The organism is Streptomyces sp. NPDC052016, from assembly GCF_044548445.1.
Classification (GTDB): domain Bacteria; phylum Actinomycetota; class Actinomycetes; order Streptomycetales; family Streptomycetaceae; genus Streptomyces.
The window spans coordinates 56,359-113,909 of sequence record NZ_JBIUBX010000028.1 but is presented as its reverse complement, the minus strand read 5'-3'; the positions used below and the strand labels follow the sequence as shown (position 1 = coordinate 113,909).

The following is a 57,551-nucleotide window of genomic DNA, read 5'->3' as shown; positions in this document are numbered from 1 at the left end:
ACGCCGCGGGAGCGCCTGATCCGTCGTAGAACTCGGACCGGTGTCGTCGCCGGTCTGGTCCTTGCCCTCAATGTCACCCTGCTGCCCGGCGCGATGGCCTTCGGGCCCAGCGACCCCCGTACGGCGGTCGAGCTCGCCGACCTGCAGGAGACGGACGCCGTCCCGGTCGACGCCGAGAAGACCGACAAGCTCGAAGAGCTCGCGGGCGAGGCCTCGACCGAGCCGGAGAAGGCCTACACGCCGGCGGCCGTCGCCGAGGTGCCCGGGGTCACCGGCACCAAGGCCGTCGACAACCTCACCGCGGGCGCCACGACCGAGGTCGCCGCGTCGGCCGACGGCACCCTGAGCATCGGCGTCGGCGCGCCGGACGGGGCGACGCCCGAGCAGGTCGACGCCCTCGAGGGCCAGTGGTCGATCGCCGCGTCCCCCGAGGACGAGGCCGTCGCCAACGGCGCGCAGGGCCTCATGCTCGCCGTCGACGCGCCGGACACCGCCACCGGTGACGCGGTCGTCTCCATCGACGCCACCAAGCTCGCCGAGACCTACAGCGCCCAGTGGCTGGACCGGCTCTCCTTCACCCTGATGCCGTCCTGCTACGCCACCACCCCCGAGGTGGAGGAGTGCTCCACGGGCATCCCGGTGACCACCGACGTCGAGCGCACCGGTGACACCGTCACCGTGCCGCTGGACGCCGGCGACTCCTCGGGCTCCGAGGCGGACCCCGGTGAGGACACCGCGACCGACGAGGTCACGGAGTCCACGGACGCCACCGCGCAGGTCCCGGAGACCCTGGTCAACGTCACCCTGGACACCGCCGCCCTCCAGGCGGTCTCCGCCACCGCGTCCACCGCGACCGCGAACACCGCCGCGAGCACCGGGAACGACTCCACGGTGAGCTCCGCGGTCTGGCGCGACGGCCGGGCCGCCGACGCCGTGCAGCAGATCGCCGACGCCTCCGGCGGCGGCCTCCTCGTCGGCAGCTCCTACGGCGCCGGCGCGGGCGGCGACTTCGGCGCCAGCCCGATCGTCTCGGCGGGTTCCTGGACGGCCGGCGGCTCCTCCGGCGCCTTCACGTACTCGTACACGATGGCCGGGCCCCAGGTCCCCTCGGGCCCGACGCCCAACGTCACCCTCAGCTACAGCTCGCAGACCTCCGACGGCCGTACGTCCTCCACCAACAACCAGGTCTCCTGGGTGGGCGAGGGCTGGGACTACAACCCCGGCTCCATCACCCGCACCTTCGTGGGCTGCGCGGCCGACACGGCCGACGCCAACAACAAGGGCCACTTCACCGGCGACCAGTGCTGGGGCTCGTCCAACGCGGTCCTCTCCCTCAACGGGACCACCACCGAGCTGGTGCGCGACGACACCACCAAGGAATGGAAGGGCGCCCGCGGCGAAAACATGCGGGTCGAGCTGCTGACCGAGGCCGACTACAAGAGCGTCGTCGGCAGCGACGTCACCCACAGCTCCAACAACGGTGACAACAACGGCGAGTTCTGGCGCGTCACCACCGACGACGGCACCCAGTACTACTTCGGCCTCAACCGGCTGCCCGGCTGGTCGTCCGGCAAGGACGAGACCAACTCGGTGCTGAACGTGCCGGTCGCCGGCAACCACGACAGCGACCCCTGCTACCAGCCCAAGTTCGCGGACTCCTTCTGCAACCAGGGCTGGCGCTTCCAGCTCGACTACGTGGTCGACACCACCGGCAACGCGATGACGCTGTGGTGGGAGAAGGAGAAGAACGCCTACGCCCGGAACATGAAGGAGGCCAGCGCGGTCTCCTACGACCGGGGCGGCTACCTCACCCACATCGACTACGGGCAGCGGGAAGGCACCCTCTTCTCCGAAGAGCCCCTCGGCCGGATGAAGTTCAACGCCAAGGAGCGCTGCTTCGACGACCCGGCCCTCAACGTCGCGTGCACCAACGCCAACTTCGACTCCAAGCAGTCCGACCGCACCCGCCCCTGGTTCGACACCCCCGCCGACCTCGCCTGCGTCAGCGGCAAGAAGTGCACCACCTACGGCCCGACCTTCTGGTCGCGCAAGCGCCTGGCCTCGGTCGACGCCTGCACCCAGCGCGAGCAGGGCGTGCGGCTGACCGAGTACTCCTCCGACGCCGACGGCAACGAGACGGGCCAGCGCAACGCCTGCGGCGTGGACGGCGACTCGGCCACCACGACGCTGCTGTCGAAGGTGGACTCCTGGACGCTCAAGCAGTCCTTCCCCTGGAACCTGACGGGCGAGTACACCGCCCTGTGGCTGGAGTCCATCACCCGCACCGGCTACGCGGTGGACGGCTCCACCGACCGCCTCAACCCGATCTCCTTCGGCCACAACGAGACGGCGCTGCCGAACCGCGTCAAGACCAGCGCCTCCGACACCAGCCCGCTGTTCGCCCGGCTGCGCATCCAGGACGTCGTCTCCGAGTACGGCGGCCGCACGCACGTCGACTACAAGGCCCCCGAGGGCAAGTGCCTCACCGGCGCCGAGCGCCCGGCCATCGACAAGAACCACTCCCTCTGCTACCCGGCGTACTGGCACGCCGACGGTGAGCTGGAGGACAAGCGCATCTCCTGGTTCCACAAGTACGTCGTCGCGAAGATCACCGAGTTCCCGCGTCTCGCCGACGCCCAGGACATCGTGACGACGTACGAGTACTCCACCGACAGCGACGCCGTCGACGGCGCGCTGTGGGCGAAGAGCCAGTCGGAGTTCTCCCGCCCGAAGAAGCGCACATGGGACGACTTCCGCGGCTTCCCGACCGTCACCACGACCACCGGCAGCACCGACGCCGTCGACGGCAGCACGGCCTCCAAGTCGGTCACCCGCTACTTCCGCGGCATGAGCGACGACGTCCTCGCCGACGACACCCCGGGCACGGCGTCCGACGACGTCAAGCGCTCCGTCACGATGACCGACATCACGGGAGCGACGCTCAAGGCCGACCTGAAGGCCTACGCCGGCATGGTCGCCGAGTCGCTGACCTACCCCGACGCGAGCGCCGACACGGCCACCGGCTGGATATCCCGCACGATCAACATCCCGGACACGCCGGTCCGTCTGGCCACCCGCAACCGGACCGACGGCCCGGACGTCGTCTCCGAGCGCGTCACGCTCGGCAAGACCTCGACCATCACCAAGGCCTCCGGCAAGGGCGCGGACGGCGCGACCCTGCGCACGGTCACCACGGAGACCGACTACGACGCCACGTACGGTCTGCCGACCGTGGTCCGCGAGTACGGCGACGTGGCCGCCACCGGCGACGAGTCGTGCACCGCGACCTCGTACGTGCACAACACATCGGGTACGAACCACCTCATCGGCCTGGTCGCCCGGACCGTCACCACCACCGGCACCAGCGCCTGCTCCGCCGACCTCTCCAGCTCGACGGGCTCGACCCTGGTCAGCGCCTCGCGCATGTACTACGACGGCGCCACCTCGCACACCGCCACGCCCACCAAGGGCCTGGTGACCAGGACGGAGGCGCCGACCGGCGCCGGCACGGGCTGGGAGACGACCAACCCCGAGTCGCGCACCGAGTACGACGACACCGGCCGCGTCGTCAAGGTCACGGACCCGACGGGCGTGACCAACCTGACCAAGTACACGCCAAGCAGTGGCCAGGTCTACCGGATCGACACGGTCACCGGCAGCAAGGTCGTCGACGGTGTGGAGACCGGCTTCACCGAGATCACCACCCTCGAGCCCGGCCGCGGCACCACCATCAAGGCGACCGACGCCAACAACCGCGTCACCACGTACGACTACGACCCGCTCGGCCGCGCCGTCGCCGCCTGGGACGCGACCCAGACGGCCACGGACGACCCGACCGTCAAGTACACCTACAACACGGACCCGCAGAAGCCGGTGTCCGTGGTCACGGAGTCGCTGTCGGAGAACCCGAGCACCGCCGCCGGCGACGGCGTGTACGACAGCTCCACCACGATCTACGACGGCCTGGGCCGCGAGCGGCAGAGCCAGACCCCGGCGGTCGGCGGCGGACGCCTGATCACCGACACCCTGCACAACGCCGCCGGTCAGGTGCGCTACACCCGCAACGCCTACTACATGGAGGGCGACCCGGGCACCGACCTGGTCGTCCCCGCCTCCGAGTCGCTCGTCCCCAACGCCACCTCGTACACGTACGACGGCCTGGGCCGGGTGCTCACGGTGACGCCGGTGCACAGCTCCTTCGCGCAGACCGGTGAGACGTACTACAAGAGCGACGGCTCGGTGGCGCACGTCAGCACCGACCGCCGCACCCGCTACGAGTACGCCCTCGACTACACCGTCATCCGCCAGCCGAAGGGCACGCCCGCCTCCCGGGTGTGGACGGACGCGCTGGGCCGCACGGTCCGCCAGGACACCTTCAGCGACACCTCGCTGACCGAGGCCGGTGCGATCAGCACGACCTACGCGTACGACCTCCGCGGCGACATGGTGACCAGCACCGACGACGTCGGCCACACCCGCACGTGGAAGTACGACGCGCTGGGCCGGGTCACCGACACCACCGACCCGGACACGGGCGCCACGCACACCGACTACGACGCGTTCGGCCGCGTGTCCAAGGCCACCGACGCCCGCGGCCAGACCGTCTCGTACACCTACGAGCGCCTGAACCGCGTCGAGCAGGTCAAGGTCACCCCGAAGGGCTCGACCACGGCCACCCTCGCCCAGTCGTACGTCTACGACGGTGCGACCGGCGGCAAGGGCCAGCTCGCCTCAGCGACCCGCTACACCGACGGCAAGGCGTACACCACCTCCATCGCCGGCTACACGGCCGACTACCAGCCCACGGCGATGACCACGGCCCTGCCGCCCGGCTCCACCGCGGGCCTCACCGCCGACGGCTTCGCCACCCAGTACACCTACACGTACGACTACAACGACGACGGCCAGCTGGAGAAGTACACGACGCCGGCGGCCGGCGGCCTCAGCGCCGAGGCCGTGGTCACCCGGTACAACCAGGCCGGCCTGCCGACCTCGGTCTCCGGCCAGGACTGGTACACCTCCGAGGTCGCCTACTCGCCCTACGGCCAGGTGCTCCGCTCCACCGTCGGCGAGCAGGGCCACCGCCTGTGGCAGGAGAACACCTTCAACGAGTCGACCGGTGAGCTCCTCACCAGCAGGCTCGTCCGGGAGGACGCGACCGACAAGACGCTCGTCCCCGACAACTATGTGAGCACCCGCGCCTACGCGTACGACCCGTCGGGCAACGTCCTGTCCGTCAAGGACAAGACGGGCTCGGCGACCGACCAGCAGTGCTTCAAGTACGACGTGCTGGGCCAGCTGAAGGAGGCCTGGACGACGCCGGGCGGCGGCGCCTGCGTCGCCACGGGCAAGACCACCGCCGAGCCGGTCTACTCCGACGGCAAGGTCAACGTCTCCTCCAACAACTCCGGTTACTGGCAGTCGTACGACTACGACGTCCTCGGCAACCGGGTCAAGAAGACGGCGCACAAGGCCGACCCGACCTTCACGTCCGGCGTGCGCGACACCAAGGGCGACGTCGTCACCGACTACGCCTACGGCACCAGCGACACGGCGAAGAACGACCAGCCGCACACGCTGACCTCGTACACGACGACGTCGACGACGGCGGCGGGCGCGACGGTCACGACGCGATCGACGCAGACCTACGACGCCGCGGGCGAGCTGGAGAACCGCTCCACCGGCGGTGACACGGCCCAGACCCTGACCTGGACCTGGGACGGCAAGGTCGAATCCGTCACCGGCTTCGGCGCGGACGGTTCCGGGGCCTGGGTCGGCGCGAACGAACTGTGCATCGACCTGAGCAGCTCGAACACGACCCCGGGCACCGCCCTGCAGGTCTGGGCGTGCAACGGCAGCAAGGCGCAGAACCTCAGCATCCAGGGCACCGACGCCGACAACAACGGCACGGTCGACACCGCGGGCGTCGGACAGTTCAAGGTGGCGGGCCGCTGCGCCGAGCCCACCAGCACCGCCGCCGGCTCGGCCGTCCTCATCCAGACCTGCAACACCGCTTCGGACACGCAGACCTGGAAGACGCTGCCCACCGGCCAGATCCAGCACGTCAAGTCCACCCTGTGCCTGTCGGTGCCCACCGCCACGGTCAGCACCGACCTGACCCTCGCGGCCTGCAACTCGACCGTCGCCACCCAGCTGTGGAAGCCCTCCGCGAAGACGACGTACGTCTACGACGCCATGGGCAACCGCCTGCTGGAGCGCACGGCCAACGGCGCGGTGCTGAACCTGCCCGACACCAAGGTCTCGATGAGCCTCACGGGCAAGGTCCGCTACGCGGAGCGCAGCTACGCGGGCATCGGCGGACCGGCGGTCACCCGCTACCGCGAGCTGAGCTCGACCGGAACGAACGAGCAGGTGTTCGCCCAGGCGACCGACCTCAACGGCACCCCGGTGGCGGAGGTCCGTCTGGAAGGCGGCATGGCCGTCCGGGTGGCGAAGAAGGACCCCTGGGGCGAGGACCGCGCCACGAACCTGGGCCCGCGCTCGCACACCGGCTTCCACACGGGTGACGACGACGCCGAGACGGGTCTGACCCACCTGGGCGCCCGCGAGTACGACCCGGGTACGGGCCGCTTCATCTCGGCGGACCCGGTCCTCGACCAGAGCGACCCTCTGCAGGCGAACGGCTACTCGTACGCCAACAACAACCCCGTGACGCACGCGGACCCGAGTGGTCTGACGTCCTCGGCATCCAGCTTCGACGCCTCGATCGCCGCGCTGGACAAGAAGATCGCCGAGTACCAGAAGACCCTGAACCGCTCCATCGGCGACGTGATCCTCGCGACCGGCTGGGCCGTGTTCAAGGAGTTCATCGGCTGGAACGACGTCGTCGGCTGCTTCTCCCAGGGCGACCTGTGGGCCTGCGGCAGCCTCCTGATGGACGCCATCCCGTGGACCGCCGTCTTCTCCAAGGGCAAGAAGATGTGGGGCGCCTTCAAGGCGACCCTGGGCGCGGTGAAGGCGTTCCGCGCGGCGAAGAAGGCCGCCGAGATCGGTATCAAGGCCGCGAAGGCGGCCAAGGCGGCGCTGATCAAGGCCAAGAAGGCCGCGGAGGCGGCTGCCGCCGAGGCCAAACGCAAGGCACGCGCGGCGGCCAAGGCAGCGGCCGAGGCAGCCAAGAAGAAGGCCCACACCGGCTCCAAGGGCGCCAGAGGCAACCCGGTCCAGGTCAAGGCCCAGACCCAGGCCCAGTCCAAGGGCACGAAGGGCGGCGGCAAGGCCGAGAACAAGTCCGGCGGCTCGCGGAACGGGTCCGGTAAGGAGGACTCGGGCGGAGACGGTGGGTCCGGCGGTGATGCGGGTGGAGAAGGAGCCACCTGTAACAGCTTCACGCCGGAAACCAAGGTCCTGATGGCCGACGGCACCGCCAAGCAGATCAAGGACGTCAAGGCCGGTGACAAGGTCCTGGCGACCGACCCGGAGACGGGCGAGACCGCGGCGGAGACGGTCACTGCCGAGATTCTGGGCAAGGGCGTCAAGCATCTGGTCAAGGTCACCATCGACACCGACGGCAAGAAGGGCTCGAAGACCGCCGAGGTCACTGCGACGGACAAGCACCCCTTCTGGGTCCCGGAACTCGGCGACTGGATCGACGCAACCGACCTCAAGTCGGGCGAATGGCTGCGCACCAGCGCCGGCACGCTCGTGCAGATCACGGCGGTCAAGCGTTGGACGGCGCCGGATGCGACGGTGCACAACCTCACCGTCAGCATGCTGCACACGTACTACGTGCTGGCGGGGGCCACTCCGGTCCTGGTACACAACGTCAACAGCTGTCAGGTTGATTACGGATCGACAGATCTGAGCATGATGGCAATTGACGCCCGAAAGGCGAATGGCTGGACGAGAAGTGCGCGCAATGTCTCCGTCTGGGAATACAAGGACGGCAACGGAGATTTGCAGACGGTCGTGACAAGAAGTGGGCCGAAGCATGCCGAGAGGAAGGCCTGGGATCAGCTTCAGGCGCTGGGTGTGGATGCTGGCTCCGTCACGCGCGTGTACACAGAGCTTGAGCCCTGCACCTACGGATACTGCACTGTCTTCTTGAATCAGTTCACGAACGCCTCGGTGACGCACAGCTTTGAATATGGCGCCACCTCTGCGTCGCGACGATCAGGAATCAATGCGCTCAAACGGGGGTTGACAAAAATCAGGAGAGGGGTCTTCGACTGACTCCGCATCCTTCCTGAGTGAGGGGAAGCCGGACCGACGAGGTGAAAACGCCACCTCGCTGGTCCGGCTTCACTGGCGTTTGGCGGCCTGGATGATAGAGTCCGCGCTATGGGTCAAGGTAATCTTGCAACGGTCGGCGACGTCGTCAGGGCTGTTGACGCCAGCCGTATTCGTGACATCTCCGATGCACTTATGGCGGTCCTGAAAGATTCCGCGCTTCCTAGTGCCGTTGAGGGGATGTTCTATACAGATCCGTCCGTCATGCTTGCTCCGGTCGAGGTGCATGGGCTGACGCACCTCACGCTGGGTGCAAATGAGGAGGATATTGCTGGGCGATACCTCCTCTCGGAGGCGGGAGAGGTGTTTATCCAGGGGCCGGAGGGGGATGAGCTGCGCTTTGTGAACGCAAGGCTGGATCACTTCTTCGCGTTCATGAGTGCATGGAACGGATTCGTGTCGAATCCCGCCCCGGTCGATTCTTCAGGTGATGTGGACGAAGATGCCGTTATTGAGGAGGGGATGCGCTTGAAGGAATCCCTGGAGAGGGTGGATGGAGCGGCATTCTCCGACGAGGAGACGTGGTGGTCGAACGTCTTCGACGAAGTTGAGTTGGGCGTGTTGGGGCCGCTCTGATGGTGGGTTCCCTGGGCATGCCTGTCTGCATGTTGCTCGCGTTGCAGCAGAGGTCAGACTGCTTCGCAGGGGGTGGGCGTGGTCACGGCTTCCGTGCGTATGCCTGCGAGGAGGTGGGCGACGGTCGCCGGCGTGGTCGTGAGGACCGTGGCCGGGGTGTCGCTCTCGCGGAGGTGGAGGGTCGTGGGGGTGGCGGCGAGTTCGAGGCAGTTGGAGCCGTCACCTCCACCGGAGAAGGATGACTTCTGCCAGCTGTCGGGACGGGACATGGCGCGCCTCACAGTTCCTTTGCGAGTCGGTGGATGAAGTCACGCGAACGCTCAGGTTCGAGTGACACGGCCTCGATCTTACGGAAGAGCGTTCGAAAGGCTCCCAGTTGGGATGCGGAATCGACGAACGCTGTCCCGTTGGCCCCCGCGTCACGTACGACCGTGTCCAACTTGGGCACCGCACCACCCGCATACATCATCGTGGCCCATGCTCCACCGAAGCCGTCCAGGTCGAAGGGGATGACCCGTACGGTGAGGTGGTCTGCCGCGGAGAGTTCCATGGCACGGGTGAGCTGAGCGCGCATGGCGGCTCGGTCCCCGACTCTGATGCGCAGCGCGGCCTCATGGATCACAGCTTCGTAGGGGATGGGCGTCGGCCCCTCGATGACCTCCCTTCGCTTCACACGGTGCTGTACTCGCAACTCGATCTCCGAGCGCGGCAGCTCAGGAACTCGGTACGAGAAGACACCGCGGGCGTAGTCCTCCGTCTGAAGAAGGCCTGGGATGTTCAGGAACTCCACGTCCAGCCGGTAGGTCGCATGATGCTCCAGCTCGGCGATGTCCAGGAACGGAGTGGGCAGCTTGCCCCGGTACTCCTCCCACCAGCCCCGAGTGCGGTCGGTCGCCATTACGGTCAGCGCCTCGATCAACTCCTCGTCCTCGCAGGAGTAATGGGCGGCGAGGCTGCGTAGACGCTCCTCGCTCACCCCGGCGGTTCCGGCTTCCATCTGGCTCATCTGCGCCGAGTCGGATCCGATCAAGGCGGCTGCTTCACGCGCCTTCAGACCGGCAGCCTCGCGAAGTTTTCGCAGTTCAGCACCCAAACGTTCCTGGCGTGCCGTGGGCTGCCGCCTGCGTGGCATCGCTGCCTCCTCGTCGCCAACTGCGCTGCACAAGTGACCCTTTCGAGGGGCAGATTACGGCAACGGCTTGCGGCGTCCCAAATTTTACTCGTACCGTCGGTGGCGCAACGCTCACTCTGCGGAAGCGCACCACCCCGTCCAGCCACGACGGCTGCGGCACTGCCACCGCGCCCTCAATCACCCACACCGAACGGAGTTCCGTCATGTCCGAGCCCTGGGAGTACTCCCTCTACATCCCTACCGACCCCAGAGCCGTCACCGTCTCCCGCCGCACCCTCCGCCTGATCCTCACCCTCCACGGCCTGGCCCACCTCGCCGACACCGCAGAGCTGCTGGCCTCGGAGCTGGTCTCCAACGCCGTACTGCACACCAAGGGCCCCGCCTGCCTCCGCGTCTGCCACCGGGACGGCGTCCTGCAGATCGGCGCCTGGGATGCCGACCCCGAACCGCCCGAACCGCCGGGCAAGTTCGAGGAGCTGGCCGACGCCGAGAGCGGGCGCGGCTTCGCCCTCGTGCGTGCCTGCGCCGACGTGTGGGGCTGGCATCCGCTGTCCCGCCTTGGGCGCCGCGGCAAGCTGGTGTGGTGCGAACTCCCGGCGGCGTAGCTCATTGTTGACGTCGGACAGAAAGGGGAGCCGATGGTCGGCTCGTCGCACGAGGCGCTGCACCGAGGTCCGGCAGATGTGGAGGGACATGACGTCGCCGCCGATGCCCAAGAAGACCGGCGGGTTCCCTGGCGGCTGCCCGAGTACATCTGGCAGGACTGGATGCGCCAGATGTGGCTCGAACGGGCGGAAAAGGCCTTCAGGGAGGGCTACGAGGAAAGCTTCCGTGCGCGTCTGGAGCAGTCGGTGATTCTCCGGCTCTTCTTCTGGCGGAGGATCGAGGTGCCCGCTTCAGTCTTCAAGAAGGTGCGGGAAACCGAAGACCTGGCGCAGCTCCGGCTCTGGCGTGAACGCGCCTACCACGTCACAGACCCGGAACACCTCTTCCAGCCCTGAGGACCTCGGGGTGCTCGGCCCCTCAGCCCAGCACCCGCACCGGCGCCCCCGCCAGATACGCCCGGATCCCCTCTACCGCCTGCCCGTAGTACCGCTCGTAGTTCGCGCGCGACACGTACCCCAGGTGTGGAGTCGCCAGCAGTCGTGGAGCCGTTCGCATCGGATGGTCGGCCGGCAGCGGCTCCACGTCGAAGACGTCGACCCCCGCCCCCGCGATCCGACTCTCCCGCAGCGCCGCCAGCAGCGCGTCCTGGTCGACGATCGCCGCCCGCGAGGTGTTGATCAGGTACGCCGTCGGTTTGAGGAGAGCCAGCTCAGCCGGCCCGATCAGGCCTCGCGTCCGCTCGCTCAGCGCGAGGTGGACGGAGACGAAGTCGCTCACGGAGAGCAGTTCCTCCTTGGAGGAGGCGCGCCGCGCGCCGACCTCCGCCGCCCGCTCCTCCGTGAGGTTCTGGCTCCACGCGCTCACCTCCATGCCGAAGGCGAGCCCCACCCGGGCGACCCGGCTGCCGATCTTCCCCAGGCCCAGCAACCCGAGCCGCCGGCCGTGCAGGTCGGCGCCCACCGTCGACTGCCACGGCCCGCCCTCCCGCAGCGCGGTGTTCTCCTCGACCAGCCCACGCGCGAGGCCCAGCAACAGTGCCCACGTCAGCTCCACCGGCGGGGTCGACGAGCTCTCCGTTCCGCACACGGTCACGCCGTTCGCCTTCGCCGCCGGGTAGTCGATCACCGAGTTGCGCATGCCGGAGGCGATCAGCAGGCGCAGCCGGGGCAGCCGGTCCAGCACGGTGGCCGGGAAGGGGACACGCTCGCGCAGGGTCACGACACAGTCGAAGCCGGCCAGAGCGGGGACGAGTTCGTCCTCACTCCCGAAGTGCTCGGTGAAGGAGACGACCTCCAGCTCCTCGCCCGGCACCGACCATTCGGCGACCGTCGTCGCGACGTCCTGGTAGTCGTCGAGTACGGCACAGCGGAAGGGCATGGCGGGTCCTCCGGGCGCGCGGATGCGGGCGGGCGTCTCATCTGATCATCTCCGGTTGGCCTTCGTCGGCGAAACCGCCGCAAACTCGGCGCGAAGTGAAGCAGTGCCCAGGCAACCTCCCCATCTGAGGCAACATCTAGGTGAACGACGGGCCCCACGGGAACGGGCCGTGGCCGCCGTCGCGGGCCGGACGGAGTGAGGGACGTGGTGGAGCCGAGGATCGCCGTTGCCGTGGTGACGATGGGCAACCGGCCTGCCGAGGTCGACGCCCTGCTGGAGTCGGTGGCCAAGCAGGACGTCGCGCCCGCCCGCATCGTGATCGTCGGCAACGGCTGCCGGCTGCCCGAGTTCGCCCGCCGGCTGTCGCTGCCCGGCGAGGTCACCGTCATCGAGACGGACAAGAACCTCGGCTGCCCCGGCGGCCGCAACGTCGGTCTCGCCCGTCTGCGCGAGTTCGGCGACATCGACGTCGTGGTCGAACTGGACGACGACGGGCTGCTCGTCGACCCGGACGTCCTGCGCCGCGTACGCGATCTGTACGCCGCCGACCCGCGCCTCGGCATCGTCGGCTTCCGCATCGCCGACGAGAACGGCGAGACCCAGCGCCGCCACGTGCCGCGCGTCGGCGCCTCCGACCCGATGCAGGGCGGCTACGTCACCGGCTTCCTGGGCGGCGGCCACGCCCTGCGCATGGAGATGCTCGCGGAGACCGGCGACTGGCCCGCCGAGTTCTTCTTCGCGCACGAGGAGACCGACCTGGCCTGGCGTGCCACGGACGCCGGCTGGAAGATCCTCTACGCGCCCGAGCTGCTGCTCCAGCACCCCAAGACCTCGCCCGCGCGGCACGCCATCTACTACCGCGTCACCGCCCGCAACCGGGTCTGGCTGGTCCGGCGCAACCTGCCGCTGCCGCTCATCCCGGTGCACCTGGGGGTGTGGATCCTCGTCACGCTGCTGCGCACGCGCTCGCTCGGCGGCCTGAAGGCCTGGTTCGGCGGGTTCGCGGAGGGGGTGCGCAAGCCGGCCGGCCCCCGGCGGCCCATGCGCTGGCGCACGGTGTGGCGGCTGACCCGGCTGGGAAGGCCCCCGATCATCTGAGCCGGGGGTGTGGACGCGGGCGCGAGCCCCGGCCGTTCACCTCCGCCGACCGGGACCCACACGCGCCCCGGACCCGACCGCGGCGGCGACACTCCCCCGAGCAACGCGTTGACGCGCGCGCCGTCGGGCCAGATCCGATGATGTGATCACATCAGGCCACGCCAACAAATCGCTAACATATGGCCAATGGTTCTCCGCGTCACCGCCGGTCGCCTGGCCTGAAGTCGCCCGGCGAACGCGGGAAGACACGGGCGCGCGGAAGGGCGAAGGTCGGCGTGATGCGGCGGTACGAGCTGCGTTTCGGACTGCTCGGCCCGCCGGTCCTGTACGTCCCCGCGGCCGACCCCGGTGCCGTGACGGGGGCCGAGACCGTGACGGGGGCCGGGGCCGGCACGGACGGAGTGTCCGGCGCCGAGCGCCCGTACCGGACCATCCGCAGCCCGAAGGTGCGCGCCCTCCTGGCCGCGCTGCTGCTCGACGCCGGCCGGGTCGTCCCGGTCGAGTCGCTCAAGGAAGCGCTGTGGGGCGGCGCACCCCCGGCCTCCGCACACGCCTCGCTGCACAATCACGTCACCCGCCTGCGCCGGATGCTCGACGATCCGCGACGGCTCAGGGCGGTGCCCCCCGGCTACCGACTTCGGGTCGAGCACGGCGAACTCGACGTCCACGTCTTCGAACGCCGTCTGGCCGCGGCCCGCGGCGCGCACGCCGCCCGCAACTGGGAACGCCTCCTGCGCGAGTGCGCGGCCGCCCTCGCCCTGTGGCGGGGCGCACCGCTCGGCGACCTCCCCGCCGAACTGGGCGGATACGCCTTCACCCAGCGCCTGACGGAGTCGCGCCTGCTCCTGTGGGAGTGGCGCTACGACGCCGAACTGGCCGTGGGCGGCGGGCGGCTGGACCGTCTCGTCCCGGAGCTCGCGGCCCTGGCCGCCGAACACCCGCTGCGCGAGGCGTACCACCGTCAGCTCATGCTCGCCCTGCACCGCACCGGCCGCCCGGCCGAGGCCCTCGCCGTCCACCGCGACCTGCGGGCCCGCCTCGTCGAGGAGCTGGGCATCGAACCGGGGCCGGGTGTGCGCGAGGCGCACGTGGAGGTGCTGCGGGGGCCGACGACGGAGGAGGGCGCCGGCGGCGGCGCGACGGAGCCCGGCGCGAACGGGCAGAGCGCCGATGCCACGGAGACCGCCTCCCCTGCTGACAGCGGCGACGCCATGGAGATCACCGGCACCGCGGACACCAAATACACCGCGGACACCCACACCAGCGACACCGGCCCCGCCTCGGCCGGCGCCCCACCCGCGACCGCGTCCCGTCCTGCCCAACTGCCACCGCCACCGGCCCACTTCACCGGCCGCGACGACGTCCACCACCGCCTGCACGGCGCCCTCGCCGCCGATCCGCCGAACGGTCTCCTCGCCGTCATCAGCGGTATGGCCGGCGTCGGTAAGAGCGCCCTCGCCCTGCAGGTGGCCCATGGGTTGAAGGAACGTTTCCCTGACGGTCAGCTCTACCTCAACCTGCACGGGGCCACGCCCGGCATGACCCCTCTCACCGCCGGTCAGGCCCTCACCGCCCTCCTGCGCGACCTCGGCACCGACCCCCGGCGCATCCCCGAACACCCGGACGCCGCGGCCGCGTTGCTGCGCACCCTGCTGGCGCCGACCCGCACGCTCCTGGTGCTGGACGACGCCGCGCACGCCGCCCAGGTACGCCCGCTGCTGCCGGCCGGGCCGGGCTGCGCGGTGATCGTCACCAGCCGTTCCCCGCTCACCGCCCTCGACGGCGCCCACCGCTTCCCGCTCGCCCCGCTCTCCGGCGAGGACAGTGCGGCCCTGCTGCGCGCGGTGTCCGGACGGGACGGCCTCGGCCCCCGCCACCCCCTCGTCCACCTCACCGGTCGCCTCCCGCTCGCCCTGCGCGTCGTCGCCGCCCGGCTCGCCGCGCGCCACGCCCTCACCCCGGACGTCCTCGCGCACCAACTGGCCGCCACACGCGGCAGGTTGCACCACCTGGAGTACGACGACCTGAGCGTCCGCCGCTCGCTCGCCGTCGCCCATGACGCGCTCGCCGCCTCCGACCGCGAGGCCGACCGCGACGCCGCCCTCGCCCTGCGTCGCATCGGCGCCCTCGACCTGCCCGTGTACGGTGCGCCGCTGCTCGCCCGACTCACCGGCACCGGCGAACGGCGCACCGAGGCGGCCCTCGACCGCCTCGTCGACGTGGCCCTCCTGGAGGAGACGGCGTACGGCCGCTACACCCCGCACGACCTCGTACGGGACTTCGCCCGCGAACTCGCTGCGGCCGACCGTGCCGACCACGCGACCACGACCGCGCTGTGCTGGTACGCCGCCGTCGCCGAACGCGCCCTCACCGCGATCGTCGAACCGGGCCTCGACCAGGACGACCGCCGTGCCCCGACCGCCGCGCAACCGCCGGACCACGCGGCTCGGGTGACGGAGCTGCCGCCGTTCGCCGGCCCCGAGGAGGCGTTCGCCTGGGGCGACACCGAGCTGGAGAACATCGTCGCGTTGGTGGAGAGCGTCACCGGCAGCGCCGGGAGCGCCACGGGAAGCGCCGGGACCGGCACCCGAAGCGCCGAGAGCGCCCTCGGGAACGTCGACAGCATTGCCGGCGGTGTCGGGACCGGCACGGGCGACGGCGAAACGGGCACGGGCGACGGCGAGCCCGTCACCGGAATGGGAGGGGCGGCCACCGGAAGGGGCGACGCGGCCACCGGAAGGGGCGACGCGGCCGCCGGAAGCGTCGAAAGGACCACCAGGGAGGGGGAGAGGGCCACCGGAGACGACGAGAACGACCCCATCCTCTCCACCTTTCTCCGCCTCCTCTTCCCCTACCTCCAGCGCAGTGGCCGCGTCGCCGAGATGGAGGTGCTCGGGCGCACCGCCCTGCGGGTGGCGCGGCGGCTCGGGGACGAGGCGGCCGAGGCCTACGCGCTGGGCGACCTCGCGGGTCTGCACTTCCTGACCGGCCGCCAGAAGGACGCCCTCGCCCTCAACGACCGTGCGCTGACGATCTGGCGGCGGCTCGACCGGCTCTCCTGGATCCGGCGCTGCCTGAACAACCGTGGCCTGCTGCTGGAGGGCCTCGGCCGGTACGAGGAGTCGGAACAGGCGCTGCGGCAGAGCCTGGAGTACTCCCGCCAGCTCGACGACCCGCACGGCGAGGCCGTGACCCACAGCCACCTCGGCAACCTGTACGAACACACCGACCCGCGTGCCGCCATCGATCAGCACCGGCGCTCGCTCGCCATCGGGGAGGAGATCGGCGCCGTCCTCGTCCAGCACTCGGCGCACTGCAACATCGGTTACGCCCACCTCGCCCTGGGCGAACCGGCCGCCGCCCTGCCGCACTTCCAGAAGAGCCTGCGCATCCTCGGCGGCCACGGCGACTGGCACGGCGAGTCCCAGACCCGGCTCGGCCTGGTCCGCGCCCTGCGCTTGCTGGGGCATACGGAGGAGGCGGTGCGGGAGTGCGCCGAGCTGCTGTGCGGCGCCGACGCCCGCGCCGACACCTACACGGGCGGACTGGCCCGGCACCAGTACGGGCTGCTGCTGCGTGAGCGGGGGAGCCCGCGGCGGGCGCGGGAGGAGTGGCGGCGGGCACTGGACGCTCTGGACGGGACGGACGAGAAGGCGGTGGTCCGCGAGCTCGGGGAGCTGCTCACCGAGCACGAGCCCTGCGGTGGGTGATCACTTGGCGTCGGCATAGCACTCCACCACGGCCGTCGTGAACGGGAACCGCACCGGCGTCTCGCCGAACGTCAGCCGCCCGGCCAGTTCCGCCGCCTCCCGGATCGCGGCGACGACCGCCTCCGCCTCCTCCTCGGGACAGTGGACGATCACCTCGTCGTGCTGGAAGAAGACCAGTTCGGCCGCCATGTCCGCGCAGGTGCGGCGCAGCGCGGCGAGCAGCAGCAGCGCCCAGTCGGCGGCGCTGCCCTGGACGACGAAGTTGCGGGCGAAGCGGCCGCGGGCGCGGGCGTCGGAGGAGGCGTAGCCGGGCGCCCACGACCGGCCCTCACCCTCGTCGTCCCCGGAGGGGCCGGAAGAGCCGAGGGCGAGGGGAGAGCCGGAAGGGCCAGAGGGTCCGGACGGGATTCCCGCCTCCTCCGTCGCGTCGTCCGTCGCCCCGGCCGCGGGCGGGCAGGTCCGCCCCAGCCAGGTCCGCACGAGCCGCCCCTCCTCGCCGGCCCGCGCCGCGTCGTCGACGTAGGCCACCGCGCGCGGGAAGCGGCGGCGCAGGGCAGCGAGGTTCTTCAGGCCGTCGCCGGAGGTCTGGCCGTAGACCGCGCCGAGCACGGCCAGCTTGGCCTGGGCGCGGTCGCCGGAGAAGGCGCGGTCGGAGACGGACTGGTAGAGGTCGGCCTCGCGGCCCGCCACCTCCATCAGCCCGGGATCGCGGGAGATCGCCGCGAGCACCCGCGGCTCCATCTGGTCGGCGTCGGCGACGACGAGCCGCCAGCCGGGGTCGGCCACCACGGCCCGCCGGATCACCTTGGGGATCTGCAGGGCGCCTCCGCCGTTGGTCACCCAGCGCCCGGTGACCGTCCCGCCCGCGAGGAACTCGGGCCGGAAGCGGCCCTCGCGGACCCAGTCCTGGAGCCAGGACCAGCCGTGCGCGACCCAGATGCGGTACAGCTTCTTGTACTCGACCAGCGGCTTCACGGCCGGATGGTCGATCGACTCGATCTCCCAGCGGCGTGTGGACTTGATCCTGATCCCGGCCTGCGCGAACGCCTTGATCACGTCGGCGGGCAGGTCCGGCCTGACCCGGCGCCCGAAGGCGGCCGACACCTCGTCCGCGAGCTCGGCCAGCCGCCGGGGCTCGCCACCGCCGGCGTACCGCTCGCCGAGCAGGTCGTGGAGGACCGAGCGGTGGACGTCGGCGCTCCACGGCAGCCCGGCCCGGTTCATCTCGGCGGCCACCAGCATGCCCGCCGACTCGGCCGCCGTCAGCAGCCGCATCCGGTCCGGGTGCTCCGCCCGCTCGTGGCGCCGCTGCTGTTCGGCGTACACGGAGACGAGGTCGGCGAGCGGCAGCCCGGTGTCCTCCGGCTCGAACAGCGAGGACTGCGCGCCGGGCGCGGCGGAGCGCTGCGGCGGGTCCGGCGGCACCGGGCCGCCGCGCAGCCGGGCCAGGGCGGCGGCGGCCGAACGAGGTTCGCCGTACCGCCCCTCGTGGCCGAGGAGAAGGGTTTCGGCGTCCTCGACGTCGTAGCACCGCTCGACTCGCACCCCCGCGGCGAGCAGACGCGGATACACCTCGGCCGTCGAACGCCACACCCAGCGCGCGACACCGGGCCGTCCGCGCACCGCCGCCACCAGATCCGGCTCCCGCAGGACCGGCCCCGCGGGCAGCCCGCCGGAACCGAGGGCGACGAGCTCCGCGCCACCGCCCTCGGCCGGAGTGAGCGCCCACCGGTCGGCCATGCTGCGAGTGTGGCAGGAGGGTCTGACAACGGCCCGTCCGACGGACGCCCCTCGGTGGCGCACCCCTCGGTGGCGCGCCCCTCGGTGGCGCACCCCTCGGTGGCGCACCCTCTCGGCGGCGAAGCGCCCCGGCCCACCGGCTCCTCCCGCCGCCCCGGCCTGCTGGGGCAGGCCGCCGCCCCGGCTCTCCGACGCGGCCCTCCGTCCCGGCTCTGCGGGCAGCGGTCCTGCGGCTCGGCTGTCCGGTGCGCCGGTCCCCGACAGCGGGCGGCTGCCGGTGCGGGACGAGGCGACGGACGTGCTGCGCACCGGGCAGCCCCTTAGCCGACGAGACGCCCCCCGGTGGCGCGCCCCTCGGCGGCTCAGCGCGCCGGCCCACCCTCCGGTTCCTCGCGCCGTCCCGGCCCGCCGGTTGAGCCCGACCGCCCCCGCTCTCTTGCCCAGGTCTCCGGGCAGCTCTGTGGCTCGGCCGGCCGGGCAGCCCCGCCCTGGCGCCCGTCCCAGCGCCCGTCCCAGCGCCCGGCTCAGCCCGCCCGGCTCAGCCGCCCGGCTCAGCCCGCCTGCTCCTCCCCCTGCTGCTCGCGTGCCTTCAGCACCTGGGCCAGCGCCTTCTCGACGTACCGTTCGACCTCGGCCTTCTCGACACCGAGGTCGCTCAGAACGCCCCGGCCGTGCTCGAACTCCAGGAGGGCCAGGAGGATGTGCTCGGTGCCGATGTAGTTGTGGCCGAGGCGCAGGGCCTCGCGGAAGGTGAGCTCCAGGACCTTCTTGGCGTCCGAGCCGTACGGGATGAGCTCGGGCACCTCGTCGGCGGCGGGCGGCAGGGTGGCCGTCGCCGCCTCGCGCACCGCGTCCGCGGAGAGGCCCTGCTCGGCGAGGGCCTTCGCCGCGAGGCCCTCCGGCTCGGCGAGCAGACCGAGGACCAGGTGGACGGGCAGCCCCTCGGGGGTGCGGGCGGTCTTCGCCTCGTTGTGGGCGGCCATGACGACGTTCCGCGCGCGCGGGGTGTACCGGCTGAAGCCCTGGCTCGGGTCGAGGTCGACGGACTCCTTCGGCACGAACCTCTTCTGCGCGGCCTGCCGGGTCACGCCCATGCTCCTGCCGATGTCCGTCCAGGAGGCGCCCGAGCGCCGGGCCTGGTCGACGAAGTGGCCGATCAGGTGGTCTGCCACGTCCCCGAGGTGCTCGGCCGCGATGACCGCGTCCTCGAGCTGGTCGAGGGGCTCGGGATGGACCTTCTTGATGGCGTCGATGAGGTCGTCCAGACGGATGGATGCCGTGGGTTCCTGTCCTGAGGTCATGTGTCAACCATAGGTTGACAGCCAAGGAGCGTCAACCGAAAGTTGACACTTCCGCCCGGTCGTCCCGTCCCAGTGGGGGACGCCGACCTCACCGACCTGAGCGGAAACGACGCCACGCGCGCGTGTCACCATCACTGGATGAGCAGCAGTACGTCTCCCACCGTCGACCGCGCCTTCCGGGCCGCCCTCTACGAGACCGGTGACACCGCCCTCGACACGGGCGCGTCCCTCCTCGCCGCCGACCCCTCGGCGGACGCCGAGCTCGAACGCCGGGGTGAGGAGTTCGTGGCGGTGGCCTGGCGGCGCGGCTGGCAGCCCGCGGACGTCGTACGGCTCGTGCGGCGCGACCTGGACGAGGCGCACGTACGGCTGCTCGCGTCCCTCATCCGAGCCCACGCGCGGCAGGATCGCCCGCGCGGCCGGCGCTGGGCGGCCCAGATGGAGGAGCTCACGGCGGAGGCCCCGCCCCGTACCGACCGCTTCTCGCACGCCACCACGGTCCTGGAGCTCTACCGCCTGCTCCTCCGCCTGCCCGCCCTCGACCCCCTCCAGGAGCCCCCGCGGGGGCGGCAGCCCCACTCCGACTCCCGCACGCTCACCCGCATCCGCGCGCTGCTCGCCAAGGCGGAGGCGACGGGGTACCCGGAGGAGGCGGAGGCGCTCACCGCGAAGGCGCAGGAGCTGATGGCCCGGCACAGTGTCGACGAGGCCCTGCTCGACGCCCGCGCCCCCGCCCCGGACGCCCCCGGCGCCTGCCGCATCGGCGTCGAGCCGCCGTACGAGCAGGCCAAGGCGGTGCTGCTGGACGCGGTCGCCGACGCCAACCACTGCCGGGCGGTGTGGAACGAGCCGTTCTGCTTCTCCACGGTGGTCGGCTTCGAGGCCGACCTGGAGGCCGTCGAGCTCCTCTACACCTCACTCCTCGTGCAGGCCCAGACCGCCATGACCAGGGCGGAGGCAGCCCAACGAGCCGCAGGCCGCAAGCGGACAAAGAGCTTCCGCCAGTCCTTCCTCGCGGCCTACGCCCACCGCATCGGCACCCGCCTGACCACCGCCGCCGAAACCCAGCGCACCGACGACCTGCTCCCGGTCCTCGCCACCCGCGACCTGGCGGTCACGGCCGCGACGGACCGCATGTTCCCGCAGACCGTCACCACCCGCCTGCGCGGCATCACCGACGAGGCGGGCTGGACCGAGGGCGCGGAAGCGGCGAACCGGGCCCGCGTGAACTCCCGCCCCCGCTTGCCCTGACACAACCCGCGCCCCCCGAGGGCTCGGCTCGTCGGAGCGCGCGGACGGTCCGACGGGACGGTCCGACGGGACGGGCGCGGGCTGGCGAGGCGTGGGCCACCGGCCCCCGCGGTCAGTCCCCCGCCTGCTGGAAGGCGCTCACGGACGCGTCCGGGGTCTTCTCGTCCTTCAGGGCCACGTCCCCGTACGACCACGGGAAGCTCTGGTCGGCCGAGCCTCCCGGCAGCCCGTACTTCACCGTCTTCACGGCGAGGCTCTGCGAACCGCCCTCCTCGGCGCGGACGTAGGTGATCGTGAAGGAGGCGGTGGCCTGCTCCGCGAGGGGCAGCTGCTGGGCCTCGGCGGCCTCGTCCTGGGAGACGGCCGTGGTCGTGCCGTCGGCCTCGAGTTCGACCTTGGGGAAGCCCTCCAGAGTGCACTGGGCGCCGTTGTTCGTGACGGTGACGGAGACGTTGCCGGTGTCCCCGGCGGCGGGGGCAGCGTTGACCGGGCCGACCTCCATGCTCAGGTCGGCGGCGGCGCAGGCGGGACCGGAGACGGCCTTGCTCTCCTCGCCGCCGGAGGAACTGTCGTCCCCGCCACCGCAGGCGGTGAGGAGGCAGGCGGCGGCGAGGGCGGTGACGGTGATCGGAACGGCGCGCATGTGTGGGTCCCTTGGATGACGTGACGGTGCTGGGAGGATCATCACGCACGATCGCCCGGAACCGCTGCGCGCCCCCACCTTCCCGCGTCGGCGACGACTCCGGCTCGTGGCATCCGCACGTCACGACGCCACACATCAGGCGTCACCACGTCCCGGCGCCCCTCACCTGACGCGTGACCGTGAGTCGTAACGCGTGATGCGTGACGTAGCGACCCTTGGCGTGGCGAACCGTGACGCGTGACGTAAGGACCCGTGACGTGGGGACCTGTGACGTCGTTCCGCCTGGCGTTGTCGCTTCGTGACGCGTGGCCGCGTCACGCGTCGCGCATCACGCCGTCGCGCCTCACGACGTCCGCCGGCTACGACCCCAGGCCCGCAGTCGGCAGCCCCGACGGCCACTGCCCGCTCTCCGCCTTGGTGTAGGTCTCCTTGCCGGCGCCGCCTTCCCAGGTGACCTGCAGGGTGTTCGCGTCGACGGAGTCGACCATGCCGGTCGTGCGGTCCTTGTTCCCCGTCGTGCAGTCGAGGCGGATCATCCGCATGTCCGCCTCCTCCCCGGCGGTCCCGCTGCACACCGTCCCACCGGTGGCGAAGAGGGCGGCCTGCGCACCGGTGATGATGAGGGCGACGGCCTTGCCGTCCGTGGTGGCGAGCCAGCTCCCCTCCAACTCGCCGGAGGCGGATGCGGAAGCCGCGGGCGAGCCGCCGGTGGCGCCCCCGGTGCCCGCGCTCGACGTCGCACTCGGCGTGGCCGGCGCGCCGTCGTCCGAGCCGCCGTCGTCGCTGCACGCGGTCAGCGCGAGCGCGCCCGCCAGCGCCGCGGCGACGGCGGCGGCGACCCGCACCGGCCGGCGGGACGCCCCGCGCGCGGGACGCGACAGAGGCGACGGGCGCGAGGCGGGCGAGGGGCGCGAGAAGTTCGCCGTGGTCACTGCTAGCTCCCAAGCGGTAGCCGGACGGCCCGGTCGGCCGGAAGGACCGCAGCAAGCTACAGTCCGCCCCGCCCCGACGACCAGCCCCGCAACGCCGCCCGGCGAAGAACCCCACGCCCCCTACCAGGCCCGTTCCGCCCCTCGACGGGACGCCGCCCGCGCCCTCACCAGGACCCCTTGCGCACCCCCGGCAGATACCCCGCGTGCGCCTGCTCCCGCAGGCTCACCCGCGACAGCCCGAACGCCCGGAGGTAGCCCCGCGGCCGCCCGTCCACCTGGTCCCGGTTGCGCACGCGTGTGGCGCTGGCGTCCCGTGGCTGCCTGCGCAGCTCCTGCTGTGCCGCCAGCCGCTCGGCCTCCGGAGTCGACGGCCGCCGGATGATCTCCTTCAGCTCGGCCCGCCGCTCGGCGTACCGCGCCACGACCTCCTGCCGCTTCCCGTTCTTCGCGATCTTGCTCTTCTTCGCCATCGGCCTTCTCCCCTTCAACCCTTCACTCGGCTCGGACCCTCAGTCCGCTCGGCCCCTCAGCCCGCTCGGACGTTCACCGCGCGGACTCCAGCCCCCGCGGACTCCACCCGGGCCGCGCGGACTCCACCCCGCGCGGACATCACCCCACGCGGACTCCGCCCCGCTCAGACCTTCACTCCGCGCGCGCGGATCCGGGCCACGGCCGCCTCGACGCCGATGGTGTCGACCGTCTTGATCCCCTTCGCGCTCAGCCGAAGCCGCACGTACCGGCCCTCGCTGGGCAGCCAGTACCGCTTGGACTGGATGTTCGGGTCGAAGCGGCGCGAGGTGCGCCGGTGGGAGTGGGAGATGCGGTTGCCGAAACCGGGCTGGGCGCCGGTCAGCATGCAGTGTGCGGACACGGGTGACGTACCTCTCCTCGGGCGTTGCTGCTAATGGAATTCATTTTCAGTAAGATAGCAGCATGGCTCGCAACGAACTGCGCCCGGTCATCAAGCTCCGCTCCACGGCGGGAACCGGCTACACGTACGTCACCCGCAAGAACCGCCGGAACGACCCGGACCGTATGACCCTGCGCAAGTACGACCCCGTCGTCGGCCGTCACGTCGACTTCCGAGAGGAGCGCTGACCCACCGCCATGCGCAAGGGAATCCACCCCGCCTACGGTCCCGTCGTCTTCCGGGACCGCGCCGCCGGTTACGCCTTCCTCACCCGCTCGACCCTGTCCGCCACGACGAGCGGGAAGACGATCGAGTGGGAGGACGGCAACACCTACCCGGTCGTGGACGTCGAGATCTCGAACGTCAGCCACCCCTTCTACACCGGTACCGCCCGCGTCATGGACACGGCCGGCCGCGTGGAGCGCTTCGAGCGCCGGTACGGAAAGCAGGGCAGGGCGTGAGCCTGTCGGTGGTGATCGTCGGCGGGCTGCACACCGAGGCCCGCCGGGCGACCGTCGCGCGCCTGCTCGCCGACGTGCCCGGCAGTGTCGTCCTCCACCACGACCTCGCGACGGCCACGGCGGGCACGGTCGTGCGTACGGTCCGGGACGCCACCGGTGTCCTCTCGGCCGGCGAGGCGCCCCTGGTCAACGACTGCGCCTGCTGCGCCCTGCGCGAGGACCTCGTGCCCGAGCTGCGCCGCCTCGCCGACGACGGCACCACCCGGCTCGCGGTCGTCGAGCTGTGGGACTCCGTCGAACCCAAGGCCATGGCCGAGGTGGTCGCCGGCGGCGGCCTCACCGTCACCGGCGTGATCACCGCCGTCGACCCGGCGCTCCTCCTGCCGTATCTCGCCAACGGCGACGACCTCGCGGAAGCCGGTCTCGCCGCGGCCGCCACCGATCAGCGGACCATCGCCGACACCTTCGCCCGCCAGCTGGAGTACGCCCCGGTCCTGGCCGTCGTCGACTCCCCGGAGGCGGACGAGGAAGACCACGAGCTGCTGGCCCAGCTCCATCCGACGGCCCGCCGGATCCCCGTCCCGGGCGGCCACCCGGCGGATCCGGCGGGCGGGACGGCGCCGGCCCCCGGCGCCCCCTCCCCGCTGACCACGGCCGCCCTCGCCGGATTCGACGTGGAGGCGGCCGCCGCCGCCCAGCACCCGGCCTGCGCGCTGCTGCCCGCCGAGGCCGACGCGCACGGCGTCTCCACGCTCGTCTGGCACCGCCGCCGCCCCTTCCACCCGGAGCGGCTGTACGCGGCCCTGGAGGACCTGACCTGCGCCGCCGCCCGCAGCCGGGGCAGGTTCTGGCTCGCCGACAAGCCCGACGTGCTGCTCCACTGGGACGCGGCCGGCGGGGCGCTGTGCGTGGAGTCGGCCGGGCCGTGGCTGGCCTCCCTCCCCGACGCGGCATGGGACATGGTCCCGCCCGTGCGCCGCGCCGCCGCCGCGCTGGACTGGCATCCCGAGCACGGCGACCGCTGCCAGCACCTGGTCTTCACATCCCCCGGCCTCGACCGGGACGGCCTCGAACGGCTGCTGGAGTCCTGCCTGCTCACCGACGCGGAGTACGCCGCCGGGCGCGACGCCTGGAGGCGACTGCCGCCCGCCTTCGACACCCTCCTGGAGATCTGACCCCATGCCGCGCACGATCGACCGCAAGCCCGCCAAGAACCGGCCCAACCCGCTGGACCAGGCCGGGATCACCTACATCGACTACAAGGACACCGACCTGCTGCGGAAGTTCGTCTCCGACCGGGGCAAGATCCGCAGCCGCCGGGTCACCCGGGTCTCGGCCCGGCAGCAGCGCCGGCTGGCCCGCGCGATCAAGAACGCCCGAGAGATGGCGCTCCTGCCGTACGGCAGCCGCTGACGCCGACGGCATGGGCGCGGATCGGCCACGTCCGTACGGACGTGGCCGCCGATGTCGTACACGCTGCCCATCGATCGCATGAGCGAAATTACGCCGGCTGTCTGCTGTGGCCGACCGGTCGCCGCAGGCGCGTCTCAGTCCGCTGCCGGTGCCCTGCCAGGGCACGGAGCCGAGTCTCCTCTCGCCCCCGTGGACGGTCCCACCGTCGTCCACGGGGGCGACGGCTTGTCACGGCCCGTCCGGCACGACGGCGGTCCCGGCCTGTTCGCGCGGGACGCGGGGGCGGGCGCGGAGGGTATACGGCTCCGAGTCGGAGGCCCGTCCCCGGTTGCCCGTGCCCGGTCGGCCGTACCGAGCGGACGGCGGGCGTCCGCCCAGGCGGGCCCGGTTCCGCTTCTTCCCCGAGCGCTCACGCGGTGTCGCCCCGCCGAACCGTGTTCGCGATGACGGAACACGAACGCCCCCCGGTGCGTCTCTCCCTGTGCACGAGTGGTTCGATCCGGACTACCTCGCGCGGCCGCCGGTACCACAGGCCACCCACGGGCACCGGTTGTCGCCGCGCCGCGGGCTGCGGGGCTCACTCGCGAGGGGCTCGGACGGCCGAACGGTTCGGTAAAGCGGACGTCAAAGCTGTAACCGCACAAGGACCCTGCGTGCACGTGCATTTGCTCCTGCATCTGCATGTGAACAGGGTTATGATCCGGAACAGTTGACCACGGCACCAATGGCCACACGAGCCAGTGCATCAGCAGGGAGCGACCTGTGGACCACGACGTTGACGGGGGGCACGACGTGTACAACGGCATGGCGGCCACACAGTTGTCCGGGGTTGCCTGGCAGAAGAGCCGGCACAGCAACTCACAGGGTTCCTGCGTCGAGTTCGCGCGGCTCCCCGGCGGGGACGTCGCCGTGCGCAACTCGCGCTTCCCGGACGGTCCCGCGCTCGTCTACACGCGGGCCGAGATCGAGGCCATGCTGCTGGGCATCAAGGACGGCGAGTTCGACCACCTGATCGCGAGCTGACGCCCGCCGGCCCCGTCGCGCGGCGCCTCGGGAGATATCCGGCGAAAGCGTGAGAGAACGGTCGCAACGCGCGTAGAACCGCGGCACCACAAGGTGCCGCGGTACGTCATTCCGCGGCCGTGCGCAGCCGGAACAGCGCCCAGACGACCTTGCCGCCCAGGCCGCCGGCGAGCGGGTGCCAGCCCCAGCCGTCGGCGAAGGAGTCGACCAGGAACAGGCCGCGTCCGGACTCCGCGGCGAAGTCGTCCGCCTCGCGCGGCAGCGGGCTGTCGTGGCTGGGGTCGCGCACCGCGCACACCAGCCGCTCGGTCCACCGCATCAGGTGCAGCCGCACCGGTGGGTGCTGCTCGCCCGCGGCGCACGGGGTCGCGTCGGGCGAGAGTCCGTGCCGCAGCGCGTTGGTCACCAGTTCGGAGACGACCAGACAGATGTCGTCGAAGCGGTCGCCCACGTCCCACTGTCCGAGCGTTCTGCGGGCGAACTGCCGTGCCTCGCGCACCGCTTCGAAGCGGGCGGGCAGAGCGCAGGAGGCCGCGTTCGAGACGGCCGCGGGATCAAGCGGCGGAAGGCCCTGCCGTAACGGCTCGAGCATGGTCGATCCATTCGTCCCCATGCGAGGCACTCCCGGGATTCGCGGTCGTTGCGATGCAGCGGTGGCGCGGGACCATGGTTTCCGATGCGCAGAGCAGATGCAAGGGCAGATGCACGTGCACGTGACCGAAATGGACCCGCCCGTACCGCTTCTTGGCCATTTTTTCCGCCATCTTCTCGCCGTTCCAGGGCGCTTCTCTTGCTTTCTCCTCACTCTTCCCTCGCAGCCCTCTGCGCGTATCCTTTGGCTTCTTTCCGTCTGTGTAATCGGACGAGTACTGCTCGGAGTGTTTTAGTGGCAGACTGCGGGCCCTGAGGACGGTTGGGGAGGCTGGCGAACGTGAGCGCGGGAGAGCCCGGATCGGTGGTGCGGCGGATGCTGCTCGGTTCGCAACTACGGCGACTGCGTGAGGCCCGCGGCATCACGCGCGAGGCGGCGGGCTACTCGATCCGCGCCTCGGAGTCGAAGATCAGCCGTATGGAGCTGGGCCGGGTGAGCTTCAAGACGCGTGACGTGGAAGACCTGTTGACGCTGTACGGCATCACGGACGACACCGAGCGCCAGTCGCTCGTCTCCCTCGCCCGCGAGGCCAACGTGGCCGGGTGGTGGCACAGCTACTCGGACGTGCTCCCCAACTGGTTCCCCACGTACGTCGGTCTGGAGGGCGCGGCCTCGCTGATCCGCGCGTACGAGGTCCAGTTCGTGCACGGACTGCTGCAGACGGAGGCGTACGCGCACGCGGTGGTGGAGCGCGGCATGAAGGGCGCGAGCGCGGCCGACATCGACCGGCGGGTGGCACTGCGCCTGGAGCGGCAGAAGTACCTCGTGGCCGAGAACGCCCCCGACTTCCACATCGTCCTCGACGAGGCCGCCCTGCGCCGGCCGTACGGCGACCGTGAGGTGATGCGCGGGCAGCTCCAGCACCTGATCGACATCTCCGAACGCCCCAACGTGCGGCTGCAGGTCATGCCGTTCAGCTTCGGCGGGCACTCCGGGGAGAGCGGCGCCTTCACCATCCTGAGCTTCCCGGAGTCCGACCTGTCGGACGTCGTCTACCTGGAACAGCTCACCAGCGCCCTCTATCTGGACAAGCGCGAGGACGTCGCCCAGTACGAACAGGCGTTGAAGGAGCTCCAGAAGGACAGTCCCGGCCCCGAGGAGAGCCGGCACCTGCTGCGCGGTCTGCTCCAGCTGTCCTAGAAGTTGCCCTCGAGTAACTCCAGGAACCCCCCAACTCCTGTTCGACACCCGTACGATGACGTGTGATCAGATCGTGACGTCGATCGCAGCGCAGGGGATTGAGGGATCACATGTCGTCCTACTTCACCGACCTGGCCCAGCAGTACATCGACGGTGAGTGGCGCCCGGGGACCGGCTCCTGGGACATCATCGACCTCAACCCCCACGACGGCGAGAAGCTGGCCTCGATCACCATAGCCACGGTCGACGAGATAGATCAGGCCTACCGGGCCGCCGCCCGCGCCCAGAAGGCCTGGGCCGCGACCAACTCCTACGCCCGCCGGTCCGTCTTCGAGAAGGTGCTGCGCCTCGTCGAGGAGCGCGAGCAGGAGATCACCGAGGCGATCATCGCCGAGCTCGGCGGCACCGGTCTGAAGGCCGCCTTCGAGCTCCACCTCGCCAAGGAGTTCCTCCGCGAGTCGATCCACCTGGCGCTGCGCCCCGAGGGACGGATCATCCCCTCGCCGGTCGACGGCAAGGAGAACCGCCTCTACCGCGTGCCGGTGGGCGTCGTCGGCGTGATCAGCCCCTTCAACTTCCCCTTCCTGCTGTCGCTGAAGTCCGTCGCGCCCGCCCTGGCGCTCGGCAACGCGGTCGTCCTCAAGCCCCACCAGGACACCCCGATCGTCGGCGGCACGCTGGTCGCGAAGCTCTTCGAGGACGCTGGCCTGCCCGCAGGCCTGCTCAACGTCGTCCTCACCGACGTGGCCGAGATCGGTGACGCCTTCATCGAGCACCCCGTCCCGCGGGTCATCTCCTTCACCGGCTCCGACAAGGTCGGCCGCCACGTGGCCACGGTCTGCGCCGCCCACTTCAAGCGCAGCGTCCTGGAACTGGGCGGCAACAGCGCCCTCGTCGTCCTCGACGACGCCGACGTCGACTACGCGGTCGACGCGGCCGTCTTCAGCCGCTTCGTCCACCAGGGCCAGGTCTGCATGGCCGCCAACCGGGTCCTGGTCGACCGTTCGATCGCCGACGAGTTCACCGAGAAGTTCGTCGCCAAGGTGCGGTCGCTGAAGGCCGGCGACCCGCGCGACCCGGAGACGGTGATCGGCCCGGTCATCAACTCCTCGCAGGCGGAGTCCCTGTCCGCCGCGGTGGACCAGGCCCTCGCCGAAGGCGCGACGGCGCTGCTCCGGGGCGCGACCACCGGCAACCTCGTCGAGCCCTCCGTCCTGACGGACGTCCCCGCCGAGTCGCCCCTGCTGCGCCAGGAGCTCTTCGGCCCCGTCGTCCTCCTCATCCCCTTCGACGGCGAGGAGGAGGCCGTCCGCCTCGTCAACGACACCCCGTACGGCCTCAGCGGCGCGGTCCACACCGGCGACATCGAGCGCGGCGTCCGCTTCGCGCAGCAGATCGACACCGGCATGTTTCACGTCAACGACGGCACCGTCCACGACGAGCCCCTGGTGCCGTTCGGCGGTGAGAAGAACTCGGGAGTCGGCCGCCTGAACGGCGAGACGACGCTGGAGGCGTTCACCACGACGAAGTGGATCTCGATCCAGCACGGTCGCAGCGGCTTCCCCTTCTAATCTCCGGGGTCCTCTGGTCTCCGGGGTCCTTGGTCCCCGGGGTCCCTTTGGGTCGTCGGGGTCCCTTTCGGTCCCAGGGGTCCCTTTCGGTCCCCGGGTCCCTTCTGGTCTCGGGCGCGCCCCGGCTCTGGGCGGGATCCCGGTCCCGGCTCGCACCCCGGCTCTGGTCGCATCGGACCTTTTTCCGGCCCTCTTGCCGCGCCCGGACCCTTGCGGACAGAACCTGACCGCAAGGGTCCGTAGCGTCCTCGGTGTCAGGCAACAGGAGCCGATTCCGAGGAAAGGCGGCCGTCATGGTCACTCACGTGCGAGCCGAGGCGCAGGGCGACGAGCGGGGAGCGTTGCTCGCGTTCCTGGACGAGCAGCGCGGCGGCATCCGGCGGGCGGTGCTCGGGCTGACCGATGAGCAGGCGTCGAGCCGGCCCGACGCCAGCCAGCTGTCCCTCGCCGGGCTGGTCAAGCATGTGGCCGAGGTCGAGCAGGGCTGGGTGGCCCGGGCCAGGGGCGAGGAGCCGGCCGTCCGGCGCGACGCGTCGAACTGGCACGAGTGCTTCGTCCTGACCGACGGCGAGACCGTCGCCTCCCAGCTCGCGTACTGGGAGAAGGTCGCCGCCGGGACCGAGGACTTCGTCCGGTCGGTGCCCAGTCTCGACGACACGTTCGCGCTGCCGGACCAGCCGTGGTTCCCCCCGGAGGGTCGCGTCTCGATGCGCTGGCTGGTGCTGCACCTGATCCGCGAGACCGCCCGGCACGCCGGGCACGCCGACATCATCCGCGAGTCCCTGGACGGGAAGACGGCGTTCGAGCTGGTGGCGCTCGCCGAAAAGTGAGGTCCTAACCTGGACCGCATGTCAGCGATCCGTCTCCTCGTGCTCGGCGCGGTCCGCATGCACGGGCGGGCCCACGGCTACCAGGTGCGCAACGATCTGGAGTACTGGGGCGCGCACGAGTGGTCCCACGCCAAGCCCGGCTCCATCTACCACGCCCTGAAGCAGATGGCGAAGCAGGGGCTGCTGCACGCGCACGAGGTCGCCCCGTCCACGGTCGGCGGGCCGCCGCGCACGGAGTACGAGCTCACCGGGAAGGGCACCGAGGAGTACTTCGCCCTGCTGCGCGACGCGCTCGTCACGTACGACCAGCGCGGTGACGTGAAGACGGCGGCCATCGGCTTCCTGGTGGACCTGCCGAGGGCCGAGGCGGTGGCGCTCCTGAAGGAGCGGATCCGGCGGATCGAGGAATGGAGGGCCGCGGTCCTCGAGCACTACGTGCCCGAGGACGGACCCGAACAACTCGGCCACATCGGGGAGATCATGAACATGTGGGTCCACACGGCGGACTCCGAGGCCGAGTGGACCCACGGCCTCGTCGAGCGCGTCGAGGGCGGCGCCTACACCTTCGCCGACGAGGGCGAACCGTTCGTCGGCGTGCTGGCCGAGGGCCAGGAGAACCCGTACGCCACGGGGGAGCGGCATCCCGGGGACGACCGCTAATCAAGTTTGACTAAGGCGGAGCGCGGGGATACCTTCGCGCGGGTAGTCAAGTTTGACTAGCGAGGGAGTCCCAGTGGCCGACCCGGCGATCACCGTCGAAGGCGCACGCAAGAAGTACGGCGAGAAACACGCACTGGACGGGCTCGACCTGCGGGTCGCGCGCGGCACGGTGCACGGGGTGCTCGGCCCGAACGGCGCGGGCAAGACCACCCTGGTCCGGATCCTGTCCACCCTGCTGCGGCCCGACGCGGGCCGGATCGAGGTGGCCGGGCACGACGTGGTGCGGGAGGCGTACGCCGTACGTCGGCGCATCGGCCTGCTCGGCCAGCACGCGGCGCTCGACGAGGAGCTCGGCGGCCGGCAGAACCTGGAGCTGTTCGGCCGCCTGCACCACCTGGGTGCGCGACGGGCACGCGCCCGTGCCGACGAGCTCCTCGGCCGTTTCGACCTCACCGACACCGGCCGCAAGCCCGTGCGGCAGTACAGCGGCGGCATGCGACGCCGCCTGGATCTGGCGGCGTCCCTGATCACCGAGCCGGAGGTGCTCTTCCTGGACGAACCGACCACGGGTCTCGACCCGCGGGGCCGCGCCGAGGTGTGGAGCGCGGTCCGCTCCCTGGCCGGCGGCGGTACGACGGTCCTGCTCACCACCCAGTACCTGGAGGAGGCCGACCAGCTCGCCGACCGCATCTCGGTCGTCGACGCCGGCCGGGTCATCGCTCAGGGCTCGGCGGACGAGCTGAAGGCGGCCGTCGGCGGCGACCGCGTCGACGTGGTCCTGCGCGACGCCGGTCAACTCGGGGCGGCCGTCGTCCTGTTGCCGCTGGCCGGTGTCTCCGTGGACCCGGACCGCCGACTGCTCAGTGCCCCGGTCACCGACCGCATGGCCGCTCTCACCGGCGTCGTGCGCGCCCTGGAGGAGGCCGGTATCGAGGCGGAGGACGTCGCCCTGCGCCGCCCGACGCTGGACGAGGTGTTCCTGCACCTCACCGGAGGGGACCGCCGAGTGAAGGAGACCGTGTGACCACCTACGCGCTGACCGACTCCTGGACCATGACCCGCCGCGAACTCGCCCGCTGGGGGCGGCAGCCGGTCCCGGTGGCCGTCAACCTGTTCTTCCCGGTGATGCTGCTGCTGATGTTCGGCTACCTCATCGGCGGCGGCCGGGGCCTCGAGGGCGCCTACATCGGTTACCTGGTTCCCGGCATGCTGGCGCTCACCATGGCCTTCGGCCTGGAGGGCACGATGATCGCCGTCACCCAGGACCTCAACAAGGGGGTCATCGACCGCTTCCGCTCGATGCCCATGGCGGACGGGGCCGTGCTGGTGGGCCGTTCGGCCGCCGACATGCTCCAGTCGGCGCTGGCGCTGACGGTGCTGATCGCGGTGGGGTACGCGCTCGGCTGGCGCGCTCACGGCGGCCCGGCCGCCTTCCTGGGCGCCGTAGGGCTCCTGCTGCTGTTCCGGTTCGCGATGCTGTGGATCGGCATCCACCTGGCGCTGGTGGCCGGGAAACCCGAGATGGTGCAGGCCGTGCAGATCCTGGTCTGGCCGGTCGGCTTCCTCTCCAACGCGCTGGCCACGCCCGAGTCCATGCCCGACTGGCTGGGCACGGTCGTCGAGTGGAACCCCATGTCCCGTACGGCGAGCGCCGTACGGGATCTGTTCGGCACCCCGGGCGCGGAGTCCGGGCACGTGGCAGCGGCGCTCATCTGGCCGCTGGTGCTGCTCGCGGTGTTCTTCCCTCTCGCGGTACGGAGGTTCGCCCGCCTCAGCCGCTGACACCCCCTAGTGGTGGAACCCGGTCGCCGCCGCCCGGTCGCGCGTCAGCGGGCGCGGCTGGCGGCGGAGTTCCGGCAGCAGCCGGGTCAGGTCCTCCACGAACAGGTCGGCCAGGTCGGACGAGAAGCCGTTGCGGCACACGACCCGCAGGACGGACAGGTCCTCGCGCCGCGGCGGGAAGGTGTACGCGGGCACCAGCCAGCCGCCCTCGCGCAGCCGCCGGGAGACGTCGAAGACGTCGTACGCCTCGACCTCAGGGGCCGTGGTGAAGGCGAAGACGGGCAGTTCGTCGCCCCGGGTCAGCAGCCGGAAGTCGCCCAGTTCCGCCACCCGGTCGGCGAGGTGCCGGGCGACGTCGCGCGTGGACTGCTGCACGGCCCGGTAGCCCTCGCGGCCCAGCCGCAGGAACGTGTAGTACTGCGCGACGACCTGGGCCCCGGGGCGCGAGAAGTTCAGCGCGAAGGTCGGCATGTCGCCGCCGAGGTAGTTGACGCGGAAGACGAGTTCCTCGGGCAGGGCCTCCTGGTCGCGCCACAGCGCCCAGCCGACCCCGGGGTAGACCAGCCCGTACTTGTGCCCCGACGTGTTGATCGACGCCACGCGCGCGAGGCGGAAGTCCCACACCAGGTCCTCGTCGAGGAAGGGCGCGACCATCCCGCCGGACGCGGCGTCCACGTGCACGGGGACGTCGAGGCCGGTGCGCTCCTGGAGGGCGTCCAGGGCCGCGCACAGGTCCGCGATCGGCTCGTAGGAGCCGTCGAAGGTGGAGCCGAGGATGCCCACGACCCCGATGGTGTCCTCGTCGCACAGCTCGGCGGCGGCCTGCGGGTCGAGATGGAAGCGGTCACCCTCCATGGGGACCTGACGGGACTCCACCTCCCAGAAGGTGCAGAACTTCTCCCAGCAGACCTGCACGTTGACGCCCATGACCAGGTTGGGCCGGGCGGTGCCGCCGGCGTTCCGCGCGCTCCAGCGCCGCTTGAGGGCCATCCCGGCGAGCATGCACGCCTCGCTCGACCCGGTGGTGGAACATCCCACGGCCGCCGACGGATCCGGCGCGTGCCACAGGTCGGCCAGCATCGCCACACAGCGCCGCTCCAGTTCGGCGGTGCGCGGGTACTCGTCCTTGTCGATCATGTTCTTGTCCCGGCACTCCGCCATCAGCACCCCGGCCTGCGGCTCCATCCACGTCGTGACGAACGTGGCCAGGTTCAGACGCGCGTTGCCGTCCAGCATCAGCTCGTCGTGCACGAGCTGGTACGCCGTCGACGGCGGCGTCGGAGCGTCCGGCAGACGGTGCTTGGGCGGCGCGTCGGTCATGCCGCCCACCGGGTCCGCCGAACCGTAGAAGGGGTTGACGGACAGGGGGCGCTCCGCGCGCTCGGGACCCTTGTGCAACGGCATGGACGTCACTCCCGGGGACGAAGGAAGGCTCGGACGAAATGGTCGATAAGAGACCCCGAGGGACCCATGATGTGCAGAAGGGAGCCCATCGCGCTCAACGGACGGATGTCCCGTCCTCCCTCAACTGCATCTGCGGCCGCCCCGTCACCAGCAGCCAGGCCGGCAGCGAGGCGATGCACAGCAGCGCGATGACGGTGGGGGAGGAGACCAGGACGGCGGCGACGAACAGGCTCACCCAGCCCTGCCGGGTGATGGCGAGGAGCGCCCCGAGCACGCCCGCCGCCACCCCGACCGCCGGATGCACCGCCGGCACGAGCGCGTGCGCGGTGAGACCGAGCGCGGCGCCGACGAACACGGCCGGGAAGATCCGCCCGCCCCGGAAGCCGCAGGACGCGGCGACGAGCAGCGCGGCCAGCTTCACCACCGTCATCGTCGCGAACTCCCCGGCCGTCCAGCCGTCGGGATCGCGGGCCAGCTCCCCGACCTCCGCCAGCCCTTTGAAGAGCGTCAGATGGCCGCCCAGGGCCCCGAGCAGCCCCAGGACGAGCCCGCCGGCCGGCAACATCAGCATCGGGTGCCGCAGCCGCGCGAACGCGCCGTGGACGTACGGGAAGGCCCGCACGGCGCCCAGGGTGAGCAGCGCGCCCGCCGACGCGATCACCATCGCCGCCAGCACGTCGCCCGCGTCCGGGCTCCCGAAGGGGGGCAGGCCGAGATCGAAGGAGGGGTGGGCCGCCAGGGTGGCCGTCATCGAGCCGGCCGCCGCGGCGACGAGCGGGGCGAAGACCTGGTCCCACAGCGGCCCCTTGCTCTGCCGCCCCGCCAGCGCCTCGGAGATCAGCAGCGCCGCCGCCACCGGCGTCCCGAACAGCGCGCCGATCGTCGCCGCCTCCGCCAGCACCGGCCACACCGGGCCCGGCATCCGGGGCAGCAGCCGTCGGCCCAGCCAGTAGGCGAGTCCCACGTTGACGGCGATGATCGGGTTCTCCGGGCCCAGACTCGGCCCGCCGGCCAGCATCAGGACGGTCGCCAGCAGCAGCCCCGGCAGGACGAGGGGCGGCAGCACCGGTGCGTCCAGCCCCATGGTGGCCGGATCGGGCCCCGCGTGCCCCGGCGCCTTCCACACCACGAGTCCGACCAGGACCCCCGTCGCGGTGAGCACGACCAGCATCCACGGCACCGAGTACCTGCCCACGCCCAGCGCGTCCGGCAGGGCCCCCCACAGCGCGTCCTGCAACCCCTCGGCCGCCGCGTCCACCAGCACCAGAAGAAGACTCGCCGCCACCCCGACGGCCAGGGCGGGCAGGACCAACGGCAACAGGGCGCGTGCCGGGGTCGCCGGAGCGGGGGTCGACTGTCGCGCGGTGTCCTGGGCCACCAGCTCACGATAAGTGGACAAACCCGACACAACACCCCGAAGGGCGGCCCCGCGGGGAAACGGGCTTGCACCTCACGTCACGTGAGGTCCCACTGTGGAGCGCGTACCGAGAAAGGAGCGGACGAAGTGAGCTACTCCGTCGGACAGGTGGCCGGCTTCGCCGGAGTCACGGTGCGGACCCTGCACCACTACGACGACATCGGCCTGCTCGTCCCGAGCGAGCGCAGCCCCGCGGGTCACCGGCGCTACGGCGACACCGACCTCGACCGGCTGCAGCAGATCCTGTTCTACCGGGAGCTCGGCTTCCCGCTCGACGAGGTCGCGGCCCTGCTCGACGACCCGGACGCCGACCCGCGCGCGCACCTGCGCCGGCAGCACGAACTGCTGACCGCCCGGATCGAGAAACTGCGGAAGATGGCCGCGGCCGTGGAACACGCCATGGAGGCACGCACGATGGGCATCAACCTGACCCCCGAGGAGCGCTTCGAGGTCTTCGGCGACAAGGACCCCGAGCAGTACGCGGAGGAGGCCGAACAGCGCTGGGGCGGCACGAACGAGTACGCCGAGTCGCAGCGCCGGGCCGCGAGCTACACCAAGGACGACTGGAAGCGCATGCAGGCCGAGGTGGCCTCCTGGAGCGAACGCTACGGCGCCCTGATGGCCGCCGGTGAACCGCCGACCGGAGAGGCGGCCATGGACCTGGCCGAGGAGCACCGGCAGCACATCTGCGGGTGGTTCTACGAGTGCTCGTACGAGCTGCACCGGTGCCTCGGCGAGATGTACGTCGCCGACGAGCGCTTCAAGGCGTTCTACGACTCCATGCGCCCGGGCCTCGCCGAGCACCTGAAGGAGGCGATCTCCGCCAACGCGGCCCGGCACACGGCGTCGTGAGGTCCCGGCCCGGAGTCACTCCCGGGCCAGGACCACCGCCGTCCCGTACGCGCACACCTCGGTGCCCACGTCCGCGGCCTCCGTCACGTCGAAGCGGAACGCCAGCACGGCGTTGGCGCCACGCGCGCGTGCCTGCTCGACCAGACGCTCCATGGCCTGGCTGCGGGTCTCGACCAGCGTCTTGGTGAGGCCCTTGAGCTCACCGCCGATCATCGACTTCAGCCCCGCGCCGATCTGGCTCCCCAGGTGCCGCGAGCGCACGGTGAGGCCGAAGACCTCGCCGATGACCTGCTCGACGCGGTGTCCGGGTACGTCGTTCGTGGTGACGACCAGTACGTCCGGCCGAGGGCCCTGCCCACCGCCGTAGTCCTCGATTCCCATGCCCACAGGTTTCCCCGGGAAAGGGCACAGTGCATCCTGGGGAGCCCCATGGAACCTGGGGCCGGGCGGCAGCGTTGATACGTTTGGGCAGCCAGCCCCCACCCCGTACCCCACAGCAGGAGCCACATCCCCGTGACCACGCTTGCGCTAGGCCCCGAGTGGCTCAGCCCGGACTACCTGATCGAGACCTTCAGCCTGCCCGGCATCCTGCTGATCGTCTTCGCCGAGTCCGGCCTCTTCGCCTTCCTCCCCGGCGACTCACTGCTGTTCACGGCGGGCCTCTTCGTGGCCGAGGGGCAGTACATCAGCCAGCCCCTGTGGCTGGTCTGCACCCTCATCGTGATCGCCGCCGTCGTCGGCGACCAAGTGGGCTACATGATCGGCAAGTTCCTCGGCCCGAAGCTGTTCAACCGGCCCAACTCCAAGCTCTTCAAACAGGAGAACCTGGAGAAGGCCCACGAGTTCATGGAGAAGTACGGCCCCAAGGCGATCGTCCTCGCCCGGTTCGTGCCCATCGTGCGTACCTTCGCGCCCATCGTCGCGGGCGCCGGCAGCATGAAGTACCGCACCTTCCTGTCGTACAACATCATCGGCGGTGTCGCCTGGGGCACGGGTGTCACCCTCGCGGGGTACTGGCTCGGCCAGATCGAGTTCATCAAGACGAACGTCGAGGCGATCCTCATCGTGATCGTGTTCGTCTCCGTCGTCCCGATCATCGTCGAGTACCTCCGCGAGCGCGGTAAGAAGAAGCGCGCGGCGGCGGAGCGGTCCGCGGCCCCGGCCCGCTCCGAGGCCCACGCTCCCGTCATGGACGACGCCACGACCCAGCTCCGCCGCATCGACCAGCACGAGCCGTACGGCGCCCGCCAGGACCAGGACGGCTACCACCAGGACTCCTACGGCGGACAGTACGACCAGCAGCAGCCGTACCCGGAGCAGCAGCCGTACCCCCAGCAGCAGCAGCGGTACCCGCAGCAGCAGCCGTACCCCCAGCAGGACTGGCAGCCCCAGCAGCAGCCGTACGGCGGCCAGCAGCACCAGAACGGCCAGTACCCGTACAACCAGGGTTACTAGACCGAGCCCCGGAGGACGCGGAGCCGCATCGACGTGCGGCTCCGCCGCGTGGCCGCGGCCGGCCACGACGAACTGGCGGCCGCCGTCGAGGAGCGTGCCGAGCCGGACGGCGCCCGCGTCAGAAGCCCCGTGTCCGCTTGGCGGCCCGCCTCTTCTCGGGCGACCCGATCCGCAGGAACAGCCGCGAGATCTCCGACCCCAGGTTCACCCCGATGGCGATGGCCATGGCCAGCGCCGCGGCCTTGCTCAACGACACCAGTCCGGCGTCGACCTCGTTCTGCGCGATCGCCAGCAGCCCGAAGTAGGTCGCGGAACCCGGCAGCAGGGGCCCGATCGCCGCGGTCGTGTAGGGCAGCGCCGACACGAAGCGGTACCGCGACAGCAGCTGGCCGAACAGCCCGACCACGCCCGCGGCGACCGCCGTGGAGGCCACCGGCGAGATCCCTCCGGCGTAGTGCATCGCGCCGTACACCGACCAGGCGACACCGCCGTTCAGCGTCACGGCCAGCACGGTGGACCGCTCCTGCTGGAGCAGGACCGCGAAGGTCAGCGACAGCAGCATCGACGCGCCGATCTGCCACAGCGGCCGCTCGGTGATCCCCAGCGCGGCGTCGGGATTGAGGTGCGCGCCGAGCTGCACACCGAGGTAGAGCATCACCAGCACCCCGACGACGATGCCCACGAAGAAGTACGTGACCTCCAGAAGACGCGCCGCCGCGGTGATGTAGAAGCCGGTCAGACCGTCCTGGACGCCCGCGACCAGCGCTCGTCCGGGCAGCAGCGCGAACAGACCACCGGTGATGACCGCGGACGCCTTCACGTCGACGTGCGCCAGCGTCAGCGCGACCCCCATCGCGGCCGGCGGCATCGCCGCGACCAGGAACTGGTAGAACTCCGGCAGCCCGCGCCCCGCGCACAGCCAGGCCAGCCGGTCACCCAGCATCGCGCCGAGCGCGGCGGCCACGAACACGACGACGTCACCGCCGACGAGCACCGAGGCCGCGCCCGCGAGCAGCCCGCTCGCCGAGGTCAGCACCCAGGTGGGGTAGGGGTGCCGGTTGCGCCGGATCTCCGCCAGCCGCCGGTAGGCCTCCTCCAGGGAGAGGTGCGTCTCCGGGTCGCTGAGGTCGTCGACGAGCTGGAACACGGCCGCCAGCCGCGTGTAGTCGGTGCCCCGGCGCCGCACGGTCCGCGACGCCGTCACCGGGTCCTCCACCAGGGACGGCTGGTAGGAGATCGACAGCAGTGTGAAGGTGACGTTCGGCTCGCACCGGTCGAGCCCGTAGGAGCGGCAGACCGCGAACATCGCGGCCTCCACGTCCTCGGCGCCCTCACCGCCCGCGAGCAGCAGCTCGCCGATGCGCAGGGTCAGGTCCAGCACGCGCGGGACGGCCGGACCGCCCTCCTCCGCCTTGGGGACCCGCTCCGGCGCCGGCCGCTCGGCCACCGGCATGCGCAGCATCGTGCGCATCCGGTCCTGCCAGGGCACGTCCTTGGTCAGACTGACCACGGGAAAGCCCTCGGCGGGCGTGAACGCGGCCGGGGCCTGTCGGGCGCTGTACGTGCTCGGCGGACTGAAAGCCGACCCCTCGGGCTCGCCCGGGACCGGCTGCGGGGCGTCCAGGCCCTCCGGGACGGCGAACTCCGACGTGGTCTCCGACTCGCCTCCCGTCCGCGGGACGGCCAGCCCCTCGGGAATCGCGAACTCGGAGGTGACCTCGGGATCGAACGTGCCACGCGCCTCGTCCGACCGTGGTGTGCGGTTCTCCGCCTCCGTCACTGAGCAACGCTCCCTGAACGACACATTCCGTAAGCCTCAGTATGCGCGGACGCGGCGGACCTATGCCTGGAGTGCCGCCGCGGGCCGGTGCACGCGGACAGGGGACGCGGACATGGCAAAGGGCCGCACGCGCGCGCGTGCGGCCCTCGCTCACAGCGGGTCAGTGACCGCCCTGCTCCTTGAAGCGCTTGTACGACCGCTCGATCTCGGCCTCGGCGTCGGTGCGGCCCACCCAGTTGGCGCCCTCGACGGACTTGCCGGGCTCCAGGTCCTTGTAGACCTCGAAGAAGTGCTGGATCTCCAGACGGTCGAACTCCGACACGTGGTGGATGTCGCGCAGGTGCTCCACGCGCGGGTCCGTCGCCGGGACGCACAGCAGCTTGTCGTCGCCGCCCGCCTCGTCCGTCATACGGAACATGCCGATCGCGCGGCAGCGGATGAGGCAGCCCGGGAAGGTCGGCTCGTCCAGGATGACCAGCGCGTCCAGCGGGTCGCCGTCCTCGCCGAGGGTGTTCTCGACGAAGCCGTAGTCGGTCGGGTAGGCGGTCGAGGTGAAGAGTCGACGGTCCAGGCGGATCCGACCGGTCTCGTGGTCCACCTCGTACTTGTTCCGCGAACCCTTCGGGATCTCGATCGTGACGTCGAACTCCACCGGTGGCTCCTCCATGATCAGCACATAGTTCTGGTGATTAAGTGTCCCTCACGCAGGTGTGTGATCGCGAAAGGGGCTGGTGGTCGTGCCAGAGCTGAGGCCTTGGCGAGCCGCGAGACCGCACGTGGTGCGGGCCGCGAACGCCGTACGACCGCGTCTGGCACGGGCCGCAGGGATCGTACGGCCCCGTCTGGCGCGCGCCGCGGCGGCCGCGAAGCCGCGGGTCGCACGGCTCACGCAGGCGGCGAAACCGCAGCTCACGCGTGTCACGAGGCCGAAGACCGGCCGGACCTGGCAGTACTCCGCGGGTGCGGCGACCGCCGGACTGGCGCTGGCCGTCGGCGTGGCGACCGCCGCCGGCCCCTGGGACTCCACCGGTCAGCGTACGGCCGAGCGCCACCGGGCCGCCGCACTGGAGCGGACGGGTGGCGCAGATCACGACCGCGCGACCGAAGGGTCCGATACGTCCGACGCGGCGGCCGGCGAGCCGCGCCCCGCCCCCAGCGCGGCCCCCGTCCTCACCGGCCTCGGCGGCACCACGACCACCGTGAAGTCCGCCCCGGAGACCTCCGCCCTCGCCCGCGTCCTGGACCCCCTCCTCGCCGACCCCGCCCTCGGCGCCCGCCGCACGGCCGCGGTCGTCGACGTGGCCACCGGCGAGCGCCTGTACGGCATGGGAGCCGACGAGGCGCTCACCCCGGCCTCCACCACCAAGATCGCCACCGCGGTCGCCGCGCTCTCCGCGATGGGGCCCGACCACCGCATCACCACCCGCGTCGCGCTGGAACCCGACACCACGGAAGTCGTCCTCGTCGGTGGCGGCGACCCCACCCTCACCGCCCGCGCGGACCCCGGGGGCCTCGCCGACCTGCGCACCCTCGCCGCCTCGACCGCCGCGGCCCTGAAGCAACGCGGCGTCACCCAGGCCACGCTCTCCTACGACACCACCCTGTACGCCGGTTCCGAGATTCACCCCATCGGGGTCAACCCGAACCTCGCCCGCGTCACCCCGCTCACCGCCGACGAGGGCCGCACGGACGACTCGACCAGCGGTCCCGTCACCCGCGTACCGGACCCGGCGGCGGACGCGGCGAGCCGCTTCGCGCACTTCCTGCGGGAGCACGGCGTGCAGACCACACCCCCCGGCCCGTCCAAGGCCACCACGCGCGCCGAGACCCTGGCCACGGTCTCCTCCCCTCCCCTCTCCACCCTGGTCGAACGCATGCTGACCAACAGCGACAACGACATCGCCGAGGCCCTCGCCCGCCAGACGGCCATCGCGACCGGCGTACCCGCCGACTTCGCCGGCGGCGGCCAGGCGATCCACAACCAACTGGCCGCGCTCGGCCTGCCCATGACCGGCGTCGAGTTCAGGGACGGCAGCGGACTCGACCGCGGGGACCGCCTGACCGCGGACTTCCTGGCGGCCCTCCTGGCCAAGGCCGCCGACCCCGCCCGCCCCGACCTGCGCCCCGCCCTCACCGGCCTCCCCGTCGCCGGCTTCACCGGCACCCTCAGCACCCGCTACACCGAGGGCGCGGCCGGCATCGTCCGCGCCAAGACCGGCACCCTGACCGGCGTCAACACCCTGGCCGGCACCGTCGTCGACCAGGACGGCCGCCTCCTGTCCTTCGCGGTCCTCACCTCCGACACCACCGACCCCGCGGCAGCCCAGTCGGCCCTGGACCGCACAGCGACAGCCCTGGCAGCCTGCGGCTGCCGATAACCCAGGACCACCACGCACCCACTCGGGCCGTCGATCCACGGGCGGCACAGCGCGAGTTCGGGCGCACTCGGGCCCTCGATCCGCGGGCGGCGCAGCCGTGTTCGGGCGCGCCGGACCCGTACAACCGCGGGCATTCGTGCCGCCTGGGGCGGCACGGGTGGGCGCGGCGGCACCCCGTCGGCGCCGGGCTGCGCGACCCACCCCCGGCACCGACGCCGGGCGCCGAACAGCACCACCCACCGGGCCGACCCCCGCCCACCCCGCACCAACCCCAGCGCCCCCCGAACACCGCCCACCGACCGGACCCTCCCCCCACCCCCAACCCTGACGCATCCCCCACCGACCCCCCGCGACCTGCCCCCAGGGCCACCGCTCACGTACGGTTGACACATGACGAGCATCGGTGGTGCCTCTTCCGGGATGGTCGACTGGAATCTCGCGGTCGCGACCGCGACCCGGCTCGTACGGCCGGGCCCCGAGGTGAGCCGCGACGAGGCCCGCGCCGTCGTCGCGGAACTACGCCGGCACGCCAAGGCCTCGGAGGAACACGTCCGGGGCTTCACTCGTCTGGGGACCGACGAGACCCACGACACGCCCGTCCTCGTCGTCGACCGCCCCGGCTGGATCCGGGCGAACGTCGCCGGCTTCCGCGAGATCCTCAAACCCCTCCTCGACAAGATGCAGGAACGCCGGGGCAACGGCCCCGGCGGCGCGGTCCTCGGCGCCTTCGGCGGCAAGGTCACCGGCGTGGAACTCGGCATGCTGCTGTCGTTCCTGGCCTCCCGCGTCCTCGGCCAGTACGAGACCTTCGCCCCGCCCACCCGCGACCTGCCCGCAGGCGCCGACGGCGGCGGCCGCCTCCTCCTCGTGGCGCCGAACATCGTCCACGTGGAGCGCGAACTGGACGTCGACCCCCACGACTTCCGCCTCTGGGTCTGCCTGCACGAGGAGACCCACCGCACGCAGTTCTCCGCGGTGCCCTGGCTGCGCGACCACCTTGAGGGTGAAATCCAGTCGTTCTTGGCGGAGACCGACGTCGACCCCATGACCTTCCTGGAACGCGTCCGGGAAGCCGCCCAGTCCCTCGCCGGCGGCCGCCCCGAGGGCGAGGAGGACGACGGCGGCCACTCCCTGGTCGAACTGGTGCAGAGCCCCGCCCAGCGCGAGATCCTCGCCCGCCTCACCGCCGTGATGTCCCTCCTGGAGGGCCACGCCGACTTCGTGATGGACGGCGTGGGCCCGGACGTCGTACCGACCGTCTCCGAGATCCGGGAGAAGTTCCAGCAGCGCCGCGCCAGGGGCGCGTCCCGCCTGGACATGGCCCTGCGCAAGCTGCTGGGCCTGGACGCCAAACTCAGGCAGTACAAGGACGGCGAGCGCTTCGTGCGGGCGGTCGTCGACCAGGTCGGCATGGACGGCTTCAACCGTGTGTGGACCTCCCCCAACACGCTCCCCACCAAGGCCGAGATCGCCAAACCGGCGGACTGGGTCGCACGGGTGCACCGCAAGGCCGAGTCGTGAACCCGAACGCTCCCTCGTGTTCCGTCGTGATCCCTCGTGATCCCCCGCCGTGAACCGAATCCGGCCGACGGCACGCGAACGCCCCTTCAATCACCCGTCCGAGGGACCGTGAGGCCCTCACAGGCGTGCAATGCTCGGGGAACGGCCCGGTTCTGTCACCATCTACACACTCTGCGTGACCGACCTCGGGCTCACCCCCGAAAACTTCATGAAGGGAACCGGACATGGGTCCCCATCCTGCGGTCGCGGCGATACGCCTGGCGGTCCGCCGCGTCCTCCACGACCTCCTCACCGAACACACGAGCACCTCCGACGCCTCCCCGAGCGTCCCCTCGCACGAGCGCCCGGCTGCGCCGCTCGTGCTCGTGGCATGCTCCGGCGGCGCCGACTCCATGGCGCTCGCCTCCGCCCTCGCCTTCGAAGCCCCCAAGCTCGGCATCCGGGCCGGCGGCATCACCGTCGACCACGGTCTGCAGCCCGGCTCCGACCTGCGCGCCGAGGAAGTCGTCCTGCGCCTGCGCGAACTCGGCCTCGACCCCGTCGAGTCCACCGCCGTGACCGTCGGCCGTGAAGGCGGACCCGAGGCCGCCGCCCGCGACGCGCGCTACGCCGCCCTCGACGCCGCCGCCGACCGTCACGGCGCCGCCGCCGTCCTGCTCGGCCACACCCGCGACGACCAGGCGGAGACCGTCCTCCTCGGCCTCGCCCGCGGCTCCGGCATCCGCTCCCTGTCCGGAATGGCCGCGGTCTCGGGGGCCGGTGGCCGTTACCGCCGCCCCTTCCTCGCACTCGACCGGCAGACCGCCCGCAAGGCGTGCATGGTCCAGTCCCTGCCCGTGTGGGACGACCCGCACAACGCGGACCCGGCCTACACGCGCTCCCGGCTGCGCCACGAGGGTCTGCCCGCCCTGGAGAAGGCCCTCGGCAAGGGCGTCGTCGAGGCCCTCGCCCGCACGGCCCAGCTCTCCCGCGACGACGCCGACGCCCTCGACTCCTGGGCCCGTCAGGCCGAGGCCGCCGTACGGGACTCCGCCGGCCTCCTGGAGTGCGCCAAGCTCTACGCGCTCCCGCCCGCCGTACGCCGCCGCATCCTGCGCCGCGCCGCCATCGAGGCCGGCGCCCCGGCCGGTTCGCTGTTCGCCCGGCACATCGAGGAGGTCGACCGGCTGATCACCGGCTGGCGCGGTCAGGGAGCCATCAATCTCCCCGGCAAAGTCGTCGCCCAGCGTCAGGGTGGCAGACTGGTGATTCGGCAAGGCTGAATCCGGACCCCCGGGAACGCGCGGAGGGCCGGCCGGCCGGTGGGACGACCGAAAGTGATGCGGGTGGACGCGAAAGACATGGGTGCCGACCTCAAGCAGGTGCTCATCACCAAGGAAGAGATCGACGCGAAGCTGGCCGAGCTGGCGGCGAAGATCGACGCGGAGTACGCGGGCAAGGACCTGCTGATCGTCGGTGTCCTCAAGGGCGCCGTGATGGTCATGGCGGACCTCGCCCGGGCGCTGTCCACCCCCGTCACCATGGACTGGATGGCCGTGTCCTCCTACGGCGCGGGCACCCAGTCCTCGGGTGTCGTGCGGATCCTCAAGGACCTCGACACCGACATCAAGGGCAAGCACGTCCTCATCGTCGAGGACATCATCGACTCCGGCCTGACCCTGTCGTGGCTGCTCTCCAACCTCGGCTCGCGCGAGCCCGCCTCCCTCAAGGTGTGCACGCTGCTGCGCAAGCCCGAGGCCGCCAAGGTCGCCATCGACGTGGAGTGGGTCGGTTTCGACATCCCCAACGAGTTCGTCGTGGGCTACGGCCTCGACTACGCCGAGAAGTACCGCAACCTCCCGTTCGTCGGTACGCTCGCGCCCCACGTCTACGGCGGCTGAGCCACAAGAGCTCCCTTGAGAGACGATCGGGAACCCCAGCGGGTTTCGCACCGTTGAAGCATGCAGACGGGTTCCCCGGCCTTCCCGTGCGGCTTCGGGCGGCAATGCTGGGGTACCGTCAGAAGAACTGTCTTTATCAAACTCACTATGGCAGGAGGGACGGGGCGGCACCGCTCCGTATGGATGGACGTGAAGCGATACTTCCGTGGGCCGGTCATGTGGATCGTGCTGGCCGTCCTTGCCGTGGTCGTGTTGATGCAGGTCGTCGGCTCGTCCGGCGGCTACAAGACGGTGGACACCGGCCAGGTCGTCGCAGCGATCAACGACAACAAGGTCGAGTCGGCCAAGCTCACCACCGGTGACGAGCAGACCATCAAGGTCACGCTCAAGGACGGCGAAAAGGTCGAGGGCAGCTCGAAGATCCAGGCGAGCTACATCGGCGACCAGGGCGTGACCATCGCCAACACGCTGCAGACCAAGTACCAGGACAAGCAGATCACCGACGGCTACACCGTGTCGCCGTCCAAGCAGAACCCCATCGTGGGCATCCTGCTCTCCCTGCTCCCCTTCGTCCTCATCGTGGTCGTCTTCCTGTTCCTGATGAACCAGATGCAGGGCGGCGGCTCCCGGGTGATGAACTTCGGGAAGTCCAAGGCCAAGCTCATCACCAAGGACACCCCGAAGACGACGTTCGCGGACGTCGCGGGCTCGGACGAGGCCGTCGAGGAGCTTCAGGAGATCAAGGAGTTCCTGCAGGAACCGGCGAAGTTCCAGGCCGTCGGCGCCAAGATCCCCAAGGGCGTCCTGCTCTACGGGCCTCCCGGCACCGGCAAGACCCTGCTCGCGCGCGCCGTCGCCGGCGAGGCGGGCGTCCCCTTCTATTCGATCTCCGGTTCCGACTTCGTCGAGATGTTCGTCGGTGTCGGTGCCTCCCGAGTCCGTGACCTCTTCGAGCAGGCCAAGGCGAACGCCCCGGCGATCGTCTTCGTCGACGAGATCGACGCGGTCGGCCGCCACCGCGGCGCCGGCCTCGGCGGTGGTCACGACGAGCGCGAGCAGACGCTGAACCAGCTGCTCGTCGAGATGGACGGCTTCGACGTCAAGGGCGGTGTGATCCTCATCGCCGCCACGAACCGGCCCGACATCCTCGACCCGGCGCTGCTGCGCCCCGGCCGCTTCGACCGCCAGATCGCGGTCGACCGCCCGGACATGCAGGGCCGTCTGGAGATCCTCAAGGTCCACCAGAAGGGCAAGCCGGTCGCGCCCGACGTCGACCTCTCGGCGGTCGCCCGCCGTACGCCCGGCTTCACCGGCGCGGACCTGTCGAACGTGCTGAACGAGGCGGCGCTGCTGACGGCCCGCTCCGACAAGAAGCTGATCGACAACCAGATGCTGGACGAGGCCATCGACCGCGTCGTGGCGGGCCCGCAGAAGCGGACCCGGATCATGTCCGACAAGGAGAAGAAGATCACCGCGTACCACGAGGGCGGTCACGCCCTGGTCGCGGCGGCCTCTCCCAATTCCGACCCGGTCCACAAGATCACGATCCTGTCCCGCGGGCGCGCCCTCGGCTACACGATGGTGCTGCCGGACGAGGACAAGTACTCGACCACGCGCAATGAGATGCTCGACCAGCTTGCCTACATGCTGGGCGGCCGGGCGGCCGAGGAACTGGTCTTCCACGACCCGACCACGGGCGCCGCGAACGACATCGAGAAGGCCACCGCCACGGCCCGCGCGATGGTCACCCAGTACGGCATGACCGAGCGTCTCGGCGCCATCAAGTTCGGCGGCGACAACACCGAGCCCTTCCTCGGACGTGAGATGGCCCACCAGCGCGACTACTCGGAAGAGGTCGCAGCGCTGGTCGACGAAGAGGTCAAGAAGCTCATCGAGAACGCGCACAACGAGGCCTGGGAGATCCTGGTCGAGAACCGCGACGTCCTCGACAACCTGGTGCTCCAGCTGCTGGAGAAGGAGACGCTCGGCAAGGAGGAGATCGCCGAGATCTTCGCCCCGATCGTCAAGCGCCCGCCGCGCCCCGCCTGGACCGGCTCCTCGCGGCGCACGCCGTCCACCCGCCCGCCGGTGCTCTCCCCCAAGGAGCTCGCACTGACCAACGGTGCCAACGGCGCGACTCCGGCGATCACCACCGCCAAGTCCACCGTGACGGAACCCGCCCCGGTGGCCGAGCCGACCCCCGAGGAGCGTCCCGAGAGCTGACGCTCCGGGGCCCGACGGCCCCGCCTGGCCCGGAATAGGATGCCGCGCCCCCCTGGTTTTAGCCTGGGGGCGCGGCATCTTGTCATGCCGCAGGTACCACGCGTGATCCACACGCGACCCGCACAGGAACGAGGCACCAGCAAATGACCGACCCCGTGACGCTGGACGGCGAGGGCCAGATCGGTGAGTTCGACGAGAAGCGGGCTGAGAACGCCATACGCGAGCTGCTGATCGCGGTCGGCGAGGACCCGGACCGCGAGGGCCTGAGGGAGACGCCGGCGCGGGTGGCACGGGCGTACAAGGAGATCTTCGCGGGGCTGTGGCAGCAGCCCGAGGATGTGCTGACGACGACGTTCGACCTCGGTCACGACGAGATGGTGCTCGTCAAGGACATCGAGGTGTACTCGACGTGTGAGCATCATCTGGTGCCGTTCCGGGGGGTCGCTCACGTCGGGTACATCCCGTCCACCAGCGGCAAGATCACGGGACTGTCCAAGCTGGCCCGTCTGGTGGACGTCTACGCCCGCCGCCCGCAGGTGCAGGAACGACTCACCACGCAGATAGCGGACTCCCTGATGGAGATCCTCGAGCCGCGCGGTGTCATCGTCGTCGTCGAATGCGAGCACATGTGCATGTCCATGCGGGGCATTCGCAAGCCCGGCGCCAAGACCATCACCTCCGCGGTGCGCGGCCAGCTGCGGGACGCGGCGACCCGCAACGAGGCGATGAGCCTGATCATGGCGCACTGACGCCGCGGAGGGCTCCGGCCGCTCAGGCCGTCGACGTCGCCCCGGTGTTGTTGTCGTCGTCCTCCGGGAGTTTGCACACGCGCTCCAGGAAGATCGCCGCCGCTATCACGCCGATGCCGGCCAGGACCGCGAAGCCGGCGTAGACGGCCTGGTCGCGGCGGGCCGGGATGTCAAGGGACTCCAGGAGGAAGACGCCCGTGCCGCCGTACATCCCGGCGACGAGGGCGGCGACCAGGGCGCTGGCCTGGCCGAAGACGACCGCGCGGGCCGCCATCAGGGGGTCGACTCCCTTGGCCTCCGGGCGGCGCTCGCGCTGGGCCTTGAGGCGGGCGCGCAGGGAGAGCGCCGTCGCCAGGAGGATCGCGGCGATCGCCGCCAGGACGATGGGCGCGGCCAGCGGGACGCTGGGGAGGGTCCCGATCGAGTTCCAGAGGCGGGCGCCCGCCCAGGACAGGACACCGGCGACGACGAAGACGCCGGCCAGCATCCTGATGCGCAGCTCTCTCACGGTGTCCCTTCGGTTCCCCCGGATCCCACGGGCCGTGCCCGTGGGACTGTGGTCGTCTTGACCTTAACGACTACTCGGGCAGCCGGAGTTCCAGGTCCGCGCGGGCCTCCACGCCGTCGCGGGTGACGGCGCCGAGGAGGGCGGCGACCGTGCCGCGGCCGGGCAGCTGGGCGCCGGGGTCCACGTCGTGCCAGGGGGCGAGGACGAAGGCGCGCTCGTGGGCGCGCGGGTGCGGGAGCGTGAGCTGCGGGTCGTCGGAGACGACGTCGGCGTACGCGACGATGTCTACGTCCAGGGTGCGCGCGCCCCAGCGTTCGTCCCGGACGCGGTGGAAGGCCTCCTCGACCGCGTGGGCCCGCTCCAGGAGGGAGGACGGGGGGAGGGTGGTCTTCAGGACGACGACCGCGTTGAAGTACGAGGGCTGGCTGCCGGGCTCGACGCCCCACGGCTCCGTCTCGTACACGGGGGAGACGGCCTTGACGCGCACGCCCGGGGTGTCCTCCAGGGCGTCGATGGCGCCCTGGAGGGTCTCCAGCCGGTTGCCGAGGTTGGAGCCGATGGAGATGACGGCCCGCTTCGGGTTGTGGAGGGTGGTGTCGGCGGCGTCGACCTTCTCGACGACGGAGGCGGGTACCGGCTGTACGGTCGGGTCGCTGTGACCCTCGGTGAAGGACGCGGTCATACTCGGCTCCGGGTGATGGTGACGGTCACGTCGTCGAAGGGGACGGTGATCGGTGCGTCCGGTTTGTGGACGCAGACCTCGACCTCCTGGACCCCTTCGTGCTTCAGACAGGCCTGGGCGATGCGCTCGGCGAGCGTCTCGATGAGGTCGACGGGGTCGCCCTCGACGACGGCCACGACCTCCTCCGCCACGATGCCGTAGTGCACGGTCTTCGCCAGGTCGTCGTCGGCCGCGGCCGGGCGGGTGTCCAGGCCGAGCACGAGGTCCACGATGAAGGTCTGGCCCTCCTCGCGTTCCTTGGGGAACACGCCGTGGTACCCGCGGGCCTTCAGGCCGCGCAGCGCGACACGATCCACGCGAATCACTCCTGCAATCGTCGGTGACGGCCGGTGCGTACCGTGTGCGGGCGGCACACCGGCCTCGAACGAATCTACCTGCGACCACCGACACGGCTGGGCCACCGGGCCGCAGTCCCGAGCCGGGAGCCAGAGGCTTCCTGGTGTGTTCCCCCTGGGAAACCCGGCGGTTCACGGGCTGGTAGCCGCCCCTACCCGCGGGTTCGTGATTCCAACCACTCCGTGGTCCCCGTGGGCCCGTCCACCCACTCAGGAGGGGGTCTCCTCGTCCTCGTCCTCGTCGTTCTCGGTCAGGACCGGAGAGGCGTGGTGCGACCACAGCTTCCAGCCGTCCGATGTGCGGCGGAACACGTTCGTGGCGACCACGAGCTGGCCCACGAGCGGACCGAGCTCCTCGCCGGCCCGCGGTGCGGGGCCGCCGCTGAGGATGTTCTCGGTGCAGGTCACCAGGGCGGTGTCGCCGGTGACGGACACATGCACGTCGGTGAGGAAGAACTGGATGTAGTCGGTGTTCGCCATGATCAGCGCGTACGACCTCAGGACCTCGCCGCGGCCGGTGAGCACGGGCCAGCCCGGGTGCACGCAGGAGATCACACCCGTGTCCGCCGGGTCGTGGTACTCCTCGTCGACGCCCAGCTCCGCCGGCGTCAGCCAGAGCGAGGACACCGTCTCGAAGTCGCCCCGCTCCAGCGCCTCGTAGAAGGCGGTGTTGGCGGCCTCGACCTGCTCGACGTCGGTGTGGGGGGCGCTCACCGGGCTCCTTCGGAAGCGCTCGCGCCCGGCGTGCCGGTGCCGGTGCGCGCTCCTTCCACGGCGCGCGCGACCCTCACCGCGTCCGCCGTCGCGCGCACCTCGTGCACGCGTACCGCCCACGCGCCGGCGTGGGCCGCGAGTGCGGAGACGGCGGCCGTGGCGGCGTCGCGCTCGCGCGCGGGCGGCGGTGCGCCCTCCGGTCCCGCCAGCACGCGTCCGAGGAACCGCTTGCGGGAGGCGGCGACGAGCAGGGGGTGTCCCAGGGCGTGCAGCCGGTCGAGGTGGGCGAGGAGGGAGAGGTCGTGGTCGGCCTCCTTGGAGAAGCCGAGACCGGGGTCGACGACGACACGGTCGGGGGCGATGCCCCCGGCCAGGACGGCGTCCACGCGCGCGTGGAGTTCGTCGACGACCTCGCGGACGACGTCCTCGTAGACACCCCGGACGTTGCCGCCTTCGAGGAAGCCGCGCCAGTGCATGACGACGAAGGGGGCGTCCGCGTCGGCGACGACCGGGATCATCTCGGGGTCGGCGAGGCCGCCGCTGACGTCGTTGACGAGGGCGGCGCCGGCCGCGAGAGCGCTGGCGGCCACGGAGGCGCGCATGGTGTCGACGGAGACGACGACGCCTTCGGAGGCGAGGCCCCGGACGACGGGGATGACACGACGGAGTTCCTCGGCCTCGTCGACGCGGGTCGCGCCGGGGCGGGTGGACTCGCCGCCGACGTCGACGAGGTCCGCGCCCTCTGCGACCAGTTGGAGGCCGTGTTTGACGGCGGCCGTCGTGTCGAACCAGCGGCCGCCGTCGGAGAAGGAGTCGGGGGTCACGTTGACGACTCCCATGACCGCGCAGCGGTCCCATTCCGGAAGGCCGGCGACGCGCCCGCGTCCGCTCTGCTTGCTCATACGTTCAGCGTAGGCCCCGCAGGGAGCCGGGACGCCGTGAGGCCCGGGCGGAAGCCACAGGGCTGGGGGGCGTGGCTTCCGCCCGGGCCGGTCCTTTCCGAGGGGCCGGGTGTGCCGGCTCCGGTGCGTCCGGGCCCCCGGCCGCGCGGGTCCCGGCGCGTCGCGGCTACGCCGCCCGTACGTCCCTCTCCGCCACCCTCTCGGCCACCTGGTGGGCGCACACGCGCGCGGGGGAGCGGCGGCGCAGGAACCGCGGGAGGGGGAGGGCGAGGTTGACGAAGCCCTCGGCCTGCATGGCGGCGAAGCCTATGCGGGGCAGGTCGCCGGAGGCCCGGTAGACGACGAAGCGGGGCTCCCAGCGGGGCTGGAACTTGGCGTTGAACTTGTACAGGGACTCGATTTGGAACCACCGCGAGAGGAACACCAGCAGCCCGCGCCAGGCGCGCAGCACCGGCCCCGCACCGATCTTCTCGCCGCGCGCCAGCGCCGAGCGGAACATGGCGAAGTTCAGCGACACGCGCGCGATGCCGAACTTCGGCGCGGCCTGCAGCGCGGCCACGATCAGCAGTTCGTTCATGCCCGGGTCGGCCGAGCGGTCGCGGCGCATCAGGTCGAGGGAGACGCCGTCGGCGCCCCAGGGCACGAAGTGCAGGATCGCCTTCAGGTCGCCGTACGGGCCGGGTTCGTCATCGGCCTTGTGGGCGGTGGCGATGAGGCAGTCGCCGTCGGCGGGGTCGCCGACCCGGCCGAGGGCCATCGAGAAGCCGCGTTCGGTGTCGGTGCCGCGCCAGTCCTCGGCGGCGCGCCGGATCCGCTCCAGCTCGGTCTCGCCGAGGTCACGGACACGTCGTACGCGGGTTTCGTAACCGGCGCGCTCGATGCGCTTGACCATCTGGCGCACGTTGCGCATCGCGCGGCCGGCGAGCGAGAAATCCGCGACGTCCACCACCGCCTCGTCACCCAGTTCGAGGGCGTCGAGTCCGGTCTCCCGGGTCCACACCTCGCCGCCCGTCTCGGAGCAGCCCATGACGGCGGGGGTCCAGGAGTGCGCCTTGGCCTCGTCCATGAAGCGCTCTATGGCGCCGGGCCAGGCCTCGACGTCGCCGATGGGGTCGCCGCTGGCGAGCATCACGCCGGACACGACGCGGTAGGTCACCGCCGCCTTGCCGCTGGGGGAGAAGACGACGGCCTTGTCGCGGCGCAGGGCGAAGTGGCCGAGCGAGTCCCGGCCGCCGTGCTTCTCCAGCAGGGCGCGCAGCCGGGCCTCGTCCTCCTCGGTGAGGTGGGCGGCCGGGTGTTCGGGCCGGAAGGCGAGGTAGACGGTGGTGACCGCGGTGATCCACCCGAGGGCGCCGAGCGAGAAGGCGACCGTCCAGGAGGTGTTGCCCTGGTAGTCGACCGGGCCTTCGAAGCCGAACAGGCCGTACAGGACGTGGGTGATGCGGTCGGCCAGACTGGGGTCGCCGATCAGACGGCCGGGGTGGGCGCTGACGATGACCAGGCCCAGCAGGAGCGAACCCGCGCCCATGAGCACGAAGTTGGCGAGCGCGCGCCAGCGGCTGCGCGGGTCGGGCAGGGCCCGGAACTGGTCGCGGTGGAGCAGCAGCGGCACCAGCAGCGCGAGGGAGATCAGCGCGCCGGCGATCGAGTGCCGGTAGGTGAACTGTGCGACGGCGCCCGCCGGGAGCAGCGCGACCGCGGCACGCCACGCGCGTCGCTTGCCGCGCTTGAGGCCGTGCGCGAGGAGGAGCAGCAGGACGCCCGCGCTCAGCGAGAGCGCGGCCGCGAACGGGCCGAACGCGCCGGGCAGCACTTCCGCCATGGTGTGCATACGGCTGTGCCGGAACCGCGGGAAGACGCCCGCGGCGATGTCGAGCAGCCCCACCAGGGCACAGGCCCTGCCGACGAGGGCGGGTACGGACTCGGGGCGCGGGCCCCGGATCAGCTTGCGCACCCGGCGTGATCGGCTCGGAACCCCGCCCGACATTTCCCCATCTTCCCTGACAGACATCGCATCCCGTAGTTCCGCGAGAGACCTTGGACCCGGTGCCGATCGGGGCATCCGGCGACATTGCGCCCTCTAGGACGGTGTCTCGGCGAGAGAGGTTCACTCGTCTTCTCAAAGCCGCCGAAAAGGCCAAGGAAAGCCCGGGGCAAGCCCTCGCCGAGGTGCGGGGGCGGTGCGGGATCCCGGGCGGAAAGCGCAGGCAGGAACCCCCATGGGTCTTACGAGCAACACAGTGCTGCTGCTGGCGGTGCTCTCCGCCGTACTGCTGTTCGCCGGCACGGTGTGGCAGTGGCCGCGCCTGGCCGGGGGTGGCTGGCGGGCCGTCAGCGGACGGATCGGCCTGCTGCTCGCCACCCAGTTGGCGCTCTTCGCGTCGGTGGGACTGGCCGCCAACCAGGCTTTCGGGTTCTACGCCAGCTGGGCGGACCTGTTCGGCCGGGAGACCGACCAGGGCGTGGTCGTGGACCACGCGGCGGGCGGTCCGAAGGGGCCGCTGCGGGTGGTCGAGACGCGGCGGGTGGAGGGCGGCGGGGAACCGCGGTCCGGCGGACAGATACAGAAGGTCGCCATCACCGGCCGGACGACGCGCATCGCCTCGCCCGCCTACGTCTACCTGCCGCCGGAGTACTTCGATCCGCGCCACCGCGCACGGACGTTCCCGGCGGCCGTGGTGCTCACCGGCTATCCGGGTACGGCGGAGGCGCTCGTGAACAAGCTGGACTACCCGCGCACGGCGCGGGAGCTCGCCGGGGACGGACGGATGCGGCCGATGATCCTGGTGATGCTGCGGCCGACGGTGGCGCCGCCGCGGGACACGGAGTGCGTGGACGTCCCGGGCGGGCCGCAGACCGAGTCGTTCTTCGCGAAGGACCTCCCCGAGGCCGTGACGGCCCACTACAGGGTGGACCGCGCGCCGGGCAGCTGGGGCGTCATCGGGAACTCGACGGGCGGTTACTGCGCGCTGAAGCTGGCGATGCACCACCCCCAGGTCTTCGCGGCGGGCGCCGGCCTGTCGGCGTACTATAAGGCGCCGATCGACCCGACCACCGGCGACCTCTTCCAGGGCGACAAGACCTTGCGCGACGAGGCCGACCTGCGGTGGTTCCTGAAGCACCGGCCCGCGCCGGGCACCTCGTTGCTCGTCACGAGCAGCAAGGTCGGAGAATCCAACTACAAGGCCACGCTGAAGTTCATCGAACAGGCGAAGGCGACGAACAAGACGCGGATCTCGTCGATCATCCTCGAAAGCGGCGGGCACAACTTCAACACCTGGCGGCGCGAGATCCCGCCGACGCTGGAGTGGATCAGCGGGCGGCTGAGCGGCCCGTGACGTCGGGCGACGGCAGCACCGACCATAAACGATCTTGATTCTTGTCGAATTCCGCGGCGGACCTGTTTGGTGATGCCCTGTGAGACTCCGGTACGGCTGTGTTTTTGCGGGGCGGGGCGCCAACATTCGCCTACGCGCGGTAAGTTTCTGGCCATGCCACGTGGACGTCACCGCCATTCCCCGCCTTTGCACAGGCTGCTGCCTCCTTCGGCGATCGCAGGCGTCTCCCTCGTCTGTGCCCTCGGCCCCTGGGTGTTCACGGAGCCAATGGTGCTCCGAGGTCTCGCCGCGGCCGCCGCGGTGACGGCGGTCCTCGGCGCGGTCGTCATGCGCCGCTGGGACATCCAGGCCGGCAAGCAGGTCGCCGACCTCACGCGCGCGCGTGCGAGCGACGAGTGGCGCTTCGAGGAACGCGTCGCCGAACTGGAGAGTGACCTCGACGAATCGCGTGAGCTGCGCGTGAAGCTCGAGCAGCGCCTGCGGGCCAAGCGCGCCGAACTGGCCGGCCTGCGCAATGAGCACGCGGCACTGCTGCGCCGCTACGCCACGGCCGAGACCGAGCGGGCGAGCGCCCTGGAAGGCCGGCGCCTGCTCGAGATAGAGACCACGGCACCGGCGCGCGCCCTGCCGCCCGCGCCGCGCGCCGAGGAGGCGCCCGGGACGGGCGCGGGCACGGCCGCCGTGCGGGAGGGCACCCCGGCCGGCACCGACGAGACGGAGACGCCGGCGAACGACACGCCGGAGACCGCGACCACCGAGGCCGGCGAGACCACCGAGATCTCCGCGGACGTCGAGGCCGGCGCGACCGCCAATCCTTCTACGGACGTCGAGGCCGCCGCGGACGAGCCGAAGGCTCCGGCGGCGTTCTCGCCCGCGGGCTCCCAGTTGTTCCTCCGCGCTCAGGCGGCGCTGGCCCGGTTCGACGGCGACGCGGTCCAGCAGCCGGCCGAGCCGTCGGCGCCGTCGGCGCCGTCGGCGCAGGTTCCGGACAGCGACGACCCCGCCGCCCAGGCGGAGCCCGGGCGGGCCGCCCGCGCCCAGACCGGTGGCGACGCGGAGGCCGCGCGGGAGGACGAGGTCGAGGGGAAGCCCGAGGCGGTCGACGAGCACACGCGCGCGGCCGCCCCCCAGACGGCCGCCGGGGAGAACGAGAACCCGGCGGAACAGGCCGCTGCCGAAGAGGCCGCCCGGTCGGAGAAGGCCGAGGACAAGGCCGAAGGCAAGACCGAGGACGCGGGCACGGACGCGGGCACCCCGGAGGAACCGGACGCGACGCACTCCCCGGAGGCCGGGCAGTCCGCCGTCTCCCTGGAGGCCGAGCGCTCCGTCGCCCCCCGGGCCGACACGACCGACACGACCGGCGCCCCCGCAGTCGACGCCGGTGCGCTCGTCCCGCGCCCCGGCGGTCCCGTGCCGCGCCCCTCCGGGCACTTCACCGTCCCGACCGCCGTGGCCGTCGTACCGGCCGCGCAGCCGGTGCGGCGTCCGGCGGCCGAGGGCGGGTTCGACTTCTTCGGTACGAAGCGGACGTCGGCGTCGGACGCGCTGGAGGCCGTGCAGAACGAGGACCTGGCCGACGTCGTGGGCCAGGAGGCGCTCGCGCTGCACAAGGCCGAGTCCGAGGCGGAGTTCAAGCCGGCGGACGAGGAAGCGCGTGGTGTCGGCCAGGTGATCGACCTGACCGCGCACGACGAGACCGAGCAGATCGACGTCCACGGGCTGCGCAGCGCCGCCTCCTGAACGCACCGGGTCCCCAGGGCTCGAATGCTTCATGGTCCCCGGAATCCGAACGCGCCGGGTCCCCAGGGACTGAACGCACCAAGTCCCCAGGACCTGAACGCACCAAGTCCCCAGGACCTGAACGCACCAAGTCCCCAGGACCTGAACGCTTCGTGGGCCCCGGGTCCTGAACGCACCGGGGGCCGCAGGACCTTGCTGCCGCACCTCCCCAGGGCCTGTCCCGCCGGCTTCCGTACGGCGGGGCGGGCCCTCTCGCGCGTCTACGCCATCCACCGGTCGGGCCGCGCGTCCCGACGCCCGGTCCGGGACCGCTCCGCCTGACCCCGCAGGAGCTCCGCGGCCTCCCGCGCGTCCCTCAGCCGCGCCGTCACCGTCTTGTCGGCCCCCGTGTCCACGTGCACGTCCGCGACGCTCCAGAACCGCTGCCACGGGCCCTGTGCGAGCCGCACGCTCTGCACCTTGGCGTGCGGCACGAGCGCCACGCTCCGTCGCAGCAAGCCGTGCCGCGCGACGAACACCGTGTCCGTGACGGCGATGCCGTAGCCGCGCCACCAGAAG

General features: G+C 71.4%; 50 protein-coding genes (2 of these 50 only partly in view). 28 read left to right on the top strand and 22 right to left on the bottom strand.

Translation table 11 applies throughout. The features are described 5' to 3' along the window. Both ACIHAR_RS30940 and ACIHAR_RS30935 read left to right on the top strand, forming a co-directional pair. Positions 1–8,190, top strand: partial view of a polymorphic toxin-type HINT domain-containing protein gene (locus tag ACIHAR_RS30940; RefSeq protein ID WP_400022745.1) — the 3' portion only. Its footprint begins 36 nt before the window's first position; only the last 8,190 of its 8,226 coding nucleotides appear in the window; the start codon falls outside the window, past its left edge; the stop codon is at positions 8,188–8,190. A gap of 108 nt (positions 8,191–8,298) precedes the next feature. Beyond that, positions 8,299–8,823 carry an SUKH-4 family immunity protein gene (locus ACIHAR_RS30935; protein ID WP_400022744.1) on the top strand — a complete coding sequence of 175 codons (525 nt, stop codon included), beginning with the start codon at positions 8,299–8,301 and terminating at the stop codon, positions 8,821–8,823. A gap of 53 nt (positions 8,824–8,876) precedes the next feature. Here ACIHAR_RS30935 and ACIHAR_RS30930 read toward each other — a convergent pair whose 3' ends face one another. Both ACIHAR_RS30930 and ACIHAR_RS30925 read right to left on the bottom strand, forming a co-directional pair. Beyond that, a complete protein-coding gene (locus ACIHAR_RS30930) occupies positions 8,877–9,092 on the bottom strand; it encodes a DUF397 domain-containing protein (RefSeq protein WP_392005485.1) in 216 nt (71 codons plus the stop codon). 8 nt (positions 9,093–9,100) lie between these two features. Then, on the bottom strand, positions 9,101–9,955 hold the full coding sequence (locus tag ACIHAR_RS30925) for a helix-turn-helix domain-containing protein (RefSeq protein WP_400022743.1): 855 nt from the start codon (positions 9,953–9,955) through the stop codon (positions 9,101–9,103). Between the two features lie 203 nt (positions 9,956–10,158). On the opposite strand from ACIHAR_RS30925, the gene ACIHAR_RS30920 reads away from it, so the two are divergent. Together ACIHAR_RS30920 and ACIHAR_RS30915 are read left to right on the top strand one after the other, a co-directional pair. Further along, positions 10,159–10,560 carry an ATP-binding protein gene (locus ACIHAR_RS30920; RefSeq protein WP_400022742.1) on the top strand — a complete coding sequence of 134 codons (402 nt, stop codon included), beginning with the start codon at positions 10,159–10,161 and terminating at the stop codon, positions 10,558–10,560. Between the two features lie 33 nt (positions 10,561–10,593). After that, the gene (locus ACIHAR_RS30915) at positions 10,594–10,956 is read left to right on the top strand and encodes a hypothetical protein (protein ID WP_400022741.1); all 363 of its coding nucleotides are present in this window, start codon (positions 10,594–10,596) and stop codon (positions 10,954–10,956) included. Positions 10,957–10,978: 22 nt separating this feature from the next. On the opposite strand, the gene ACIHAR_RS30910 is transcribed toward ACIHAR_RS30915, so the two are convergent. Continuing rightward, on the bottom strand, positions 10,979–11,938 hold the full coding sequence (locus tag ACIHAR_RS30910; RefSeq protein ID WP_400022740.1) for a D-2-hydroxyacid dehydrogenase family protein: 960 nt from the start codon (positions 11,936–11,938) through the stop codon (positions 10,979–10,981). A gap of 204 nt (positions 11,939–12,142) precedes the next feature. Here ACIHAR_RS30910 and ACIHAR_RS30905 point away from each other — a divergent pair, with 204 nt between their 5' ends. Together ACIHAR_RS30905 and ACIHAR_RS30900 are read left to right on the top strand one after the other, a co-directional pair. Beyond that, positions 12,143–13,036, top strand: a complete 894-nt coding sequence (locus ACIHAR_RS30905; protein WP_400022739.1) for a glycosyltransferase family 2 protein — start codon at positions 12,143–12,145, stop codon at positions 13,034–13,036. A 278-nt stretch (positions 13,037–13,314) separates the two neighbouring features. Further along, positions 13,315–16,746 (top strand): BTAD domain-containing putative transcriptional regulator, encoded by a 3,432-nt coding sequence (locus ACIHAR_RS30900; protein ID WP_400022738.1) that lies wholly within the window; start codon positions 13,315–13,317, stop codon positions 16,744–16,746. On the opposite strand, the gene ACIHAR_RS30895 is transcribed toward ACIHAR_RS30900, so the two are convergent. Beyond that, a complete protein-coding gene (locus ACIHAR_RS30895; protein WP_400022737.1) occupies positions 16,747–18,486 on the bottom strand; it encodes a bifunctional 3'-5' exonuclease/DNA polymerase in 1,740 nt (579 codons plus the stop codon). It abuts the gene before it with no gap. Positions 18,487–19,037: 551 nt separating this feature from the next. Further along, on the bottom strand, positions 19,038–19,787 hold the full coding sequence (locus ACIHAR_RS30890; protein WP_365461633.1) for a Clp protease N-terminal domain-containing protein: 750 nt from the start codon (positions 19,785–19,787) through the stop codon (positions 19,038–19,040). 138 nt (positions 19,788–19,925) lie between these two features. Between ACIHAR_RS30890 and ACIHAR_RS30885 the strand changes: the two genes are divergently transcribed. Further along, positions 19,926–21,038, top strand: a complete 1,113-nt coding sequence (locus ACIHAR_RS30885; RefSeq protein WP_400022736.1) for a DUF2786 domain-containing protein — start codon at positions 19,926–19,928, stop codon at positions 21,036–21,038. 112 nt (positions 21,039–21,150) lie between these two features. On the opposite strand, the gene ACIHAR_RS30880 is transcribed toward ACIHAR_RS30885, so the two are convergent. The 4 genes from ACIHAR_RS30880 to rpmB form a co-directional block, all read right to left on the bottom strand. Further along, positions 21,151–21,681 carry a DUF4232 domain-containing protein gene (locus ACIHAR_RS30880; protein ID WP_400022735.1) on the bottom strand — a complete coding sequence of 177 codons (531 nt, stop codon included), beginning with the start codon at positions 21,679–21,681 and terminating at the stop codon, positions 21,151–21,153. A 359-nt stretch (positions 21,682–22,040) separates the two neighbouring features. Then, positions 22,041–22,526, bottom strand: a complete 486-nt coding sequence (locus ACIHAR_RS30875; RefSeq protein ID WP_400022766.1) for a hypothetical protein — start codon at positions 22,524–22,526, stop codon at positions 22,041–22,043. 251 nt (positions 22,527–22,777) lie between these two features. After that, the gene (rpsN, locus tag ACIHAR_RS30870) at positions 22,778–23,083 is read right to left on the bottom strand and encodes a 30S ribosomal protein S14 (RefSeq protein ID WP_400022734.1); all 306 of its coding nucleotides are present in this window, start codon (positions 23,081–23,083) and stop codon (positions 22,778–22,780) included. Positions 23,084–23,247: 164 nt separating this feature from the next. After that, on the bottom strand, positions 23,248–23,484 hold the full coding sequence (rpmB, locus tag ACIHAR_RS30865; RefSeq protein ID WP_218513959.1) for a 50S ribosomal protein L28: 237 nt from the start codon (positions 23,482–23,484) through the stop codon (positions 23,248–23,250). 62 nt (positions 23,485–23,546) lie between these two features. Between rpmB and rpmG the strand changes: the two genes are divergently transcribed. The 5 genes from rpmG (at position 23,547) to ACIHAR_RS30840 (ending at position 26,420) form a co-directional block, all read left to right on the top strand. Further along, entirely contained in the window at positions 23,547–23,711 is a 165-nt protein-coding gene (gene rpmG, locus ACIHAR_RS30860) for a 50S ribosomal protein L33 (protein WP_003999141.1), read from the top strand. A gap of 9 nt (positions 23,712–23,720) precedes the next feature. Next, positions 23,721–23,984, top strand: a complete 264-nt coding sequence (locus tag ACIHAR_RS30855; RefSeq protein ID WP_365461625.1) for a type B 50S ribosomal protein L31 — start codon at positions 23,721–23,723, stop codon at positions 23,982–23,984. Further along, on the top strand, positions 23,981–25,159 hold the full coding sequence (locus tag ACIHAR_RS30850) for a GTP-binding protein (RefSeq protein WP_365461623.1): 1,179 nt from the start codon (positions 23,981–23,983) through the stop codon (positions 25,157–25,159). Before ACIHAR_RS30855 ends, ACIHAR_RS30850 begins: the two co-directional genes overlap by 4 nt. Before the next feature lie 4 nt (positions 25,160–25,163). Continuing rightward, on the top strand, positions 25,164–25,397 hold the full coding sequence (rpsR, locus tag ACIHAR_RS30845; RefSeq protein ID WP_400022733.1) for a 30S ribosomal protein S18: 234 nt from the start codon (positions 25,164–25,166) through the stop codon (positions 25,395–25,397). Positions 25,398–26,159: 762 nt separating this feature from the next. Continuing rightward, entirely contained in the window at positions 26,160–26,420 is a 261-nt protein-coding gene (locus tag ACIHAR_RS30840) for a DUF397 domain-containing protein (protein ID WP_189943666.1), read from the top strand. A gap of 106 nt (positions 26,421–26,526) precedes the next feature. Here ACIHAR_RS30840 and ACIHAR_RS30835 read toward each other — a convergent pair whose 3' ends face one another. Next, on the bottom strand, positions 26,527–27,012 hold the full coding sequence (locus tag ACIHAR_RS30835) for an ATP-binding protein (RefSeq protein WP_365461619.1): 486 nt from the start codon (positions 27,010–27,012) through the stop codon (positions 26,527–26,529). A gap of 375 nt (positions 27,013–27,387) precedes the next feature. Here ACIHAR_RS30835 and ACIHAR_RS30830 point away from each other — a divergent pair, with 375 nt between their 5' ends. The 6 genes from ACIHAR_RS30830 (at position 27,388) to ACIHAR_RS30805 (ending at position 33,055) form a co-directional block, all read left to right on the top strand. Beyond that, positions 27,388–28,212: a helix-turn-helix domain-containing protein gene (locus ACIHAR_RS30830; RefSeq protein ID WP_384652172.1), complete on the top strand. Its 825-nt coding sequence runs from the start codon at positions 27,388–27,390 to the stop codon at positions 28,210–28,212. Between the two features lie 110 nt (positions 28,213–28,322). After that, positions 28,323–29,783: an aldehyde dehydrogenase family protein gene (locus ACIHAR_RS30825; RefSeq protein WP_400022732.1), complete on the top strand. Its 1,461-nt coding sequence runs from the start codon at positions 28,323–28,325 to the stop codon at positions 29,781–29,783. Positions 29,784–30,076: 293 nt separating this feature from the next. After that, positions 30,077–30,613, top strand: coding sequence for a DinB family protein (locus ACIHAR_RS30820; protein WP_400022731.1), 537 nt, complete (start codon positions 30,077–30,079; stop codon positions 30,611–30,613). A gap of 18 nt (positions 30,614–30,631) precedes the next feature. Further along, positions 30,632–31,273: a PadR family transcriptional regulator gene (locus tag ACIHAR_RS30815; RefSeq protein ID WP_365461613.1), complete on the top strand. Its 642-nt coding sequence runs from the start codon at positions 30,632–30,634 to the stop codon at positions 31,271–31,273. Positions 31,274–31,346: 73 nt separating this feature from the next. Next, entirely contained in the window at positions 31,347–32,297 is a 951-nt protein-coding gene (locus ACIHAR_RS30810; RefSeq protein ID WP_400022730.1) for an ATP-binding cassette domain-containing protein, read from the top strand. Beyond that, the gene (locus ACIHAR_RS30805; protein WP_365461609.1) at positions 32,294–33,055 is read left to right on the top strand and encodes an ABC transporter permease; all 762 of its coding nucleotides are present in this window, start codon (positions 32,294–32,296) and stop codon (positions 33,053–33,055) included. The genes ACIHAR_RS30810 and ACIHAR_RS30805 overlap by 4 nt, the downstream gene beginning before the upstream one ends. A 6-nt stretch (positions 33,056–33,061) precedes the next feature. On the opposite strand, the gene ACIHAR_RS30800 is transcribed toward ACIHAR_RS30805, so the two are convergent. Further along, positions 33,062–34,459: a glutamate decarboxylase gene (locus ACIHAR_RS30800; protein WP_365461607.1), complete on the bottom strand. Its 1,398-nt coding sequence runs from the start codon at positions 34,457–34,459 to the stop codon at positions 33,062–33,064. Positions 34,460–34,553: 94 nt separating this feature from the next. Further along, entirely contained in the window at positions 34,554–35,837 is a 1,284-nt protein-coding gene (locus ACIHAR_RS30795) for an ion channel protein (protein WP_400022765.1), read from the bottom strand. A gap of 126 nt (positions 35,838–35,963) precedes the next feature. Between ACIHAR_RS30795 and ACIHAR_RS30790 the strand changes: the two genes are divergently transcribed. Continuing rightward, a complete protein-coding gene (locus tag ACIHAR_RS30790; protein WP_365461603.1) occupies positions 35,964–36,728 on the top strand; it encodes a MerR family transcriptional regulator in 765 nt (254 codons plus the stop codon). A 15-nt stretch (positions 36,729–36,743) separates the two neighbouring features. Here the strand turns inward: ACIHAR_RS30790 and ACIHAR_RS30785 are convergent, their stop codons facing one another. Next, positions 36,744–37,109, bottom strand: a complete 366-nt coding sequence (locus tag ACIHAR_RS30785) for a YbjQ family protein (RefSeq protein ID WP_365461601.1) — start codon at positions 37,107–37,109, stop codon at positions 36,744–36,746. A 132-nt stretch (positions 37,110–37,241) separates the two neighbouring features. Here ACIHAR_RS30785 and ACIHAR_RS30780 point away from each other — a divergent pair, with 132 nt between their 5' ends. Next, positions 37,242–38,183: a VTT domain-containing protein gene (locus ACIHAR_RS30780; protein ID WP_365461599.1), complete on the top strand. Its 942-nt coding sequence runs from the start codon at positions 37,242–37,244 to the stop codon at positions 38,181–38,183. 118 nt (positions 38,184–38,301) lie between these two features. Here the strand turns inward: ACIHAR_RS30780 and ACIHAR_RS30775 are convergent, their stop codons facing one another. Both ACIHAR_RS30775 and ACIHAR_RS30770 read right to left on the bottom strand, forming a co-directional pair. After that, positions 38,302–39,963, bottom strand: a complete 1,662-nt coding sequence (locus tag ACIHAR_RS30775; protein WP_400022729.1) for a threonine/serine exporter ThrE family protein — start codon at positions 39,961–39,963, stop codon at positions 38,302–38,304. Between the two features lie 160 nt (positions 39,964–40,123). Then, positions 40,124–40,615 carry an inorganic diphosphatase gene (locus ACIHAR_RS30770; RefSeq protein ID WP_029381130.1) on the bottom strand — a complete coding sequence of 164 codons (492 nt, stop codon included), beginning with the start codon at positions 40,613–40,615 and terminating at the stop codon, positions 40,124–40,126. 124 nt (positions 40,616–40,739) lie between these two features. Here ACIHAR_RS30770 and dacB point away from each other — a divergent pair, with 124 nt between their 5' ends. From dacB to folE, 6 genes are all read left to right on the top strand, one after another. Beyond that, the gene (gene dacB, locus ACIHAR_RS30765) at positions 40,740–42,341 is read left to right on the top strand and encodes a D-alanyl-D-alanine carboxypeptidase/D-alanyl-D-alanine-endopeptidase (RefSeq protein WP_365461702.1); all 1,602 of its coding nucleotides are present in this window, start codon (positions 40,740–40,742) and stop codon (positions 42,339–42,341) included. A 390-nt stretch (positions 42,342–42,731) separates the two neighbouring features. Further along, positions 42,732–43,862, top strand: a complete 1,131-nt coding sequence (locus tag ACIHAR_RS30760; RefSeq protein ID WP_365461595.1) for a zinc-dependent metalloprotease — start codon at positions 42,732–42,734, stop codon at positions 43,860–43,862. Positions 43,863–44,086: 224 nt separating this feature from the next. Then, positions 44,087–45,124, top strand: a complete 1,038-nt coding sequence (tilS, locus tag ACIHAR_RS30755; protein WP_365461593.1) for a tRNA lysidine(34) synthetase TilS — start codon at positions 44,087–44,089, stop codon at positions 45,122–45,124. Between the two features lie 57 nt (positions 45,125–45,181). Next, positions 45,182–45,742, top strand: a complete 561-nt coding sequence (gene hpt / locus ACIHAR_RS30750; protein WP_037681206.1) for a hypoxanthine phosphoribosyltransferase — start codon at positions 45,182–45,184, stop codon at positions 45,740–45,742. 183 nt (positions 45,743–45,925) lie between these two features. Beyond that, positions 45,926–47,965 (top strand): ATP-dependent zinc metalloprotease FtsH, encoded by a 2,040-nt coding sequence (ftsH, locus tag ACIHAR_RS30745; protein WP_365461700.1) that lies wholly within the window; start codon positions 45,926–45,928, stop codon positions 47,963–47,965. A 143-nt stretch (positions 47,966–48,108) separates the two neighbouring features. Continuing rightward, on the top strand, positions 48,109–48,714 hold the full coding sequence (gene folE / locus ACIHAR_RS30740; RefSeq protein WP_365461591.1) for a GTP cyclohydrolase I FolE: 606 nt from the start codon (positions 48,109–48,111) through the stop codon (positions 48,712–48,714). A 22-nt stretch (positions 48,715–48,736) separates the two neighbouring features. Here the strand turns inward: folE and ACIHAR_RS30735 are convergent, their stop codons facing one another. The 6 genes from ACIHAR_RS30735 to ACIHAR_RS30710 form a co-directional block, all read right to left on the bottom strand. Then, a complete protein-coding gene (locus ACIHAR_RS30735) occupies positions 48,737–49,222 on the bottom strand; it encodes a DUF3180 domain-containing protein (protein ID WP_365461589.1) in 486 nt (161 codons plus the stop codon). Positions 49,223–49,292: 70 nt separating this feature from the next. Further along, positions 49,293–49,904, bottom strand: a complete 612-nt coding sequence (gene folK / locus ACIHAR_RS30730) for a 2-amino-4-hydroxy-6-hydroxymethyldihydropteridine diphosphokinase (protein WP_365461587.1) — start codon at positions 49,902–49,904, stop codon at positions 49,293–49,295. Next, entirely contained in the window at positions 49,901–50,260 is a 360-nt protein-coding gene (gene folB, locus ACIHAR_RS30725) for a dihydroneopterin aldolase (RefSeq protein ID WP_365461585.1), read from the bottom strand. The genes folK and folB overlap by 4 nt, the downstream gene beginning before the upstream one ends. A 249-nt stretch (positions 50,261–50,509) precedes the next feature. After that, positions 50,510–51,013 carry a nuclear transport factor 2 family protein gene (locus ACIHAR_RS30720; protein ID WP_365461583.1) on the bottom strand — a complete coding sequence of 168 codons (504 nt, stop codon included), beginning with the start codon at positions 51,011–51,013 and terminating at the stop codon, positions 50,510–50,512. Continuing rightward, positions 51,010–51,915, bottom strand: a complete 906-nt coding sequence (gene folP / locus ACIHAR_RS30715; protein WP_400022728.1) for a dihydropteroate synthase — start codon at positions 51,913–51,915, stop codon at positions 51,010–51,012. Before folP ends, ACIHAR_RS30720 begins: the two co-directional genes overlap by 4 nt. A gap of 166 nt (positions 51,916–52,081) precedes the next feature. Continuing rightward, complete coding sequence (locus ACIHAR_RS30710) at positions 52,082–53,902, bottom strand: phosphatidylglycerol lysyltransferase domain-containing protein (RefSeq protein WP_365461579.1); 1,821 nt, start codon at positions 53,900–53,902, stop codon at positions 52,082–52,084. 232 nt (positions 53,903–54,134) lie between these two features. On the opposite strand from ACIHAR_RS30710, the gene ACIHAR_RS30705 reads away from it, so the two are divergent. Both ACIHAR_RS30705 and ACIHAR_RS30700 read left to right on the top strand, forming a co-directional pair. After that, positions 54,135–55,253, top strand: coding sequence for an alpha/beta hydrolase (locus ACIHAR_RS30705; RefSeq protein WP_400022727.1), 1,119 nt, complete (start codon positions 54,135–54,137; stop codon positions 55,251–55,253). A 153-nt stretch (positions 55,254–55,406) separates the two neighbouring features. Beyond that, complete coding sequence (locus ACIHAR_RS30700) at positions 55,407–56,993, top strand: hypothetical protein (RefSeq protein ID WP_400022726.1); 1,587 nt, start codon at positions 55,407–55,409, stop codon at positions 56,991–56,993. A 260-nt stretch (positions 56,994–57,253) separates the two neighbouring features. Here ACIHAR_RS30700 and ACIHAR_RS30695 read toward each other — a convergent pair whose 3' ends face one another. After that, positions 57,254–57,551, bottom strand: the end of a protein-coding gene (locus ACIHAR_RS30695) for a PH domain-containing protein (protein ID WP_400022725.1). Its footprint extends 1,046 nt past the window's final position; only the last 298 of its 1,344 coding nucleotides appear in the window; the start codon falls outside the window, past its right edge; its stop codon occupies positions 57,254–57,256.

Coding starts and splice junctions, on each gene's coding strand:
- ACIHAR_RS30830 (WP_384652172.1), top strand. CDS start 27,388: ATGCTGCTCGGTTCGCAACTACGGCGACTGCGTGAGGCCCGCGGCATC.
- ACIHAR_RS30895 (WP_400022737.1), bottom strand. CDS start 18,486: ATGGCCGACCGGTGGGCGCTCACTCCGGCCGAGGGCGGTGGCGCGGAG.
- ACIHAR_RS30835 (WP_365461619.1), bottom strand. CDS start 27,012: ATGCTCGAGCCGTTACGGCAGGGCCTTCCGCCGCTTGATCCCGCGGCC.
- folP (WP_400022728.1), bottom strand. CDS start 51,915: ATGAGCAAGCAGAGCGGACGCGGGCGCGTCGCCGGCCTTCCGGAATGG.
- ftsH (WP_365461700.1), top strand. CDS start 45,926: ATGGACGTGAAGCGATACTTCCGTGGGCCGGTCATGTGGATCGTGCTG.
- rpsN (WP_400022734.1), bottom strand. CDS start 23,083: ATGGCGAAGAAGAGCAAGATCGCGAAGAACGGGAAGCGGCAGGAGGTC.
- ACIHAR_RS30705 (WP_400022727.1), top strand. CDS start 54,135: ATGGGTCTTACGAGCAACACAGTGCTGCTGCTGGCGGTGCTCTCCGCC.
- ACIHAR_RS30935 (WP_400022744.1), top strand. CDS start 8,299: ATGGGTCAAGGTAATCTTGCAACGGTCGGCGACGTCGTCAGGGCTGTT.
- ACIHAR_RS30800 (WP_365461607.1), bottom strand. CDS start 34,459: ATGCCGTTGCACAAGGGTCCCGAGCGCGCGGAGCGCCCCCTGTCCGTC.
- ACIHAR_RS30885 (WP_400022736.1), top strand. CDS start 19,926: ATGAGCAGCAGTACGTCTCCCACCGTCGACCGCGCCTTCCGGGCCGCC.
- ACIHAR_RS30925 (WP_400022743.1), bottom strand. CDS start 9,955: ATGCCACGCAGGCGGCAGCCCACGGCACGCCAGGAACGTTTGGGTGCT.
- ACIHAR_RS30890 (WP_365461633.1), bottom strand. CDS start 19,787: ATGACCTCAGGACAGGAACCCACGGCATCCATCCGTCTGGACGACCTC.
- ACIHAR_RS30915 (WP_400022741.1), top strand. CDS start 10,594: ATGGTCGGCTCGTCGCACGAGGCGCTGCACCGAGGTCCGGCAGATGTG.
- ACIHAR_RS30855 (WP_365461625.1), top strand. CDS start 23,721: ATGCGCAAGGGAATCCACCCCGCCTACGGTCCCGTCGTCTTCCGGGAC.
- ACIHAR_RS30920 (WP_400022742.1), top strand. CDS start 10,159: ATGTCCGAGCCCTGGGAGTACTCCCTCTACATCCCTACCGACCCCAGA.
- hpt (WP_037681206.1), top strand. CDS start 45,182: ATGCGGGTGGACGCGAAAGACATGGGTGCCGACCTCAAGCAGGTGCTC.
- ACIHAR_RS30825 (WP_400022732.1), top strand. CDS start 28,323: ATGTCGTCCTACTTCACCGACCTGGCCCAGCAGTACATCGACGGTGAG.
- ACIHAR_RS30900 (WP_400022738.1), top strand. CDS start 13,315: ATGCGGCGGTACGAGCTGCGTTTCGGACTGCTCGGCCCGCCGGTCCTG.
- ACIHAR_RS30880 (WP_400022735.1), bottom strand. CDS start 21,681: ATGCGCGCCGTTCCGATCACCGTCACCGCCCTCGCCGCCGCCTGCCTC.
- ACIHAR_RS30930 (WP_392005485.1), bottom strand. CDS start 9,092: ATGTCCCGTCCCGACAGCTGGCAGAAGTCATCCTTCTCCGGTGGAGGT.
- ACIHAR_RS30910 (WP_400022740.1), bottom strand. CDS start 11,938: ATGCCCTTCCGCTGTGCCGTACTCGACGACTACCAGGACGTCGCGACG.
- folK (WP_365461587.1), bottom strand. CDS start 49,904: ATGACCGCGTCCTTCACCGAGGGTCACAGCGACCCGACCGTACAGCCG.
- tilS (WP_365461593.1), top strand. CDS start 44,087: ATGGGTCCCCATCCTGCGGTCGCGGCGATACGCCTGGCGGTCCGCCGC.
- ACIHAR_RS30700 (WP_400022726.1), top strand. CDS start 55,407: ATGCCACGTGGACGTCACCGCCATTCCCCGCCTTTGCACAGGCTGCTG.
- rpsR (WP_400022733.1), top strand. CDS start 25,164: ATGCCGCGCACGATCGACCGCAAGCCCGCCAAGAACCGGCCCAACCCG.
- folE (WP_365461591.1), top strand. CDS start 48,109: ATGACCGACCCCGTGACGCTGGACGGCGAGGGCCAGATCGGTGAGTTC.
- ACIHAR_RS30820 (WP_400022731.1), top strand. CDS start 30,077: ATGGTCACTCACGTGCGAGCCGAGGCGCAGGGCGACGAGCGGGGAGCG.
- ACIHAR_RS30710 (WP_365461579.1), bottom strand. CDS start 53,902: ATGTCGGGCGGGGTTCCGAGCCGATCACGCCGGGTGCGCAAGCTGATC.
- ACIHAR_RS30815 (WP_365461613.1), top strand. CDS start 30,632: ATGTCAGCGATCCGTCTCCTCGTGCTCGGCGCGGTCCGCATGCACGGG.
- ACIHAR_RS30785 (WP_365461601.1), bottom strand. CDS start 37,109: ATGGGAATCGAGGACTACGGCGGTGGGCAGGGCCCTCGGCCGGACGTA.
- rpmG (WP_003999141.1), top strand. CDS start 23,547: ATGGCTCGCAACGAACTGCGCCCGGTCATCAAGCTCCGCTCCACGGCG.
- ACIHAR_RS30760 (WP_365461595.1), top strand. CDS start 42,732: ATGACGAGCATCGGTGGTGCCTCTTCCGGGATGGTCGACTGGAATCTC.